General features: G+C 38.1%; 50 protein-coding genes and 1 riboswitch. Of the genes, 19 read left to right on the forward strand and 31 right to left on the reverse strand.

Annotated elements, in window-relative coordinates; all coding sequences use genetic code 11:
- Positions 1-64 precede the first annotated feature (64 nt).
- From B494_RS20790 to B494_RS0104835, 15 genes are all read right to left on the reverse strand, one after another.
- Positions 65-271, reverse strand: coding sequence for a hypothetical protein (locus B494_RS20790; RefSeq protein WP_144032158.1), 207 nt, complete (start codon positions 269-271; stop codon positions 65-67).
- A 140-nt stretch (positions 272-411) separates the two neighbouring features.
- On the reverse strand, positions 412-1,056 hold the full coding sequence (locus B494_RS0104770; protein WP_017471231.1) for a DUF4352 domain-containing protein: 645 nt from the start codon (positions 1,054-1,056) through the stop codon (positions 412-414).
- The gene (locus tag B494_RS21135) at positions 1,053-1,220 is read right to left on the reverse strand and encodes a hypothetical protein (RefSeq protein ID WP_017471232.1); all 168 of its coding nucleotides are present in this window, start codon (positions 1,218-1,220) and stop codon (positions 1,053-1,055) included. Before B494_RS21135 ends, B494_RS0104770 begins: the two co-directional genes overlap by 4 nt.
- 321 nt (positions 1,221-1,541) lie before the next feature.
- Positions 1,542-2,156, reverse strand: a complete 615-nt coding sequence (locus tag B494_RS0104780) for an LptM family lipoprotein (RefSeq protein WP_017471233.1) — start codon at positions 2,154-2,156, stop codon at positions 1,542-1,544.
- Between the two features lie 21 nt (positions 2,157-2,177).
- Complete coding sequence (locus B494_RS0104785) at positions 2,178-4,547, reverse strand: DUF5702 domain-containing protein (RefSeq protein ID WP_017471234.1); 2,370 nt, start codon at positions 4,545-4,547, stop codon at positions 2,178-2,180.
- A gap of 34 nt (positions 4,548-4,581) precedes the next feature.
- Positions 4,582-5,142: a hypothetical protein gene (locus B494_RS20115; RefSeq protein ID WP_144032159.1), complete on the reverse strand. Its 561-nt coding sequence runs from the start codon at positions 5,140-5,142 to the stop codon at positions 4,582-4,584.
- A gap of 81 nt (positions 5,143-5,223) precedes the next feature.
- Positions 5,224-5,406: a Flp1 family type IVb pilin gene (locus tag B494_RS0104795; RefSeq protein WP_017471236.1), complete on the reverse strand. Its 183-nt coding sequence runs from the start codon at positions 5,404-5,406 to the stop codon at positions 5,224-5,226.
- A 69-nt stretch (positions 5,407-5,475) separates the two neighbouring features.
- Positions 5,476-6,342 carry a type II secretion system F family protein gene (locus B494_RS0104800; RefSeq protein ID WP_017471237.1) on the reverse strand — a complete coding sequence of 289 codons (867 nt, stop codon included), beginning with the start codon at positions 6,340-6,342 and terminating at the stop codon, positions 5,476-5,478.
- 5 nt (positions 6,343-6,347) lie between these two features.
- On the reverse strand, positions 6,348-7,241 hold the full coding sequence (locus B494_RS0104805; RefSeq protein WP_017471238.1) for a type II secretion system F family protein: 894 nt from the start codon (positions 7,239-7,241) through the stop codon (positions 6,348-6,350).
- 20 nt (positions 7,242-7,261) lie between these two features.
- Positions 7,262-8,479 carry a TadA family conjugal transfer-associated ATPase gene (locus B494_RS0104810; protein ID WP_017471239.1) on the reverse strand — a complete coding sequence of 406 codons (1,218 nt, stop codon included), beginning with the start codon at positions 8,477-8,479 and terminating at the stop codon, positions 7,262-7,264.
- Complete coding sequence (locus B494_RS0104815; protein WP_017471240.1) at positions 8,469-9,563, reverse strand: AAA family ATPase; 1,095 nt, start codon at positions 9,561-9,563, stop codon at positions 8,469-8,471. The genes B494_RS0104810 and B494_RS0104815 overlap by 11 nt, the downstream gene beginning before the upstream one ends.
- 590 nt (positions 9,564-10,153) lie before the next feature.
- Positions 10,154-10,591: an OsmC family protein gene (locus tag B494_RS0104820; RefSeq protein WP_017471241.1), complete on the reverse strand. Its 438-nt coding sequence runs from the start codon at positions 10,589-10,591 to the stop codon at positions 10,154-10,156.
- A 28-nt stretch (positions 10,592-10,619) separates the two neighbouring features.
- Positions 10,620-11,612 carry an arsenic resistance protein gene (locus tag B494_RS0104825; RefSeq protein ID WP_017471242.1) on the reverse strand — a complete coding sequence of 331 codons (993 nt, stop codon included), beginning with the start codon at positions 11,610-11,612 and terminating at the stop codon, positions 10,620-10,622.
- Between the two features lie 213 nt (positions 11,613-11,825).
- Entirely contained in the window at positions 11,826-12,998 is a 1,173-nt protein-coding gene (locus B494_RS0104830; protein ID WP_017471243.1) for a TraB/GumN family protein, read from the reverse strand.
- A 205-nt stretch (positions 12,999-13,203) separates the two neighbouring features.
- The gene (locus B494_RS0104835; protein ID WP_017471244.1) at positions 13,204-15,867 is read right to left on the reverse strand and encodes a cation-transporting P-type ATPase; all 2,664 of its coding nucleotides are present in this window, start codon (positions 15,865-15,867) and stop codon (positions 13,204-13,206) included.
- Between the two features lie 458 nt (positions 15,868-16,325).
- Between B494_RS0104835 and gdhA the strand changes: the two genes are divergently transcribed.
- A complete protein-coding gene (gene gdhA / locus B494_RS0104840) occupies positions 16,326-17,681 on the forward strand; it encodes an NADP-specific glutamate dehydrogenase (RefSeq protein ID WP_017471245.1) in 1,356 nt (451 codons plus the stop codon).
- Between the two features lie 116 nt (positions 17,682-17,797).
- Here gdhA and B494_RS0104845 read toward each other — a convergent pair whose 3' ends face one another.
- Positions 17,798-18,355, reverse strand: coding sequence for an NAD(P)H-dependent oxidoreductase (locus B494_RS0104845; protein ID WP_017471246.1), 558 nt, complete (start codon positions 18,353-18,355; stop codon positions 17,798-17,800).
- A 504-nt stretch (positions 18,356-18,859) separates the two neighbouring features.
- Here B494_RS0104845 and B494_RS0104855 point away from each other — a divergent pair.
- Positions 18,860-19,882, forward strand: coding sequence for a LacI family DNA-binding transcriptional regulator (locus B494_RS0104855; protein WP_017471247.1), 1,023 nt, complete (start codon positions 18,860-18,862; stop codon positions 19,880-19,882).
- Between the two features lie 735 nt (positions 19,883-20,617).
- Here B494_RS0104855 and B494_RS0104860 read toward each other — a convergent pair.
- From B494_RS0104860 to B494_RS0104880, 5 genes are all read right to left on the reverse strand, one after another.
- Positions 20,618-21,118: a hypothetical protein gene (locus B494_RS0104860; RefSeq protein WP_017471248.1), complete on the reverse strand. Its 501-nt coding sequence runs from the start codon at positions 21,116-21,118 to the stop codon at positions 20,618-20,620.
- Positions 21,119-21,634: 516 nt separating this feature from the next.
- A complete protein-coding gene (gene serC, locus B494_RS0104865) occupies positions 21,635-22,714 on the reverse strand; it encodes a 3-phosphoserine/phosphohydroxythreonine transaminase (RefSeq protein WP_017471249.1) in 1,080 nt (359 codons plus the stop codon).
- A gap of 348 nt (positions 22,715-23,062) precedes the next feature.
- Complete coding sequence (locus B494_RS19855) at positions 23,063-23,578, reverse strand: sodium/glutamate symporter family protein (protein WP_026065151.1); 516 nt, start codon at positions 23,576-23,578, stop codon at positions 23,063-23,065.
- A 343-nt stretch (positions 23,579-23,921) separates the two neighbouring features.
- Positions 23,922-24,854 carry an alpha/beta hydrolase gene (locus B494_RS0104875; protein ID WP_017471250.1) on the reverse strand — a complete coding sequence of 311 codons (933 nt, stop codon included), beginning with the start codon at positions 24,852-24,854 and terminating at the stop codon, positions 23,922-23,924.
- On the reverse strand, positions 24,851-25,408 hold the full coding sequence (locus B494_RS0104880) for a GNAT family N-acetyltransferase (RefSeq protein ID WP_017471251.1): 558 nt from the start codon (positions 25,406-25,408) through the stop codon (positions 24,851-24,853). The genes B494_RS0104875 and B494_RS0104880 overlap by 4 nt, the downstream gene beginning before the upstream one ends.
- 124 nt (positions 25,409-25,532) lie before the next feature.
- Here B494_RS0104880 and B494_RS0104885 point away from each other — a divergent pair, with 124 nt between their 5' ends.
- The 15 genes from B494_RS0104885 to B494_RS18985 all read left to right on the forward strand — a co-directional run bounded on the left by B494_RS0104885 (position 25,533) and on the right by B494_RS18985 (position 43,182).
- A complete protein-coding gene (locus B494_RS0104885) occupies positions 25,533-26,753 on the forward strand; it encodes an NAD(P)/FAD-dependent oxidoreductase (RefSeq protein WP_017471252.1) in 1,221 nt (406 codons plus the stop codon).
- A gap of 399 nt (positions 26,754-27,152) precedes the next feature.
- Positions 27,153-27,461 (forward strand): PTS sugar transporter subunit IIB, encoded by a 309-nt coding sequence (locus B494_RS0104890; protein ID WP_017471253.1) that lies wholly within the window; start codon positions 27,153-27,155, stop codon positions 27,459-27,461.
- A gap of 51 nt (positions 27,462-27,512) precedes the next feature.
- Entirely contained in the window at positions 27,513-28,790 is a 1,278-nt protein-coding gene (gene celB / locus B494_RS0104895) for a PTS cellobiose transporter subunit IIC (protein ID WP_017471254.1), read from the forward strand.
- A 177-nt stretch (positions 28,791-28,967) separates the two neighbouring features.
- Positions 28,968-29,276, forward strand: coding sequence for a PTS sugar transporter subunit IIA (locus B494_RS0104900; RefSeq protein WP_017471255.1), 309 nt, complete (start codon positions 28,968-28,970; stop codon positions 29,274-29,276).
- Between the two features lie 13 nt (positions 29,277-29,289).
- On the forward strand, positions 29,290-30,675 hold the full coding sequence (locus B494_RS0104905) for a glycoside hydrolase family 1 protein (protein WP_017471256.1): 1,386 nt from the start codon (positions 29,290-29,292) through the stop codon (positions 30,673-30,675).
- Between the two features lie 141 nt (positions 30,676-30,816).
- Entirely contained in the window at positions 30,817-32,760 is a 1,944-nt protein-coding gene (locus tag B494_RS0104910; RefSeq protein WP_017471257.1) for a BglG family transcription antiterminator, read from the forward strand.
- A gap of 244 nt (positions 32,761-33,004) precedes the next feature.
- On the forward strand, positions 33,005-33,454 hold the full coding sequence (locus tag B494_RS0104915; RefSeq protein ID WP_017471258.1) for a PTS sugar transporter subunit IIA: 450 nt from the start codon (positions 33,005-33,007) through the stop codon (positions 33,452-33,454).
- Between the two features lie 3 nt (positions 33,455-33,457).
- Positions 33,458-33,787 (forward strand): PTS fructose transporter subunit IIB, encoded by a 330-nt coding sequence (locus tag B494_RS0104920; RefSeq protein ID WP_017471259.1) that lies wholly within the window; start codon positions 33,458-33,460, stop codon positions 33,785-33,787.
- A 30-nt stretch (positions 33,788-33,817) separates the two neighbouring features.
- Positions 33,818-34,933: a PTS fructose transporter subunit IIC gene (locus B494_RS0104925; protein WP_017471260.1), complete on the forward strand. Its 1,116-nt coding sequence runs from the start codon at positions 33,818-33,820 to the stop codon at positions 34,931-34,933.
- A 13-nt stretch (positions 34,934-34,946) separates the two neighbouring features.
- Entirely contained in the window at positions 34,947-37,577 is a 2,631-nt protein-coding gene (gene mngB / locus B494_RS0104930) for a mannosylglycerate hydrolase (RefSeq protein ID WP_017471261.1), read from the forward strand.
- A 66-nt stretch (positions 37,578-37,643) separates the two neighbouring features.
- Positions 37,644-39,557 (forward strand): BglG family transcription antiterminator, encoded by a 1,914-nt coding sequence (locus B494_RS18980; protein ID WP_017471262.1) that lies wholly within the window; start codon positions 37,644-37,646, stop codon positions 39,555-39,557.
- A gap of 36 nt (positions 39,558-39,593) precedes the next feature.
- Complete coding sequence (locus tag B494_RS0104940; RefSeq protein ID WP_017471263.1) at positions 39,594-40,523, forward strand: ROK family protein; 930 nt, start codon at positions 39,594-39,596, stop codon at positions 40,521-40,523.
- 3 nt (positions 40,524-40,526) lie between these two features.
- Positions 40,527-41,486 (forward strand): mannose-6-phosphate isomerase, class I, encoded by a 960-nt coding sequence (manA, locus tag B494_RS0104945; protein WP_017471264.1) that lies wholly within the window; start codon positions 40,527-40,529, stop codon positions 41,484-41,486.
- Between the two features lie 382 nt (positions 41,487-41,868).
- Positions 41,869-42,768, forward strand: coding sequence for a M23 family metallopeptidase (locus B494_RS0104950; RefSeq protein WP_017471265.1), 900 nt, complete (start codon positions 41,869-41,871; stop codon positions 42,766-42,768).
- 15 nt (positions 42,769-42,783) lie between these two features.
- Positions 42,784-43,182, forward strand: coding sequence for a bactofilin family protein (locus tag B494_RS18985; protein WP_017471266.1), 399 nt, complete (start codon positions 42,784-42,786; stop codon positions 43,180-43,182).
- 84 nt (positions 43,183-43,266) lie between these two features.
- Here B494_RS18985 and B494_RS21575 read toward each other — a convergent pair whose 3' ends face one another.
- The 9 genes from B494_RS21575 to B494_RS0105000 form a co-directional block, all read right to left on the reverse strand.
- Positions 43,267-44,172, reverse strand: a complete 906-nt coding sequence (locus B494_RS21575; protein ID WP_017471267.1) for a methyl-accepting chemotaxis protein — start codon at positions 44,170-44,172, stop codon at positions 43,267-43,269.
- Between the two features lie 96 nt (positions 44,173-44,268).
- Entirely contained in the window at positions 44,269-45,291 is a 1,023-nt protein-coding gene (locus B494_RS0104965) for an NAD(P)/FAD-dependent oxidoreductase (protein WP_017471268.1), read from the reverse strand.
- 463 nt (positions 45,292-45,754) lie between these two features.
- Positions 45,755-47,440, reverse strand: coding sequence for a methyl-accepting chemotaxis protein (locus B494_RS0104970; RefSeq protein WP_017471269.1), 1,686 nt, complete (start codon positions 47,438-47,440; stop codon positions 45,755-45,757).
- Between the two features lie 349 nt (positions 47,441-47,789).
- The gene (locus tag B494_RS0104975) at positions 47,790-48,920 is read right to left on the reverse strand and encodes an alpha-hydroxy-acid oxidizing protein (RefSeq protein ID WP_017471270.1); all 1,131 of its coding nucleotides are present in this window, start codon (positions 48,918-48,920) and stop codon (positions 47,790-47,792) included.
- A gap of 12 nt (positions 48,921-48,932) precedes the next feature.
- On the reverse strand, positions 48,933-49,532 hold the full coding sequence (locus B494_RS0104980; RefSeq protein ID WP_083855747.1) for a methionine ABC transporter permease: 600 nt from the start codon (positions 49,530-49,532) through the stop codon (positions 48,933-48,935).
- Between the two features lie 64 nt (positions 49,533-49,596).
- Positions 49,597-50,622, reverse strand: a complete 1,026-nt coding sequence (locus tag B494_RS0104985; protein ID WP_017471272.1) for a methionine ABC transporter ATP-binding protein — start codon at positions 50,620-50,622, stop codon at positions 49,597-49,599.
- Positions 50,623-50,657: 35 nt separating this feature from the next.
- Entirely contained in the window at positions 50,658-51,470 is an 813-nt protein-coding gene (locus B494_RS0104990) for a MetQ/NlpA family ABC transporter substrate-binding protein (protein ID WP_017471273.1), read from the reverse strand.
- Positions 51,471-51,723: 253 nt separating this feature from the next.
- Positions 51,724-51,826: riboswitch (SAM riboswitch) on the reverse strand.
- Between the two features lie 79 nt (positions 51,827-51,905).
- On the reverse strand, positions 51,906-52,712 hold the full coding sequence (locus B494_RS0104995; protein ID WP_017471274.1) for a carbon-nitrogen family hydrolase: 807 nt from the start codon (positions 52,710-52,712) through the stop codon (positions 51,906-51,908).
- Positions 52,709-53,815, reverse strand: coding sequence for an iron-containing alcohol dehydrogenase family protein (locus B494_RS0105000; protein ID WP_017471275.1), 1,107 nt, complete (start codon positions 53,813-53,815; stop codon positions 52,709-52,711). The genes B494_RS0104995 and B494_RS0105000 overlap by 4 nt, the downstream gene beginning before the upstream one ends.
- 171 nt (positions 53,816-53,986) lie before the next feature.
- Here B494_RS0105000 and B494_RS0105005 point away from each other — a divergent pair, with 171 nt between their 5' ends.
- Positions 53,987-55,165, forward strand: a complete 1,179-nt coding sequence (locus B494_RS0105005) for a pyridoxal phosphate-dependent aminotransferase (protein WP_017471276.1) — start codon at positions 53,987-53,989, stop codon at positions 55,163-55,165.
- Between the two features lie 102 nt (positions 55,166-55,267).
- Here B494_RS0105005 and B494_RS0105010 read toward each other — a convergent pair whose 3' ends face one another.
- The gene (locus tag B494_RS0105010; protein WP_017471277.1) at positions 55,268-57,049 is read right to left on the reverse strand and encodes a DUF4153 domain-containing protein; all 1,782 of its coding nucleotides are present in this window, start codon (positions 57,047-57,049) and stop codon (positions 55,268-55,270) included.
- Between the two features lie 320 nt (positions 57,050-57,369).
- Between B494_RS0105010 and B494_RS0105015 the strand changes: the two genes are divergently transcribed.
- Positions 57,370-57,552, forward strand: coding sequence for an H-type small acid-soluble spore protein (locus B494_RS0105015; RefSeq protein WP_017471278.1), 183 nt, complete (start codon positions 57,370-57,372; stop codon positions 57,550-57,552).
- Positions 57,553-57,671: the final 119 nt, after the last annotated feature.

The following is a 57,671-nucleotide window of genomic DNA, read 5'->3' on the forward strand; positions in this document are numbered from 1 at the left end:
TTGCCACACGCCACAACAAATACCATTACGATTAAACTTAAAAATGTAACTGTTAATTTTTTCTTCAATTTACCTCCACTCCTTTATATGAAAAATGGGCGTTCCTTTCAAACGAAAACGTATTGCCTTCAATGTCCCCTTCTAATACACCACTATGATTTAACATTTGAGCAATTTGAGGGACGAACAGTAATTGCTTTGAACTGGTTGCTTCACCAGATACATACGTCATTTGTTCAGTCATTTTAATTCCCTTTTTTTGCTCTATCATCGCACCTATTCTTCTGAAACCCGCATCACTACATGAATTCAAACGTAAGTCAGCTAGCCAGGATCTTCGATCCCTTTCCGATACACCCCAACACCTCCAGATGCATCGGAAAAGGATTGACATCCTTTTCCACCACTAAATTACTCACTGTCTATTTCATCTTCATAGATTTTCCACTCTTGTACATTACTTGCTGATTCTAGCGCAGTAGAACCAAACGACAATTCGTATTCTTCGTCGAAAATCAAGTCAAACAATATTTCGCCTTCCATCGATTCACCAGGGGCTAACTCTCCTTCGATATTATCAATTGAAACATTACCCCTATGTGAACCTGTTCCACCTCCATCCATATCGCGTAGCCTTGCTTGAGAAACCGCATCGTCAGCATTCATCGGTTCATCACCAATATTGGTGATTTTTGCATCAATGATAATAAACGTATCACCCCCTGGGGTTATATAAGGATCATCTTCCGTCATCTCCGCTACGAACCTTACCGAGGTCGGCGTGACTTCATAATCACCAATAATCGTTTCCATTACACCCGTTTCACCTAGGCGTAAATACTCGCCATCTGATCCCGTTTCAGTTGAATCTAAATCATCTTCTTCCTCAACATCATTTTCTGTATCATCACTTAGACCTTGTTCGTCATTGTCTTCTTGTTGCCCTGTTGGTTCATTAGCCGTTGTTTCATCTTGTTCATCCGACTGGTTGCCACATGCCACAACAAATACCATTACGATTAAACTTAAAAATGTAACTGTTAATTTTTTCTTCAATTTACTTCCACTCCTTTATATGAAAAATGGGCGTTCCTTTCAAACGAAAACGTATTGCCTTCAATGTCCCCTTCTAATACACCACTATGATTTAACATTTGAGCAATTTGAGGGACGAACAGTAATTGCTTTGAACTGGTTGCTTCACCAGATACATACGTCATTTGCTCTGTTAACTTAACACCTTTATCACAGATAACCGTCCGTAAAACACCACACTCTTAGTAAAGCGCATATTTTAAGCGATTGAGGTGGGGTAACGGACGCTAATGCCCTGATTCATTCAACTAACCATATAAAGCAGGCATCAATGTTTGGGTTCAGAAATAAAAACAATCTTTAGTGATGATAATTTATTTCAACTTCAAAACCTAACATAATTCTTATTAGTGTCATAGACTATTAATCCAACCCTTCCGTATACATCTAATAACTTTAGATGTATACGGAAAGGAAGGTAGAAGTTTAACTTCCCTTCCTGATTATCACTCTATTTCTTCAGCCTCAAAGCGCCAACGCACCGCATTACTCATAGAACTAAGAGCCGTTTCACCAATCGATAATTCATAAGTATCTTCTACTGAATAATTAAACAAAAATTGACCAGACACTTCTTCTCCTGGATGAATATCATCTTCAAAGTTTTCAATTGAATCAAATGTAACAGATGGTGCGATTCCCCCCCCTCTAACATTATGGAGCCTAGGATGTAAAAGATCTTCACTAGGAATTGTCTCATCACCAATGTTCGAAATAGTCATATCTACAATCACAAAAATATCATTACTTGGCTTTCTCTCATCCACCTCTTCTACAAATCGAACAGCTGTAGGTGTTGCTTCAAAATCACCTACTATAGTCTGTAACACGCCAGTCTCCCCTAGACTTAGTAACTCATCACTTGTAGAAGGGTCTGATGAGCTAGTATCTTCATCAGAAGTGGAAGCATTATCATCTCCATCAGTATCGATTTCATCAGATGAAGATTCTCCCTGGTTAATCTCATTTTGATCAACCTCTTCTTCAGGTGAATTATTACCACATGCCGTGACCAATAAAGTCACCATCATTAATATTAGTAAATACAACATTTTTTTCATTTTTTTAACACTCCTCATTATTTAATAAGAAAAATGGGCATTCCTTTCAAACGAAAACGTATTGCCATCTATATTGCAATCTAATACACCACTATGATTTAACATTTGGGCAATTTGAGGGACAAACAGCAATTGCTTTGAACTGGTTACTTCACCAGATACATAGGTCATTTGTTCTGTTAACTTAACACCTTTATCTTGTTCTATTACTGCACCTATTCTCCTGAAACGCGCATCACTGCTTGGATTCATAAATAAAAATACTCGCAGATAATCATGATAATTAAATTCTATAATGTCTTTTAAAATGTTTGGCATTATAGGTATGGTTAAGCCTTCACCAATATCAGATACATCTTGTATTGAAGTAACTAAAGAGTACTTTAAAGCCGCTAAAAACACAGCAAGCGGATGTGTTGCGCCTCGGACGATTGGATGTTTAAATGCATCAATAAAGTTAAGCGCAAAGCGAATGGCGAATAGTTGCGCTAAGGCTGCTGAGTAATTTGCAGCTGGTTCGTGAATCCCGTAAATAATATATTCAACTTGGCGGTTTTCGTATTTAAAGTCTTCAGCGTTTCCTAACGGCCCTATTGGTTCTGCACTTTCAAAGTACATTAAAATATATTCGTTAACATAAAGCTTATCTCGTCCGGCTAGTAAGGCATCGCCTAAGTCACTAAACAAGGTGTCGAGGAGTCCCATCGCATCTTTCGCGCTGTTACTTGAGTCGCCACTAAAATCAATGTTGGCTCCTGCTGCTCCTTCGGCATAAGCTTCGTAGCTTTCGAGAATAACAGCAAGTTCATCGTATACCGACTCAGACAAAAGGTCATCGAAATCGTTTAACATCTCAAATATTTTATTATTATCTTTTTCAGCCCCTTGACGGTTCTCCTCTTCTTCATCTGTCTTTTGTTCAAAGTCTTTTCTTTCGTCTGTTAGATGATCACTGCCCTCAGCTGTTGATGTGCTGGCAGCTTCGGCTGCGTCTTTTAGCTGGCTATGACGCTCCTCCAACGATGATTTGCTGACATTATCAATATTTCTTTTAATGGGTCTAAGTTGACCTTTAACACCGTCAAATGCGTCTAAAGCTTGATCAAGCGGTTCTTTAATTTGATCGAAGTAGTCTGGTTCATAAGGGTAATCCTTTATCTTTTCCATTTCTTCTCGCATATCTTTGACTGCTTGATCTAAATCACCAGTGTCTGTTGGTGATTCGCCTTCGATCTGCATGGCATCACCATAGTTTTCATTGCTTTGTTTTTCTGCTTTTTCGATGGCGTCAATAATCTTTTGATTTTCTTCTTTAGCGATTTTGATCGAATTGCTGATTTCTTCAAGATCAGCGATGATGCCGTCTGCTAGCTTGTGCATTTGATCGGCCTTGTCTTCAGCATTTTTTTTAAATGCTTTTTGATCTTTTTTTTCTTGCTCGATTTCAGCATCGTTATCATCAATTGATGCTTGATTGCTGTCCAAATCAGCTTCAACTTCTTCCAATTCTTCTTCTAAAGATTCAAGCTCATCTTCTAACGCTTCCTTGTCATCATCGTCTTCTTCCTTATCGATATCATCTTCAATGTCTTCTATTAGCTGTTCTAGTCGATCTTTTCTTTGCTCTAGACGGTCATTTTCATCTTCAAGTGAGTCATTTTCATCTTCTAGGCGTTCGATCCGATCAGGCGCATCTAAGTATGTTTCGAAGTGATAAACGATATCCGAGAAGTTGTTGACTTCTGGATATTGACTATAATCAGTTGCATGCATACTGTTTTTAAATGTTTCCAAACGTTCGTTAATCCCTTGTTCACGTTTGTCACCGCCATTAAGGAAGTCCTCACTTTTATCAAGGAGTTCCTCACGATCCTCAAATGGTTGTTGCACCTTTTCAGCGATGTCAATAAATTCTGAGGCACTTTGCATCGCTTCAGCAAGGAAACTAAAGTTATCAATAAGGTGTGTTGAAATCTCGACAGGTGCTTTGTATTTCATTTCCTCAAGGATTTGATGCTCAAGAACATTGACATCTGCGAGCGGACGACTTGCGCTTAAGCTGAAGTCGTCTAGGCTGGGTTGGATGTAATTAAAATATTGATCATCCGCCTCGACTTCAAGGTTAGCTTGAAGCACTTCATTAAAAATAGCTTGTGCGTCACTTTCTTCAATGCCGAACAGGCCATATTCTCTTAGTTCACTACTATGGCCAGCTAATGCTGAGCGAACAGCGCTTTGCAGGGCGTATTCGGTCTGTTGTTCAACGGCTAGGATTCTAGCATAATCAATTAAAATCGCATTAAAAGCAAATACGATCGCTGTAATTAAAATAAAAAATAGTGAAACAGACCCTTTAGGATCTTGTTTAAATTTGGTCAACCACCTCTTCACATTCTATCCCCCTCCTAGCAGTCACAAGTCTATATTACTTCTTCTTTGCGTTAAATATTTTCTCTCCATAGTGAATAATAAAATCTGTCATGCGAATGACTTCAACAGGGTCTTTCACAGCAGCATAGGCGGTGACCTCAAAACTACCATTCATAATTAAGTCAGCAACAAGATCAGGTACTTTAAGGTCACCGGTGACAGTCACTTCAACTTGGGGATTGATTGAAGCAAGGTTAGGTGGTTCTATGGTCACATTTGCGCTTGGCAACATACCAGGTGCTTCCTCGTTTGCCCGCTCAACTTTACGACCTGAGGTACCCCCAATTGTTTCATTTTGAAATACTTTTTTAATCAGGTCTTGTCCAATCGCATTGGTTCGCCAATAGAGACCATCGCTTGTCATTGACGTATATTGTTCAATGTCAAATTCCCCTGTGTAGAAATCCTTGTAACTATTATCCCAACTAAAAGCAACGCGTTCTGCGATTAAGTGAGCCCGTTGATAAATGACGACTTGTTCATAAATAACTAGACTAAATAAGATCAGGGCAATCGTCATCACAAAAATACCAGGAAAAATCAGTGTTGTTTCCAACGTGAACATTCCTCGTTCTTCTCGTTTCAGTTTTTCCAAGAAAACTCGCATACGTTCGTTCCTTTCTAGACATATATCTACCTAATCACCACCAGGTAACTGATTACCGATATTATCAAGCAATCCATCAACCCAAGATGTCAACTGTTCTCTGAATGTCAGTGCTACAGCAACCAATACAACAATAATTAGCAGGATTTCTAATGTACCTAACCCTTCCTCATCCTTGATAAAGCTTAGAAATTTAACATATAAGTTATTCATATTTGTTTCTCCTCTCGATTGTGATTAATTATATTTATTAGTTAAAGCAACTGTGTTGCTGAACTAAACTTAAAAAATACTTATTGCCGGAAAAGCAATGACTAGAAGAATCGCGGCAAAGATAAGTATCATAGGAAACACTAGTTTTGATGAAGCTTGTTCACCACGTGTTTTTGAAATGACTTTTCTTTTTTCCCAAAGTGTATGAGCCAGTTCTCGTAATGACAAGGAAAGCTGGTCACCACCGCGACGGTAGTTTAATAGAATTGTTGTGGTAAAGGCTGACACCTCTTGAACGCCACAACGTTTACTGAACGCTTCCATCGCTTGATTAAATGATTCACCATTTTGAATTTTTGTAACACTTTCTTTCAGTTCCTGATAAAGCGGATTACTGTCATGTTGTTTCATCATCGTACAGCGAATCAAGGCTTTTTGGCACGTTTCTCCAGCATTGACTAGCAAGGCAATTTTACTGGCGAATTCAGGTAATTCAAAAATAATTGCTTGTTTACGTAAAGTAACTTTTTCGTCAAGCCTTTTTATCGAAATGGCCGGTAATAAGAGTGCCATCACACCGCCTAACGTCAACATCAGCTCGTCACCGCCATTGACAAGAGCAAGGAAAGAGCCCCCTAATAAGCAAATTAACATGCTTGAGATCAATTCAGCGAGATACATTTTTGTATAAGCTTGCACTTCTCGACCAGCCTGATACAGTGTGGCGACTTTTTGTTGAATCGCAACTAAACGCCCTGACAGCCTATACATGAGTCGTGTCTTATCAATGATGGACAATCCTACAGGTGCTAAAAAGACAAATTGAAATGATTCTTTATAAGGTTCAATAAAGCCCTGGTATGATTTGCCCACCAGTAATAGAGGCAATAGGGCAAGTACCAAAATGACTGCACTAATTATTTGCACCGTATTCATTACTATCACACCTTAATATTCATAATTCGTTGACATAGCCAGAAAGAGCCTAAAATGATCGCTAGGCTAATCGTCATTACGACTGGCCCAAAATTAGCCCATGAGTATAATGGCTTCATGTATTCGGGTGAAGAGTAGCTGAGCATACCAACCATAAGGACAGGGGCTAAAGTAATCGCATTGGATTCGAATTTCTTCTGGGCTACCATGACAGAGATTTCTTGTTGAATTTCAAACTTTTCACTAATCATGGTTGACGTCCGGCGAATCACTTCTATGAGATCTCCACCAGTTCGCTTACAGGTCATAAAGACATCAGTGAAATTCGTAATATCTTCGACACCTGCACGCTTACTGAAATCCTCGATCGCGATTTCTATCGGCTCTCGGTTAGCCACCCGTTTGTTTATGATTTCAAGTTCCTTAATGATCATTGTGTTCGGATCAGGATAAATGAGCGATAAATCCTTGACCACTTCTACAAAAGCATTTTCAATTGAGCGACCAGCAACGAGGGACGTTGATAGTGAAAAAAGTGCCTGTTGAAATTGGCGACTTAATGCATCCTGGCGCTTTTGAATCCGCTGCTTTCGGTAAACTTTTGGAAAGAAAAAGCCAACCGCTGCAAATAACAACGCCATGATAATACTTTGATAAAAGACATAGCCAATAATAAATAGCAATCCACCCGCCATCGTTGCGATAAATCCGTATTCTGCTACCGTATAGCTGTAGGTTCGATAATCGGTCGGACCATTGCCTTTGCCTTTGCTTTTTTCAGGTGATGACAGCGCCTCTGATCGCTTTGTTTTCGCTGGCTTTTCTCCCTTTTTCCGACTTAGTCCGATCAACACGACCGTTAACCCAACAGCCAAACCAATCACAAGGATTAATCCCATCGGTTCACCTCCTTTAAGCGTTATTTAAAGCCCGCAAGTTCTAACTTTGTGGTATTTTTAAGTGAGTGTTCAGTTGGCTCAAGAGATCCAATAATCTTCCCTTGCTCGTCTTCACCCTTTTCAACAAACTGATACAGGGGCTTGATGACAATCTCTCCCGCTTCGACTCCAATTACCTCACTTATCGCGACGACTTTTCTGGAATGGTCACGTAAGCGGGACAGGTGAATCATAATATCAATGGCTGAACTAATTTGTTTGCGAATCACTGGGATCGGGAGGTCAGCACCACTAAGCACCATTGTCTCTAGTCGACTAATCATATCAATGGTTGAGTTAGCATGTCCGGTCGATAATGACCCATCATGCCCTGTGTTCATGGCTTGCAGCATATCTAGCGCCTCCATCCCACGCACCTCACCAACGACCACCCGATCGGGTCGCATCCGTAACGATGACTTGATTAAATCACGGATTGAAATTTCCCCTTTACCTTCTGTATTGGCATTTCTTGTTTCTAGACTAACCAAGTTGGGGATCTTGTTGATTTGTAACTCTGCTGAATCCTCGATCGTAATGATTCGCTCGTCTTCCGGAATAAAGTTGGAAAGCACATTGAGAAACGTGGTTTTACCAGAACCCGTTCCACCGCTAATAAAGATGTTATAACGTGCTTCAATTAGCCGTTTTAAAAAATCCGCCACCTGCTCAGTGATCGACCCTTTGGCTATCAAATCCTCAATCGTTAATGGCTTTTCTGGAAACTTTCGAATCGTCAGCGTCGGGCCTTTTAAAGCAATCGGTGGTAAGACAATATTGACACGCGATCCGTCTTCAAGCCGGGCATCAACAATCGGACTTGATGCATTGACGGTCCGATTGACTTTACCAACAATCATCTGAATAATGTCTTCTAAACGCTCACTGCTTTCAAATTTCATGTCAGAACGACTAATTTCGCCATTTTTCTCCAAGAAAATATCTTGGTGTGAATTAATCATAATCTCAGTCACAGCTTTGTCGTCAATTAAGGGTTGGAGGACATCCAAGCCCCTAAAGGCATTGTAGACCCGCTCAATTAACATCTTCATTTTATTAGCAGTCAGACCTTGTTTACTCGCTTGTTGAAACACTAGCGATTCAATGTAGCGTTTCAACTCATGATCCGACATTTCACTACTTGTATTTAACATCTCTCGCACCTGATCGATTAAATCTTTCGTCAACTCATGATTCATTTAACACCACACCTTGCTTATTTAGCTGAGCAACAAGCTGCTGAATATGTTGATTAAATGCCGGTGCCGACGTCAATTGCTCTCGTTTAACGAGCATCTTCCACTCTGGGACATAAGGAAGAAACGCGGTCACGTTTATGTGATAAGCTTCTAGCCTTGGATCTAGCTGTCCGGTATAGCGGTTAAGCACAAAAGTGACACGATCCTTTAAGCTCGCATCATTGAGTAACGCATGCCATTCTTCAAACAAGTAACTCGTTTTATGGAAGCTATAAAGGTCATAATTGAGTAACCAGTATATCTGATCAGTCAAGCTTAATGCCGCTAATGTACGTTCATTAACGGTGCTATCTAAGTCGATCACAATGTAGCTATATTTATTTAACGCTATTAAAGCTTGGACAAGCACTTTAATATCATTGGCTGATAATTCGTTAACTTCCTCAGCACTCGGTATTAAATTCAAAAAATCAATGGCTGTCGTCTGATCGGTGACCGTATAAGCTTCAATTTGTTCAGGTAACTGTTCTGGATCAGCTTTTATGTAGTAAAGCAGTGGTGATGAAGAGGGCTGATCATCAACATTGAACAAAATTGGAATCGAATTAATCAATTCAAAGTTTAAATAAATAACCTGATGGTTTTGACTAGCAAGCTCTCGAGCTAGACCAAATGCCGTTGTTGTCTTTCCTGTTCCACCTGTCGCTCCGTAAGTTGCGAGCACTTGTGTTGCCGTAGCGGGCTTTTTTTGCTTAGGTTGTGCGCCATTTTTTTCATAATACTGTTTTAATAATTTAGCTAATAGTTGGCCTAATGGCTGATACTTTTTAAATTGGACTTGATCTTCACCTTGCTCTTCTTCAACGAGAAAAAGCACGAGATCAATTGACGCTTGTTGATCTTCTCCCGGTAAAAAATCGTCCGCTGTCAACAAAATGTTAACCGTTTCGTCTAACTGCAAATAGTGGTTAAGAGCTGTTTGTTTTGAGAATAACTTGACATCAAATCGTGATGCATAGTCTGAATTTCTAATATAACGTGCGAATGATTCAATATAAGTGCGATCTTGATCAGCTATGATCAACGAAATTTTTTTAATCGTAATCCCTCCTCCTTCTACAGTTTTCTAACTAAATTACAAATTAAACATCTTGAATTCAAAAAAAAGGCAAGTTTCTAAACCTTTCCTTACTTTACAAACTAAACAGAAAAACCGAAATAGGTTAAAAGTATGTTTTTTTAATAACAAATTTACCATTTGATTCGTTAGTCTCATGGAAAAAGTTTGTTAAATAGACGTTTAGTCGTATGGATTTCCTTATTTATAAGTGATTTTCTTTTAAATGGTATTTTTCTGTTTACTATTGTGGTGGTGATGATAGCGATTTTATATTAGCAGCATCAAGGTGAACTAGGACGTTTGAATGATTACTAGAAAAAAATTAATATAAAAAAGAAAAATTTTTACGTGTTTATTAAAAAATCTTACCCCATGTTTAATTTTAGTATGATTATATGGATTAAGATAACTTCTTACTATTATAATTAGTGCTTGCTCAACCGTTGCTGCTGTCTGGAAATACTTAATTAAGATTTCCCTAAAAAATTTTTATGCTTTCCTAACAAAAAAAAGAAGCTGACTTAGATTACGTCAACTTCTTGATGAAAAGCAGATTAGGCACTTTCCCATTTATCTATTAACTTCACATCTGCTGCTTTTAGCAAGGTGTATACTGGGCAGCGTGACTCTACTTCTGCTTGTAATGTAGCAATCCGCGCTTGCGATTCCGTTGTTGTTACTTTCACTTCAACCGCTATCTCTTCAAAATACGGGCGCACACTGCGATCACCCATAAAACCACGGGGATCGAATACACCTGTTATGTTAAAGCTTAATGCTTGTAAATCAAAGCCAATTTCTTTTGCAACAACATGTGCCGTTACATTTTCACATGAAGCAAGTGAAGCAAGGACATTTTGCATCGGGTTTGGTCCTGTATCTTTACCGCCCATTTGCGCTCCCTCATCTAAAACAACCTGATGTTTACCTGCTTTTGCAGTGATAGCTAACCCTTGATTCTCTGCTTTTACGTTAAATTTCATTTTTTGCATAATTAATGACCTCTTTCTTATTTTAATATTAAGCCTTCATAGCTTTTGTTTGTTGAACATGATCACCTTTGTCTTGAAACCATTGATTTAATGCCACTTTCCCATAAAGGGCTATCCCTTGTTGTTGAACGACAAAGGCTATCGTTACAATGAGCGCTGCTTCTGCACCAAATGAGGTAACAGCTAGGCCTATAGCAATCGATAAATTTCTAAGCACCGTACCGTTTACTAAAGCAATCCCATCACCACGGTTTAAAAATTTCACAGCAAATAATGTACTGACTATAAAATTCATCAGATAAAAAATAATCAGCACAATCGTGGCAATTAATATTAACTCCAAGTTATTAACAATCATGTCTGCACGCGCACTCACACTTACAAAAACGATGTAAAGCATTGCCCAAATACTTAAAGGCGCCAGCATTGGCTTTACACGTGCTTTAAAAGTTTCTGGCGTGTGGTGCTTCATCAATTGCTTAAACGTGATATGGCCAAGGATCATCGGTATAAAAACGACCAACAAGATGGTTTGAAATGTAGCAATAATATCAACCTCAACTAATTGACCAACCATCACCAGTAAATACCATGGTGTTAAAACCGAACCTAGTATTAAACCGAAAACGGTCAGCTTTACAGAAGCCGGAACGTTCCCTTTATGAAGCGCTGTCCAAGAGATAGTCATCCCACTTGTCGGTAATAATGCTGATAAAGCTAATCCGGCAAACATCATCGGATAACTGCTTAATAGCGTTGCGCCTAAGAGATAAGCAATTACCGGTACAATTAAAAAATTGATTAGCATTGAATAAAGCAGGACACGAACATCCTTGATAGTGGTTAACTGTTTGTAATTGAAGCCGATCATCGTTGCATAAATCATAATAATCGTGGCATAAAGAATAGTAGGCTGCAGCACACTTGTGTCGATCATCGTTCCTAGAACAAAGGCAATGACTAATGTTAATGGCACACTAATCATCAAATATTTTTGTGGAAACCGATATATCTGTTTCATTTCACACCTCCTAATTACCCCTCGGGGTATATGAATACTATATGGGGTATTCATAAAAATGTCAAGGGGTTTAATCATTTCACTGCCTTCGCCGAATATATTAGCGGGCTGTCTTGTAAGTAAATAAGGCGATTGCACCCTTTCTCAACAACAAAAAAACAATGTAGCCATTATTGACTACATTGAAAGAAAAATTTTTTAATATGTTCACCATTAAAAATTACTTATAAATAACCTGACAATATCCGTACCTGCGATGACCGTACCTAACAAGCTACCTAAACTCGCAAATAAGACAATTAATAAAACGCGTGTCACTTTATTACGCCAAAAGCCCTTCACTGTGTATACATCTTCATTTAATTGTTCAAAATCTGCCACTTGTGGTTTATGGAAATAGGCTTGAACCAAACCCGCTAAAATCCCCACACCTATCAAAGGGCTTAATGATGTAATAGGGGCGGTGATAAAAGCGATCAAAATAGCTAAAGGATGACCAAAGCCAATAGCTACACCAATCGCAGAGAACGTCCCATTCCATAATAACCAACTTTGCATTTGTTGGATACCTACATCTGTATTCATCATAAACGTTGCGACCATCATAGCGATAATGGCTAATGGAATCAACCAACCGACATACTTTGGCCAATTTGATTTTTTAGGAACTTGGGTCAATTGTTTTAAATCTTGCGTCTTTCCAAGTTCTCTTCTTATCCCTGGGACATGGGCTGCTCCTAGTACAGCAACAACCTTCTCACCAGGTGCTGTTTTTATTTTTTCAGCTAAATATTGATCGCGCTCATCAATTAATGGTTTCTTTAAACGGGGAAAATATGTCGTAAACTCACTTAGAATACTATCAATCGAATCTTGGCTTTTCATCTTTTCTAATTCTTCTTCTGTGATCGTTTCATTAGAAAATATCCCCGCTAACACTTGTGAAAGCAATAGCATTTTCCCCTTAAACCCAACACTTCCCCAAACTCTTGCAAACGTCACTTGAATATGACGATCTGCCAAAACAAGTTTGGCACCATGTTCGTCTGCTGATTCAATTGCTTGAATCATTTCTTGCCCAGCCTCAATATTAAATTGTTTTGCAATTCTTTTTTGAAAAGAAGAAATCGCTAAGTTCATTAATAATAACGTTGTTTTTTTCTCTTTAATCACTTTAAATATATCCATATCTCTCCATCTATTACCATCCATGATCGATCGATATCTCTGTTCATCTAACTCTACACAAACAGCATCAGGTTTTTCTGCTTCAATCACTGCTTTTACTTGTTCAGCGCTATGCTTGGAAACATGTGCTGTACCAATTAATATCAACATTTTCCCATCTTGTTCAACACGAATAATATGGTTTTGCTGTTCATCCATTTTAGTACCTTCCTTCAAAAATTCTCTAACCAACAGTATAACGTAATTTTATCAGAAAGGATATCAATAATATAGTAGGCTACATAGTTAAGTGAATCAAGAAATAGTGCCCGTTAGCTCCCACCTAAACAAATAAGCGCTCTTCACTTTTTTAAGACGGGCGTTTTACGGACACTTTTTTATGATAAGTATCGGTACAGCTTTGTTACGCTCTCTTGAACCATTTATGAGTAATGAATTTCTCAAGTTCAACCACTACAAAGACAAATAGTCCAATCAGAATCGGGAAAAGCCAATATTGAGCTGAAATCGGGTGTAAACCAAGTGCCGTACTTAGAAACGGTAGATAAGTTACAGCTAATTGAATGACAATCAGTATAGCCGAAACAAGAAATGCTGCTTTGTTGGAAAAGAAATCACGATTTAAAGCAAAACGACGTTCATTTCTAACATTAAACAGGTGAAAAAGCTGAGCAAAAACAAGCGCGTGTAAGGTTACCGTATTGACTTCTTCCATGGTATAAGTTGTCGCATTTCTCAGCATATCAGCATTCATTATCATAATAGACATCCCAATCAATAACGAAACAAAGATTATTCTAAATATATAGTAGTTACTTAAAAGCCGAGCATCTGCATCTCTAGGTGGCCGTTCCATCGTTCCTTCTTCGAGCTTTTCAAAAGCTAATGCTAATGCGACAGTCACAGCGGTTACCATATTAACATAGAGGATTTGAACAGGTGTTAAAGGCATTTCCATCCCAATGATAAGCGCAGCTAATACTAAAAAAGCCTCCGCTCCATTTGTTGGTAAAATGAAGAGTATAGTCTTTTTCAAATTATCGTATACTCTTCTTCCCTCTCTTACCGCATTAACAATCGTTCGAAAATTGTCATCCACTAGCACCATCTCAGAAGCCTCTTTAGCCACTTCCGTTCCTTTTATACCCATGGCAACGCCAATATCAGCCCGCTTTAATGCAGGTGCATCATTAACACCGTCCCCAGTCATTGCACTGATATGGTGATTTTCTTGCAACGCCTTTACAAGTTGAAGTTTATTCTCAGGACTTGTACGCGCGAATACGTCTGACGTGCCAACAGCTTGTTGTAGAGCTTGATCATTCATTTGATCCAGTTCACGGCCTTCAATAACATGGTCATTATCGGTAATACCCATTTGCTTTGCAATCGAAATTGCTGTCTCCTTATGGTCACCTGTTATCATTTTCACCTGGATACCCGCTCGCTTACATTCCCTAACCGCTTCAATTGCTTCTTCCCTTGGAGGATCCATTATCCCAGCTAACCCTAACATGTCCAACCCTTCACGCAGATCATCATGATCAATCTGCTCTTTGGCAAAGTCAACATGTTTAACAGCTGCGCCAATAACCCGCTCCCCTTTCCTTGACCGTTTAAGCATCTTATCTTCCCAAAGTTGACGTTCCTTTGATCCTTCTTGAAGTCCAGCCATATCAAATAAACGATCAGGGGCTCCTTTGACATAGATCTTCTTTTGCCCATTTTCTTCTACTAAACCCGCCATATACTTATATGAAGAATCAAAAGGAATTTTAGATAGGATGTCTAGCCGATCAATTTTATCATCCGCTTTTCTAGCTAATGTAACGAGACAACCTTCAGTCGGCTCACCACTAATCACCCATTCGCCTTCTTCATTTTCACGCAATTCTGTGTCATTAATGGTTAGCACACTTGTAAGGAATTGGCGGAGCGCTTGATCTTCTTTTACGGATACTTCCTCACCCATTTCTGTGATCTCCCCTTCAGGCTTATAACCTGTTCCCGTTACCGTTAAATCTCGTTCTTGCAAAGCTATGGCTTGTACCGTCATTTCATTTTTGGTAAGTGTCCCTGTTTTATCTGAACAAATAACCGTAACAGCTCCTAAAGTCTCTACAGATGGAAGGGTACGCATAATCGCATGGTTTTGGGCCATTGATTGAACACCTAAAGCTAAAATGATCGATAGAATTGCCGGTAATCCTTCGGGGATGGCTGCCACTGTTAAACCAATCACAGACAACAGCAACTCCCCCCACTGATAATCATGAAACAGCATGCCAAAAGCAAATAAGACGATTGCCAGTATTAAGATGACAACTGAGATCATTTTTCCAAATTGCGCCGTTTGTTTAAGTAATGGGGTTTGAATCTCTTCAACCTCTGCAATGGAGGTGTTTATTTTTCCTATCTCAGTGTGGACACCCGTTTCAACCACAATACCGCGTCCAGAGCCTGAGGCGACTGATGTACCGGAAAATGCCATGTTCAATCGATCACCGAGCACCGTATCTTCCGGTAACGGCTCTATGTTTTTTTCGACTGATGTTGATTCTCCTGTCAATGGAGACTCTTCAATATTTAAATTATCTGCGGAGCTAAGACGGATATCAGCAGGAATCTTATCACCAGCCTTGAGGATGACGAGATCTCCAGGTACTAATTGATTTGAAGGTAGATCAATACGTTCTCCGCCTCTGATTACTGTTGCTTGTAAAGACAACATCTTTTTTATACCTTCTAACGCTTTTTCTGCTTTATTTTCTTGAATATAGCCAATCATGGCATTAATAATCGCTACTAAAAGAATAACAACGGTATCGATGTAATGTCCTAAAATTAGCGTAATCACTGCAGCGACTAACAAAATATAAATAAGTACATCATGAAAATGGCGAATAAACTTTAACCATTCCGCATCCTTCTTGGCTTCTGGCAATTCATTCGGCCCCCATTTTTCATGTAACGATGATATAGCACGGGGTTGCAAACCGTTTTTGACATCTGTATCTAGTTGTTTTTCTATATCAGTAATTGTTAAGCTAAACCACTTCGTATCCATTAAATTAACAACTCCTTTCATACTAATATGGGCTTATTTGAACATTATAATTATTCCACCTTTATCCACAACGAAAACCCACTTATATGCTTGTGATTCGAAATGTCAGATCACATAACAATGACCAGAAATTCACCCTCACTATCGATAATTATAAAATCGCATAATTTTATAATTACAATCACATTTTTGCATAAAAACAGATCAGATAGGATATCTCTATTATTTAAGTAGATAACATATTATTGAAAAACCTCGTTTACTACATTTCGTTTACAACTTTTTTAAATTTTCAAATCCAAATTTTGTTTAGTAAACCTTGAATCATCTCTATATAAGAATGCTTTAATACTTGTTTTATATTGTTAATTAACCTGACATTCGTTACACTTGTCTATAATAATGATGTTCAAAATTATTTGATAATTTAGATACATAAACTCGAAAGGAGCTTGACCATGTCCAGCAATGTTGCATTAAATTATGTTAACGATGTTTATCATACTGTGAAGAAGAGAAATCCAAATGAAAAAGAGTTTCAACAAGCAGTTAAAGAAATTCTTGATTCATTAGTACCCGTGTTTGAAAAAAATCCATCCTATATTGATCACGCCATCCTAGAGCGCATGGTGGAACCTGAACGTATTATTTCATTTCGCATTCCATGGGTCGATGACGAAGGTGATGTTCATGTGAATAGAGGCTTTCGTGTGCAATTTAATAGTGCAATCGGACCTTATAAGGGAGGCTTACGCTTCCACCCGTCTGTTAATGCGAGTATTATTAAGTTTTTAGGATTTGAACAAATCTTTAAAAACTCGCTTACCGGTCAACCAATTGGTGCAGGTAAAGGGGGCGCTGATTTTGATCCAAAAGGAAAGTCTGATAATGAAATTATGCGCTTTTGCCAAAGCTTTATGAGTGAGTTAGCTAAACATATCGGACCAGACACCGATGTACCTGCTGGTGATATCGGTGTTGGCGCTAGAGAAATCGGCTATTTATTCGGTCAATACAAGAAGATGCAAGGAAGCTTTCAAGCGGGTGTTCTAACAGGAAAATCTTTTGAATTTGGAGGCAGCTTAGCTAGAAAGGAAGCAACTGGCTACGGAACCGTTTACTTCGTTCAAGAAATGTTAAAAGGAAAGAATGACGATTTTAATGGTAAAACAGTTGTCGTTTCTGGATCAGGAAATGTTGCCATCTATGCTATTGAAAAAGCAACAGAACTTGGTGCAAAGGTCGTTGCCTGCAGTGATTACAATGGCTATATATATGATAAAGATGGCATTAACCTTGATACCGTTAAGCGATTAAAAGAAGTAGAACGCAAAAGAATTAAAGAATATCTTTCAGAACACCCAAATGCCCAATACAGTGAAAAATCCGAGGAAATCTGGACGATTCCTTGTGATATCGCCTTACCATGTGCCACTCAAAATGAATTAGATAAAGATGCGGCCAACACCTTAATTGAAAATGGCGTAATCGCCATCGGTGAAGGTGCAAATATGCCTTGTACGACAGAAGCAGTTGATTTGTTTATTGAAAAATCAATTTTGTTTGGTCCTGGAAAAGCAGCAAATGCGGGTGGTGTTGCTGTCTCAGCACTAGAAATGGCACAAAATAGTGCTCATCTTTCTTGGAAGTTTGAAGAGGTTGATGAAAAGCTTCAGGATATTATGAAAGATATTTACCGAAATAGCGTTAAAGCGGCCGAAGAACATGGCAAGTCTGGCAACCTTGTTGTAGGTGCTAATATTGCTGGCTTCTTGAAAGTCGCAGATGCTATGATTGCTCAAGGGGTTATTTAATGAAAAGAGGTTGCTTAAACGCAACCTCTTTTACTATATCATGTCTCTTTACGATTTCTTTCTATAGGCTATCAATTTAAACCTCTGTTGCTTGATGGTAACGTTCTCGCTAAAACTTATTCAGTAAACACTTCATCCAAATGCAACGTTAATAAATTTAACGATTGATCAACATTAGGTTGCTTAATCACATTAAATAAGGCGAACGATTTTAACGACTTCATGCCAATAAAAGCATGTAAACGATGCAGGTGAAATAAAGCTTCATCAACAGACTTCCCCTCAAAGAAACCACCGTGCGTTAAGAATTGATCTGCTGGTGCATTCCACGTTGTAGATAACATATAATGTTTATTTACCATCAAACCGCCTTGACCATAGTGTTGGTGACTCTCAAAAAACACCCCCGATTTTAAAACTTGATCAAAATACGTTTTTAATTTTCCCGGAATACTAAACCAATAAATAGGTGTTTGATAAATAACACAGTCTGCCCATTTGAATTTTTCTTGTTCTTCTTCAATTAAGTAACCGTCGTCTATAATTGTGAGCTTAACCTCATGTGACAATGTAGATTCCAAAAAAGATTTCATATGTTCTGTTAACGTTCGATTTAACCTTCCTTTACTGTTCGGATAAAATTGGTGCCCATTAATAATTAAAATGCGTTTCATGTTGATTTTCACTCCAGTCCGTTATGCTATATTAAGATTATGCAGTAGCCGGTAAAAATATGATTCCTATAATACTTATTATATAGATCGGAATTATGTGTTATAATAACCGTATGGACAACTTATTTTCTCTAGTAGCTATTGTTTGTACATATATAATTCATAATTGGAGTGATTAATATGAAAGGTACGCCTATTATTGATTTTAGAAGTTTAATGCTTATTATTTTTATTATTATTTTCATTATCATTATTTTATAATGATATATTTCTTCCCCATGCTTTAAAACCTCACTTCTCTCTTTCTCTCTTATCCTGCAAAGAAATATAGCTAATGCTATTTTAAATTAATTCGACATCATATATAATATGGTTAATCTATTTAATCAAAAATATCAAGCGGTTGCACAAAAAAGTTAAACGCTATCATTTTATTTGTTTAACTTAGCAACTTAAACGACTATTTTCGACCTGACTCATTTTCTAGAAAAAGGATGAAGAATGATGGCCATAACAATAAAAGACGTTGCAAAGAAAGCAAATGTTGCTCCTTCCACTGTATCAAGAGTGATTGCAGATAATCCACGCATTAGTGTCAATACAAAAAAGCGCGTTCGAAAAGCAATGAAAGAGCTTGGCTATCACCCAAATGTAAATGCGAGAAATTTAGCGGTACGTTCTTCGCAATCCATTGGTGTCATTATGCCTTCCTCAGCTGAAACAGCTTTGCAAAACCCTTTTTTTCCTGAAGTATTACGGGGCATTGGAAGTATAGCTCATGACACTGAATACTCTCTATATGTTTCAACTGGCGGTGATGACAGCCAAGTCTTCGAAGAAGTAAAACGCATGGTTTTTGGCAATCGCGTTGATGGTATTATCCTGCTTTACTCTCGCGCTAATGATCCAATAATTGATTTCTTAGTTGAAGAAAAGTTTCCATTTGTCGTTGTTGGTAAACCCTATAATAACGAAAGTAGTATTACTTATGTGGACAATGATAATGTTCATGCTAGTATGGAGCTAACTAATCATTTAATTGAATTTGGACATCAGCAAATTGCCTTTATCGGGGGAACGACAGACTTAATGGTGACGAGAGAAAGATTACTTGGCTATAAGCAAGCACTAGCTACCGCAAATATTCCCTTTAAGGAAGAATATATCATTCATGACGAATTTTTACGCTCAAGTGGACATAAAGCAGTTGAACAATTATTTGCTTTAAGCACGCCGCCTAGTGCCATTGTCATTGCTGATGATATGATGAGCCTAGGTGTAATCAATATGCTAGAAGCATTTGGACTCGATTGTCCAGAAGATGTATCAATTACAAGCTTCAATAATTTATATTTATCTGAGTTAACAAGACCACCATTAACAACCGTAGATATTCAAATTTACAAATTAGGTATTCAAAGTGCTAAATGTTTAATCGAACAATTAAAGTCAAAAGATGAACCTGCAAAACGGGTGATTGTACCTTATGCCATTAAATATCGGAGCTCAACAAAAAAAATCAATTAATCATCTAACCTTTTTCTTTTATAGCTAATGATCTGTTAGCAAGCAAAGAGACTCGCTTATAAGTCAATCTCTTTGCTTACTTATTGCTGATAGGCCTATTATTTCCTCCTTTGACATCACATCGTGATAGAAGGATCATTCATCAATTAGTCCTTGAAAAGGAGGGTGCAGTATACGTTTGAGTTCCCGTCGTTAATACATTCGACATATCAGCTCCTTGAAATGGATTTGGTCGTTAATGTATTATGTGATCTCATTTCGTGATACCGTTACAACAAGTGACCATTTGCTCCCACAATAACAAGGTATGTGCAACATTATCTACGGTCTTCTTTAGCGGAAAGGTCTTGATCGAGCGTCTGAACCCTTGCTGAAACACAAGTGATGACTAACTTTTTGTTTAGACATTTAACTACCCTATTTTGTAAGCGTATTCAAATTATGGTTACATTTTATAGAGTGAAAGTTAACTTGTTAATAACTTATTGTTTATCTTAAATGTATACACGAGTGTGATAAAGTGATTGACTCTTTTGCTGGAGAGCAATACGTGGGCGTCATCATAAACTTAAAATAACTGCTAAATGATTCTTACAGATATGCCATACTTTACTTTCAATAAATATAATTCAGAAACAAATCATGTCTACCAATTGGACAAATATGATTTTATAGCTTGAATAAATCCATTAATATAACAACACATAATTTCTTTAAGCACCGCTTAAAATGAATCTAATCTTCAAACTTTTGTTTCAATAAAAACAATTCCTTTTCGAGTTTATTTACTTTTTCCATGACAAAACCAAACTCTGAAAGACTCGACTCGTTGACTAATTCAAACTGGTTGCCTATACCATCTAATTTCATATCAACAACTTCTAGTTTTGTATTAATCCTATCTAGACGCTGATCTATTACATTTAAACGTTTATCTACTTTATTAATGTTACCGTCTAACATATTGAAATGACTATCCATTTCACTAAAGCGTTCATCTACCTCATTAAAACGATTATCCATTTCACTAAAGCGTTCATCTACCTCATTAAAACGATTATCCATTTCACTAAAGCGGACATCTACCTCATTAAAACGATTATCCACCTCGCTTAGACAATCATCTATTTTATTAAATCTTAAATGTATATCTTTTTTTAAAACGTTTATTGTTCCTTTATATTCTTCCATTCCATGATTAATCTTATCAAGCAAGTTAAGCACTTGTTCTTCCATTATATCCTCCCTCCTTGTCGATTGATTTTTCTAAAAAGCTAATCTATCTTCCCCAGATGGATTGCTTCTATTATAACCTAAACAGCTTACCGTTTAGTATCAAATCTCGACTTTCTTCATTCGATTAGTAGATTTAAACAGCGTACAACTAAAGCTTTTATTAAAGATACAACCATTACTATTAAGACTAAAATAGAGCTTTGTCATTTTAAAGTCAAGAGGCTATCGATCTCGAATAAATGAAAAATACAGATGATTTATTTTACAAAACCTAAATATATAATCGAAAAAGAAAAGTATGCTGATCATCTGACAACGATTATCTTTTGTGAAGGAAGGACAGCCTATAGCGAAATCTCAGTTGAATATTTTAAGTATTAAGCACGTTTTTTATTCCATTTAGGCAATATGACTTTCGTTTCAGCTGTCTTTTATTTAGACGAACACTAATAGCAAAAAGAGGGGCATTCACAAGTTCTGCACTTGGAACACCCCCATTCTGCAAATATATAACTGTTATTTATTTGCACGCTCAAATGATTTAATAAATTCAACTAATGCTTCTACACCTTCATAAGGCATTGCATTATAAATACTTGCTCTCATACCACCTACAGATCGGTGACCTTTTAATGTTTCTAATCCATAGGCCTGAGCTTCCTTAATAAACGTTGCTTCAAGTTCTTTATCACCATCAACAGATACAAAGGGCACATTCATTAGCGATCGATCCTCTTTGTTGATTGGGGCATAAAAAAGTTCAGACTGATCAAGGGCCTGGTATAACAATGCTGCTTTATCACGATTTTGCTTCTCCATCTCTGTTAATCCACCTCGCGCTTTGAGCCACTCAAACACTAGTTTTGCTACATATATCGCGAAAGTTGGCGGGGTATTGTAAAGAGAACTCGAATCTGTTTGCGTTTTATAATCAAGCATCGTTGGTACCGCATCTGATGCATGGCCAATCAAATCCTCTCTAATGATAACAAGGGTCATTCCCGCAGGACCAATATTTTTTTGAGCGCCTGCATAGATTAAGCCAAATTTCGACACATCAATTGGCGTTGATAAAATATTTGAAGACATATCAGCAACTAATGGAATATCTCCTGTATCGGGAATTTCATGAAAAGCTGTTCCTTCAATCGTATTATTCGTTGTGATATGAACATAGTCTGCTTCTGGATCAAACATATCAGAAGAAAGCTTAGGAATATGATTAATTGTATCTTCTCCAACGACACGTACATTGCCATATTTCTGAGCTTCTTTATAAGCTTTTTTAGACCAAGAGCCTGTCAAAACATAATCTGCTTTCTTATTTTTCACCATAAGGTTTAGCGGGACCATCGCGAACTGTTGAGAAGCTCCACCTTGAAGAAAAAGAACTTTATAGTTCTTAGGTATAACTAAAAGATCTCTTATCAACCTCTCAGCACCTTCTATAATATTTGAAAACAAGTTTGAACGATGACTCAACTCCATCACTGACATTCCAGATTGGTCATAACTTAATAATTCATCCTGAGCTTTTTTTAACACACTTTTAGGTAATACTGACGGTCCTGCTGAGAAGTTATACACTGGGTTCATTTCGCCACACCTGCCCTGTTAGATTTCTTTACAAACAAATACTTTAGAAAGGCTTGGCCCCAAGCCAAGCCTTTCTTATTCTATACCACTCATTTACTTCCTACTCAATTGTGAATAGTTTATCAATATTCGTACTACTTTTCAATACTAATTTTCTTAAAATTTGTATAATTCCCACGATTGAAACGAATAGCGACAGATGCACGATCATCACTTGCTATTGACGTCGAAAATACCAAAGACCAAATAAGAGAAAGAAGCTAGTAATTATAACAGCCAAAATAAGAATCGTTACTGGACCAAACTGGTAGATTAGCGGTAACGAAGCCGCTGTAAAAAGTCCTCCCCCTACCAACGGTTCAAACAATAATTGCTATAACCAAAGTCCTCTAAGGCAGGCGATTGATTTTCCGGATCAGCAATCTTCATCAATAATAGTCCTGTAGCTGTCATCCCCATCGCTTGGCCCAAATCTCCAATTCCACGTTCAAACCAAAGCTGTGGAATCATTTTTGGTGCAATTACTAAGAATGCAAAAACATTCCAACTAATGGCTACAAGCGCTAGTATTAAATTTGAATCAACATACCGCCGATCATAGCGAGCGGAAAAAGCGGTACATATGGAAATAAATGCGTCCCTGTCCACGCCCCCCCATGTAACTGATTCGAATAAAATAAGCAGTTGGCTAAGGACGTAACCAATCATAATCGACGCCCCAACAATCGCTAAATGAAAGGCTAGTGGTTCCATTGATGAAGTATGCTTTGCCTTCTTAGGTTGTTCACGATCATCAAACTCCCTCAATACCGCCTTTTCCTCTTTACTTAATTGGTTTTTTTGACCAACAAATTTAGCGCGCACGCAAGATCTTGCCTATAATTAAAAACATACCTAACATAATAAAACTAAAACCTATTGTGTTTGCTGGCAAAGCAATTGCCTCCCTTACTGTCTTACTATATATCTCATACCAAGGATTTCATCGATTAAACATTAGAAAAGCTATCCCACTCGCTCTTTAGCATACGGGATAGCTTGTCTTAGACTTGATTCTTTTAATTTTTCGCCTCAACACTTTGCTGATGAACAGCTATCTTTCGGTAAGAATGAAGCAGTGCTAGGATGATCGCCCATGACAAAGCCATATGACTAGTTTTCGATCCCCTACTATCATTAAATAGTAGTGATAACAACAACGTGAAAGTTAGTTAAGGTAAGTATCTAGAAAATGACGAACTTTATTTTGATACAACTTTGGATCGGTCCGGTTAGCTAAGCCATGTGCGGCACCTTCTATAATCAGCAACTGTTTCTCACTTGTACAAGCTCGATAGAGTCGATTAACCATTTCTGTAGGTACGAAAGCATCATCTGATCCATGAATAAATAATATAGGTACTGATGCTTTAGCTACTTGATTAAGAGCAGATGCCTCAGAAAAACTGTACCCTACACGAATTTTAGTTAACCAACTTGTCGCATTTAAAATTGGGAAAGCAGGCAATCGGTACATCCGCTTCATTTGATACGTCAACTCATCTTTGACCGACGTGTAACCACAATCAGCAATGCTTGCTTTCACTTGTTCTGGTAATGGTTCACCACTTGTCATCATCACTGTTGCCGCCCCCATTGAAACACCATGTAAAATAATTTCAACATCATCACCGATTGTTTTTATGATTTGATTAATCCAATCTAAGTAATCCAAGCGCTCATGCCAACCAAAGCCGATATATTTCCCTTCACTTTTCCCGTGTCCTCTAGCATCGGGTAATAAAATATTCATATTATACTGTTCATGATAAATTCGGGCAAACTCCTTCATGATCGACGCTTCACCAGCGTATCCGTGCGCTAACAAAACGGTTTGTCGCGTCGCTACTTTTGCAGGTAAATAGTAACCGTGCAAATCGAGGTTGTCCCTACTTGTTAATGACCAGTTTTCAAATATCTGATCATCCCACCACTTTTGATCGGATTTTACACGCTGATTTAATTCAGGGGTCATTTGTAAATCAGGGTCTTCTTGGATAAAGACTTTCTCCGCTCGTGCAATAGCAACATTGTAAAAATAAAAACTTGCTCCAAAAATGAATAACGGCACAACAATTAGCGCAATCACTAAATAGATCATGATTGATTCCCTTCCAGTACTTTCACCACTTGCCACTCCTCTTCCAACATACTCATTTCATAAAGATTCCAATACGCGTCACCCACTTTACGTGCATGACGAAGTAATCCATCAATTTGAAAACCTGCTTTTTGATAGCAACTTAATGCAGATTGATTAAAGTCAAATACACCTAGTGTTGCTCTATGTAATTGCCATTGATCAAAAATAATTTCACAAGCAGCTCTTATCATTTGTTGTCCATAACCTTGTCCTCTAACTCTAGAATTACCAATTAACACACGTGAAATGCGAGCACTTCTTTGTTTTAAGTCAACAGCAGCAATCTGCAGATGACCAACAACTTGCCCAGTTTGCTGCTCAACCACTCGATAGATATAGCGCGTTGCTCCATCTTCGTTAGCACCTTTTAAGTAAGCTTCTAATTGGTCATGTGTCAACGGATAGGTAAATTCGGATCCCGCCCATTGATATAAAAAGAATTTAGACGTATTTACATTCCAATCAATTAAGGCTTGAAAGTCATCTTTTGTAAAGTATTCTAATCTAATCATTGAAGCATCTCCCTATTATAAATTCCTTTCTTAATTTTAGCAGAATATTAGTCAATTAAGACACTTTTTTACTTGTGAATAACTATGTGGACAAATTCTCATAATAATAACAGAGGTGAAAACGATGAATATACAAACGGGCGATTTTTTTTGGCCAACCACATTAACAGACCCACCTATTTATCCTATTTTACAAGATCATTTATCTTGTGATGTGTTAATTATTGGAGGTGGAAGCAGTGGTGCTCAAATGGCTTATCAATTAGCCGAATCTCAATTAACTGTTGCGTTAATCGAAAAAAATAAAATAGCATCAGGGAGCACAAGCGCAAATACAGCACTCATTCAATATGCCGGTGAGCGTTCTTTTACAACACTATCTCATACTTTTGGTCGCGAAATAATGAAACGACATTTATTTTTATGTCGAAGTGCAATTAATGAAATTGAACAAACCTGTAGCAAACTTTCAATCAAACCAGATTTTGAGCGTAAAGATTCATTGTATTTCACAACTAAACCTGAGGACTTACAAGATATTGAACAAGAATATCAGTTGCTTCGTGAGGAAAATTGTCCTATAGATTTATTAACGGAATCAGATATTAGAGCGCGATACCCCTTTAAAAAAGCTGGCGCACTTTATTACAAAAATGACGCTCAACTTAACCCTTACCTTTACACCCATGGTTTAATCCAATCCGCTTCACAAAAAGGGGTGCGAATTTTTGAGCAAACAGAAATGAACGGTCACAAACATCACGATAACGGCGTTACGATTACGACTAAAAATGGTTTTAATATTGAAGCCAAAAAAGTTGTTTACTGCTGTGGCTATGAAGGGGTCGAATTAAAAAACGATAAAAACATTTCATTTGTAAGCACTTATACAGTTACAACAAAACCGGTTGATCCAAATCTGTTCTGGTATAATCGCACATTGATTTGGGAAACCGCACGTCCCTATACTTATATACGGACCACGCCAGATCATCGAATTATTATTGGTGGCCTCGATGAAACGACGACCTATCCTGAACAAAGAGATGCCAAACTTATTCATAAACGTGATCAGCTGATAGATAAGTTTAATTTTTTATTTCCTGACATCTCCATTGAACCTGATTCATATTTAACCGCACATTATGGCGGGACAATGGACGGATTACCGATTATTGGCGACTACTTATCGTTTCCAAATAGCTACTTTGTTTTTGCTTTTGGTGATAATGGATTGGTTTATAGTCAAGCCTTAACAAAAATAATAGCTGATGAATTGCTAAATGGCGTCAGTGAAGACTTGTTTATCTATCGTCAAGACCGACCACTACTTATTAAGCACTAAAGACTAGCCTTTTCCTCATTTTTTATTTTCGTGCGAACGCTCCATACTTTCTTGCGAATTCCTCGCTTTTCGTGCGTTCGCTCCATGCTTTCATGCGAATTCCTCACTTTTCATGCGAACGCTCCATACTTTCTTGCGAATTTCTCGCTTTCCGTGCGAACGCTCCATACTTTCTTGCGAATTTCTCGCTTTCCGTGCGTTCGCTCTATGCTTTCATGCGAATTTACCACTTTTCGTGCGAACGCATGATACTTCTTTTCGAAAGGCTATAGATTGATAACCTTTAATAAATTGCATATTTCCGTTTTGATACGGAAAAACTACACGTGGTAATGGAAGCGCTTCTAAAATACAATGCAATTGTAAGAGGCACATACCAATCTAAAAGGAGGAATTAAAATGAAAAGAATTTTATTAGCTTGTTCAGCTGGGATGTCAACGAGCTTGCTCGTCTCCAAAATGGAGGAAGAAGCGAGAGAACGTGGTATTGAAACAAAAATTTGGGCTGTCGCTCAAGACAAAGCAACAGAAGAAATGAAAGAAGCTGACGTACTTTTACTCGGTCCACAAATGCGCTTTATGAAAAAGAAATTAGATGGGCCAGCTCAAGAACAAGGGATCCCTCTAGACGTTATTGATCCTGTGTCTTATGGTCGGATTAATGGTAAAGCCGTCTTGGACAAAGCTCTTGAACTGATTGGTGATTAAAGCTGACTAAGTCATATTTTAGTCAGCTAACAAAATAAAGGAGGAAACATTATGAACACTTTTATGGATAAATTAGAAAACGTGTTGATGCCTGTTGCAGACAAGTTGAATAATAATCGTTATTTAACAGCGTTACGCAACGGATTTATGGTGGCGCTACCACTAATTATTTTTGGGTCTATCTTTGTGGTTATTGCCAACTTACCTATAGAAGATTTCATTGGAGAGGAAGCGTACAGCACCTTACAAGATACGTTAGGACCAGCATCTGCAGCAACATTAAGTATTATGGGCCTATTTGTTATTTTAGGTATTGGGTATAAAATGGTCGAGCAAAGAGAGGGCGAGTCTATCTATGGCGCCGCTGTTGCATTGGGTGCTTTTTTGATTTTAACACCTCAGGTTGTAGATGAAGTAAGCGGCGTAATTCCGACATCAGCGTTAAGTGCTCAAGGTATGTTTTTAGGTATATTTACTGCATTTATTGCAGCTGAGTTGTATCAATATTTTGTGAGCAAAAACTTTACCATAAAAATGCCTGCTGGTGTGCCCAGTGCTGTTTCTCGTTCTTTTAGTGCACTTATTCCAATCACTTTTACGTTAACCATCTTCTTAGCTATTCGAATAATTTTTGACTATACACCGTTTGAGACCGTACAAAATTTTATATATACAGTTATTCAAGAACCTTTAACTGCTCTTGGCAGCGGCCTTCCTGCTACCTTAATTGCTGTTCTTTTAATTCAGGTCTTCTGGTTTTTTGGTTTACATGGACAAATCATTATTAACTCTGTCCTTGATCCAATATGGTATACGCTAAATGATCAAAACTATCAAGCTTTCCAAGCCGGAGAAGAATTACCGAATATTGTTACTAAGCAATTTATTGATACCTTTATTGTCGGTATTGGTGGCTCAGGGATGACATTAGCTGTTCTTATTGCTATATTTGTTGTTGCAAAAAGTAGACAAATGCGTGAATTAGGTAAACTCGGTATTGGCTCAGGTGTATTTAATGTTAATGAACCTGTTATCTTTGGTTTACCAATTATTATGAATCCACTTGTTATTATACCATGGTTACTTGCACCTGTTATTGTAGCCGCTGTCACTTATTTCTCAATGTCAATTGGTTTTGTTCCCAAACCATCCGGAGTTATTGTCTACTGGACTACTCCTCCTGTGTTAAGCGGATATCTTGCTACCGGTAATCATATTATGGGTGGCGTGATGCAACTAATTAATATGGGTATTGTCTTTATGATTTGGCTACCATTCTTAAAAGTTATGGATAAACAATATTATGAAAAAGAAAAAAACGCTGCTTAATAATAGCTTAGAAAACTTGCATCTACTCGTTTTTTTGTTAATTTGCTAGTTTTTCTTGGGCTTAGTATTTTGCGAAATTTTATGCTTTCCTAAGGTATAAAAGAAAATACGGGTTTCTAAGACTATGAAACCCGTATTGTATCTTGATCAGATTCTAGAAATTAGGGGGACAATACAATGGAACAAACAATCACTGAAATTGCATTCCAAATTATTTTATATGCCGGGAATGGTAAATCAAGCGCAATGGAAGCCATTCAAGAAGCTAAAGAAGGCAATTTTGATGCCGCAGATGAGAAAATCAAAGAGGCAAATGAAGAGCTCGGTAAAGCACATAAATTTCAAACCACCCTATTACAAGAAGAAGCACGAGGCGATGGTCAAACCGTCAATATTATCTTGATTCATTCACAAGATCACTTAATGACCTCAATGACAGTAAGAGATCTAGCTATTGAAATTATTGAAATTTACCGTAATAAATAAGGAGGATGCATGTATGACAGTAACATATCAATTTCCAGAAAACTTTTGGTGGGGCAGTGCGGCATCAGCAGCACAGACAGAGGGCTCTAATAATGGTGTCAGAGGCAAGGATATCTGGGATCAATGGTTTGCAACAGAGCCCAACCGCTTCTTCGAAGGTGTTGGGCCAGAGGTCACTTCAGATTTTTACAATCGTTATAAAGAAGATATTAAAAACATGAAAGCAATTGGGCACAATACTTTTCGAATGTCTATCTCTTGGGCCCGTCTCATTCCAGGTGGTCGAGGTGACGTCAATCAAGAAGCCGTTACCTTTTACAATCAAGTCATTGACGAATTGCTTGCCAATGATATTGAACCCTTTGTTAACTTGTTTCACTTCGATATGCCTTTTGAACTTCAAGAATTAGGGGGTTGGGAAAATAGAGAAGTGATTAGTGATTACGTTAATTACGCTAAAATAGCTTTTGACTTATTTGGTGATCGAGTAAAAACATGGTTTACCTTTAATGAACCCATCGTTCCCGTTGAAGGTGGCTACTTATATGATTTTCATTACCCTAATATCGTTGACGCTAAGCGGGCGATTCAAGTGGCTTATCACACCATGATTGCACACGCTAAAGTTGTCGACGTTTATCACAAAACCTATGACGGAAAGATCGGAATTGTTTTAAACCTAACACCTTCTTATCCACGAAGTCAAAACCCTGCTGACCTTAAAGCTTCTCATATTTGCGACTTGTTTTTTAACCGGAGCTTTCTTGATCCAGCTGTGAAAGGTGAATATCCAGAGGATCTTATTAAGCTTTTAGAAGAACACGGACACCTTCCTGTAACCGAACCGGGTGATCGACACTTATTAAAAGCAAACACTGTTGATATACTCGGTGTGAATTATTATCAACCAAGACGAGTAAAAGCTAAATCTGGTTTACCTAATCCGTATAGTCCATTTATGCCTGACTGGTTCTTTGACAATTACGAAATGCCTGGACGCAAAATGAACCCTTATCGCGGATGGGAAATTTATGAAAAAGGCATCTTTGATATTATGATAAATTTGAAAGAGAATTATGGTAATATTGAATCCTTTATTTCTGAGAACGGGATGGGTGTACAAAACGAAGAAAGATTCCTTAAGAATGGGCGAATTGAAGATGACTATCGGATTGACTTTATTAAAGAGCACTTAAAATGGCTACACAAAGCTATTGAAGAAGGTTGTAATGTGAAGGGTTACCATCTGTGGACGTTTATGGATAACTGGTCATGGATGAACGCTTATAAAAATCGGTACGGCTTTTTCTCTGTTGACCTAAAAACGCAAAAGCGAACAGCTAAGAAAAGTGCTTCTTGGTTCGCAGAAGTTTCGCAACAAAACGGCTTTAATGATTAGCAGTGAATGCATATAGCGTAGCAATTTTTATTGCTACGCTTTTGCACTTCATATAATAACGTTGCTATTTAGTTGATTTAGATTCAAATCTCGCTATGATAAAGGTAGGTCTTTCATCCAAACAAAAAGGAGGGGTGACAAGTGAACAGTCGAGCGATTAAAATATTACGCGAATTATTGGCATCTGACCAACCGATTACCAGTGACTATTTAGCCCATATCCTTGATGTTACTTCAAGAACCGTTCGTGATGACATAAAAGCACTTAATCATTCACTACACATGCACGGTGCAAAGATAAAGTCAACGCGTGGGACAGGTTACGAGTTACTCATTAATGACGACCAAAATTTTAGGCACTATTTAAATCAGTCTTTAAATCATGTTTCACAAGAGCAAGCACTATTAGATTCACCTGATGCACGGATTAGATACTTAGTTAAACGCTTTTTACTCGCAGAACGTTATTTAAAGCTTGATGACTTGTGCGATGAAATGCATATTAGCAAATCAACGATCCAGAGTGATCTCAGAAGTGTTAAAAAAATGTTAGAAAAACATGATATCTATCTCGATAAAAAACCGAATTATGGACTGAAAGCAATCGGGAATGAAGTTAAACTTAGGTTTGCCATGTCTGAATACATTTTTGATCGAAGTGAGACGGGTTCCAAAACGATTTGGCGAGACCAATTATCAACAATAGCAGATGCCGATAAAGAACAGTTAGATAAAGTATGGTCCGTCATTATTAATCAAATAAAAGAAAATCATATCTCATTAGCTGACATCGCGATAAACAATCTTTATATCCATATTGCGATTGCCTACAAACGTATAAAGAGCGGACACCAGGTTTCTTTAATCAATCAAGAGTTTGATGAAATCACGAAGCAGAAGGAATACCGTGTGGCTCATCATATCGTTCGTGCTGCTGAAGAGATATTCATGGTCAAATTCCCTCCGGAGGAAATTGCCTATATTGCTATTCACTTACTTGGAACAAAGATGGTCAGTCAAACCAATATGAGTGAGGCAGAGCTTGAGAATATTATGGAAAAACAAATTCAAATCATGACCACGAAAATATTAGATGCATTAGAAGCAAAAATGCATCTTGGTATACGTCATGATAAAGAATTACTAATTGGTTTAGGACTTCATCTAAAACCAGCTATTAATCGTTACAAATACGGGATGAATGTAAGGAACCCCATGCTACAAGATATAAAGTTGAATTACCCTCTCGCTTTTGAAGCTGGCATTATCGCAGGTATCGTTTTAGAACAAGAAATGGATGTTTCCATCGATGAGAATGAAATTGGTTATATTGCATTGCATATTGGTGCAGCCATTGAACGAAAAAAGATGCAGTCCAGCCCCATGTGCTGTTACATTGTTTGTGCTTCTGGACTAGGCAGTGCCCACCTCATTAAGTATAAATTAAAAGCCGTATTTGGCTCTCGAATTGAAGTAATGGGCACAACAGAATACTATAAGCTAAAACAGATTCCTTTTGACAAAACCGATTTCATTGTTAGCTCTGTACCGATTAATGAAGATCTACCGGTACCTGTTATTGATGTTAATGCGATTTTATCTGATAAAGACATCGCTAAAATTGAAGCATTTGTCGAGGAAGATATCGATCATGTTTTTGAATATATTCAAGAGGATCTCTTGTTCTTAAATAAAGATCTACAAACACAAGATGAAGTTCTTGCTTTCTTAGTTGATCAAATCAGTAAGACAACCAAGTTACCAGATGACTATTTAAAACGCATTTATGAACGTGAAGAAATTGCACCGACAGCATATGGTAATCTTATCGCTATTCCCCACCCAATCACAGCACAAACAAACGACACGTTCTTAACGATCTGCACACTTAAAAAACCCATTGACTGGGCAGATAAGCGTGTGCAATTTGTTTGTTTATTAAATGTTGAAAAAGATAGCAAGGAAGACTTACAACATATGTATGAAATGCTCGGTAAGATGGTGGATAACCCTAGTTTAATCCAGCAATTGGTGCAGTGCAAAAATTATCGAGATTTCATTAATACATTGCTAGCACAAAATTAATAAGAGGCCCCTCCCTCCTTTTAAATTTAAGTTCATCGCATTTCTCAAGATGACCTCTTTATTTTTCATTCTTAACAACTACTACACCTGCCCCGTAGTAGTTGTTTATTTTTCATCATTTAAACAACCATTTTAAACTAATCTAATTTGTTCCACTCGTTTTGGAAGAATATTAAATTAAAGATTAATCAATCCTAAGCTATAGTATACATATAGAAAGCGTTATCAAAAGGAGGGTGACAGATTGCTTATTACAGAGAAACAGATTTATTTAAAGCAAACATTCAAAGATAGAAATGAGGTACTCGCGTTTATAGCTGAACAGGCGATGAATCAAGATGTCATCAACAATAAATCACTGCTTTTTGATGACTTCATAGCTAGAGAAGGTGAATATTCAACTGCTGTTCAAGAAGGCATTGCCATTCCACACGCAAAAAGTGCAGCGGTTAAGAAACCACAACTTTATTTTGTCAGTTTAGAAGAGCCTATCAGTTGGGCATCACCTGATCAATATCAGGTAAAGGTTATCTTTGCCATCCTTGTTCCAAAAGAAGAAGCGGGAACAAAACACATTGCTATTCTATCAGCATTAGCATCTCGACTCATGGATGACGACTTCCAAGAGGCAGTCTTTGAGATTGATCAAGAAACACAGCTATTAAACTTACTTAAGAAAATTGAGGAGGTGTAAAAAATGAAATTTGTTGGTATCACATCATGTATTGCCGGACTTGCACACACACCAATGGCGGCTAAAGCACTAGAAAAAGCAGGCGACAAACTTGGGCATGAAGTAAAGATTGAACAGCAAGGTGCTATGGGGATTGTTAATCAATTGAAAGCTTCTGACATAAGCGCAGCAGATGCTGTGATTATTGCGGCTGACCAATCGATTGAAGGAGAAGATCGCTTTAAAGGCAAACCCATTATTCGAGTGAAACTAGGACAAGTCGTTTCAAACGGTGAAACCGTGTTAACTAAAATCGTAAAAGTAATCACCGAAAAAACGCAATCAAGTAAATAACTAACAAAAAATAGTTAAGGAGGGTTTTACATGAAAAACAAGGTTCATGAATTTAAAAACCATTTGATGTCTGGTATTTCCTATGTATTACCTGTTATTATTTCAGGTTCTTTGGTTGTCGCAGTTGCAAAAATTGTCGGATTTTTGTTTGGCGAAACCGATTTAAACGCATTTGCTGATTCTAGCGGTATTCTCTACTATGCTTATCTATTTGAACAAGTCGGATGGACGGCTATCGGTTTACTTAATATCGTTTTAGGTGCTTATATCGCTCATTCCATCTCTGGAAAGCCAGGGCTTGCAGCCGGTTTAGTAGGTGGTGCACTAGCAAGTAGTACAAATGCCGGCTTTTTAGGCGCTGTACTTGCCGGTTTCTTTGCTGGCTGGTTGACTAATTGGGTTAAAAACAATATTAAATTAGAAGGTTCCTTTGCCAGTGCTGTCCCTCTTATTATCTTACCTTTAATTACGGTAGGTGCAACAGGCATTTTAATGGCTCTTATACTTGGACAGCCACTCGGATGGTTAAACACCTCGCTGCTTGAGTGGATTACAGATATGACACAAGGCAGTACAAACAATGTCGTTCTAGCAGCAATACTAGGTGGCATGATTGCATTTGACATGGGAGGTCCTGTCAACAAAGCTGCTTGGATGGCCGGAAACGCGTTATTAATCAGCGGTGTATACTTACCAGCTATTATGGTAAATGCAGCTATATGCGTACCGCCATTAGGCTATGGATTAGCCACATTAATTAAAAAGAACAATTTTTCTAATGAGTTAAAAGAGTCAGGAAAAGGATCTCTAATTATGGGCATTATCGGCATTACTGAAGGTGCTATTCCTTTTACATTAAAAAGTCCATTAAAATTAATTCCATTAAACGTTGTTGCCGGAGCCGCAGGTTCTGCTACTGCGATTTTACTTGGTGCACATGATGTTATGCCTCCAGTAGGTGGTGTCTACGGGTTTTTCTCAGTGGGTAGTGGTTGGGCTTATGTGATAGGGATTTTAGTTGGTGCTTTCATCATTGCATTTGGGGCTAATACATTAGTGAATTTTAACGATGAAAAACAAACAGCAAGTCAAGCAGAGACAGTAGCAACAGAAGATGATATCGAATTAGATTTTGACACATTGTAGGAAGGAGATAGCTATGACGAAAACAAAGGTTCATGTGATACCACATTCACACTGGGATCGAGAGTGGTATTTTACCTCATCACGTTCAACAGTATATTTAATTAAGCATATGAAAGAGGTACTTTCAACATTAGAGGAAAAGGCGGGTTTCCATTTTTACTTAATGGATGCCCAAACTTCCTTAATTGAAGATTATTTAAACTATTGTCCTGAAGATGAAGCACGCATTAAGAAATTAGTATCAGAAAAGCGATTATTGACTGGACCTTGGTACACACAAACCGATCAATTAGTCATTTCGCAAGAATCCGTTGTTAGAAATTTATTATATGGCACACGCTTCTCAGACCAGTTGGGTCACACATTTAAAATGGGCTATGTACCAGATGCTTTTGGCCAAGGGGCAAATATGCCTCAAATATACAAAAGTTTTGGGATTGAGCGCTTCCTCTTTTGGCGAGGTGTGGCAGATAATCGTTTAAAACAAACAGAATTTGTTTGGGAAGGAAGTGACGGCACTCAAGTAATGGCTGTTCAAATGCCTTTCGGTTATTACTATGGTGGAAATATTCCTGAAGCTATTGAAGACACAAAAACTTATCTAACTGACATGATTGGCGCGCTAGAAGATAAAGCATCAACTAAACACGTCTATTTCCCAAATGGTTTTGATCAAGCACCCGTAAGAAAAAACCTTCCTGAACTAGTAGAAATGTTTAATCAAATTGATAAAGAACGTTCATATGTGATTAATTCACCTGAAATATTCTTTGACGAAGTAGAAAGCGACGCAAGTCAATTACCGATCATTACTGGCGAGCTAACAGAAGGCAAACATAGTCGGATTCACAAATCGATCTTTTCTACTCGTGCTGACTTAAAACAAAAAAACAATCAACTTGAAAACTATCTAACCAACTGTGTAGAGCCAATTCTTACAATCAGTCATTCACTTGGCAACGTATATCCACATAAGCAGCTTGAGGAAATATGGAAATTAATGTTTGAAAATGCAGCGCATGATAGTATTGGTGGTTGTAATAGTGACGAAACAAACCAAGATGTGATGTTCAGATATAAAGTTGCACATGATAAGGCAAAAAACTTGCTCGATTTGCATATGCGCCTGGTTAGTGAACGGATCCCTTACCAACAGGACTTGAATTTTACCCTTTTCAATCCCTTACCTTATCAACGATCAGGAACGTTTAAAGTTACATTATATATCCCGGAAGAATCCTTTACCATTAAAGACATGAACGGACAGGATATTCCGTATACCATTCTAGATAAAGCGGATGTGACAGAGTATGTGTTGAATCAAACCATTCAATTAGATCCTAGTAAGGACATTTACTTACCTAAGAAAATATATTTAGCTAATCTTTTAATCTCTGTACAAAATACAACGGGCTTAGGCTATACTAGTTATTACTTAGATCTAGACAAAGAAGCACCAAAACAAGAATTACTCACTTCATTTAAACGCTCAATCGAGAATGACTTTTATAAAGTGAGCTTAGCAGACAATAATACGTTAACGATTACCGATAAACAAAGCGGACGCACATTTGTTGATCAAATGTTATTTGTAGAAAATGGAGATGATGGCGATTCATATAATTACTCTCCTCCCCGTAATGACTTGTTCATTACGTCTAAAGAAAGCGAGTGTTTAAGTGTAAAGCACGAAGTAGGAAAACTTGAAGAAAGACTAACCATTAAATTAAAAATGCTCGTACCTTATAACCTTAAAGATCGAGCGGCCGGCATTAATGATCACCCTTTTATTATTGACGTACACGTCTCTCTTCGCAAAGATGAAGCATGGTTGCGTTTTGATGCAAAGGTAGATAATCACGTGCTAAGCCATCGACTAACCGTTCAATTTGATACCAAATTGGCACATCAGTTTTCAACAGCTGATCAATTATTTGGGGTAATTAATCGTCCAGTAAGGTTACCAGAAATGGATGTTTGGGAGAAGGAAAAATGGCATGAAACACCGATCTCAATTGAACCTATGCAAAGCTTTGTTGCGCTTCATCAAGAAGAACAAACCGTCGCCGTCTTAACAGAGGGCGTTCGGGAATATGAAATTGTTGGCGAAAACTATGACACGATTCAGTTAACCCTATTTAGAACATTTAGTCATATGGGGAAAACAGATCTCTTGTATCGACCTGGACGGGCATCTGGTGAAACCATTGTAGAAACTCCGGACGCCCAACTGCTAGGTGAAGTCTCCTCATCATTTGCACTTGTTTACAAGGGGTGCTCATTTGATGAAGCAGAAATAGCTAAACTGGCCAAAGCGTATCTTTCACCTATGCAAGCTTATCAGTTCTCTGATTTTCTAAATGGAAGATTGATTTATGCTTTTCGTGATGAAGAAAAAACGAACCCTTTAACTTATCAGTTAGCAAACTTCGATGAGATGACAGCTGGTGTTAGCGCAATCAAGAAAACAGAAGATTCAGATCATTATCTTATACGGGTGTTCAATCCCTATTTAAATCAGTTAGCAACGATAGCTCAACAACTCGTTGATTATGGTCAATTTGTCCAGTTAGATGAACAAACACCGGACCAGTTAGTCTCTCAATTAACAGCAAATCAATTTAAATCGATTATCTTATCATAATACAATGATCGAGGACTAAGATACTTAGTCCTCTCATTGTCATCACTGAAATAAGGAGAGGACGCTATGTTTAATGAACGCAGAAAAAATAAATTAGTTTACTTAATTGAAGAATCTCCTTATCAGCTTAATAGCGAAAAAATCGGACAGATAATGAAGCTATCTGCTCGAACGATTCGGAAAGATATTAAAGAAATTAATGACACTAATCATACCGGATTTTCAATTGCTAACAAAGTAGGCAAAGGTTATTATTTGAATATATATGATCAATACACCTTTGATCAGTTCAGAGACAACAATAATGAAAGTCATTATTTTGATGTAAATATTAAAGAAGAACGTGTCAAATATGTCGTGTATTTACTATTAAATGAAGCGACAAATGGAACAATCGAGGAATTAGCTGAGAAAATGTTTATCAGTCGATCGACATTGACAAATGATTTGGATCACGTTCGTCAGCTATTGGAAAACTATAACCTTTTGCTTTACTCCAAAGTGGGCAAAGGCATTTGGATAGAAGGTAATGAAAACCATAAACGTTTTCTTCTATTATCTTTAATTGATGAGAAACTAGCTGAAGAAAATATGCTGTCCTATTTCAAATGGAAAGGTCAAGATCAAGCATTTATGCTGTTAAAGGATATGGTCCCTCATTTATTTAAAGACTTCCACCTTTATATGACTGACGATAATGTAAATAATTTAATCTATCATATCCTCATTATGAAAGAACGCATCGAAATGGGGTTTACGATTGAGGATAGCATCCCCTTTGAGCGAACAGAACAAGAACAAATTTTATTCGACGAATTAGTAACTTGGCTAGAGAACTATTTTCAATTGTCCATTCCTGAACAAGAACGAGCTTACCTATTCTTACAAATTAAAAGCAAGATTATTGTTGATAAACATAAAAATCTAGAAAAGATGACGGTTGTTAAACAATATATTCATTTATTAATAGAAGAAATTAATAGAAGTTATTACTACGATCTAGCAAACGATGAGCAATTAAAGTTGGATTTGCAAAGTCACATTTATTCCATGATTTATCGGGTTGAACATGATATTCGTATCCGTAATCCAATGGAACAACATATTAAGCGTTATTACCCATTAGCCTTCGAAGTCACGATGTATGCGGTTGAAGCGATTAAAGATACCTTTAATTATGTGATTAATCAAGGTGAAGTCGCTTATCTAGCACTACACATCGGAGCGTCACTTGAGCGCAATTACCAAATTGAATATGCTAGACATAATTCATGCTTGATCGTATGTGGTTCAGGAGCTGGAACAGCACGAATGATTGAAACAACAATTAAAAAAACAATGCCTGATTTGTTTGTGACGAAAACGGTTAGTGCTCAATCCTATAATGAGATGGAATATATCGAGGAAGATGTTGTTATTACGACAATAGATGTGAAACAAAAAAACAAACCTGTCTATAAAGTCGATAAGTTACCGACCAAATCGCAATTAATTGATTTAGATCAGCGTATCACTGACGAATTAGCTCATCATACAGACCTTTTTGATCGGTTTTTCTCACCCGCCTTTTTTTTCAAAGGGGATTATTCCGGTAAAGATCATTTAATTGAATCTGTATGCAAAAAGTTAAAGCTGTATGGAGCTATTGAGCATGAAGCAGTATTTATTGAATCGATTCAGGAAAGAGAAAGGTTAGGGTCTACGGTTTTAGGGGAAGGAATAGCGATTCCCCATCCTATGCTAATGCTAGCAAAACAAACAAAGGTTGCAGTCGTGATTCTAGATAAACCGCTCTATTGGGCAGATGACCAAGAGGTTGAGCTCGTCTTCTTGTTGGCTATTAGTAAGGAAGATTACGAGCAAACCTTGAATATTTATGACTTTTTAGTCGAAGTTATTCGGAGAAATTACGCCGAAAAATTAGCAGGCTCTATTCATTTCAAACACTTTACCGAAATTTCCAAACAGTTATATTTATGACTATTTATTACAAAACTTAACAAGGAGGTTTATGCCATGCATGCAGTAGGCATTGACATAGGGGGCACAAAGATAGCCATTGCGCTTGTTAATCAAGCAGGTCAAATCATTAACCAAGATAAACTTAACACCGACTTAACAATTACACCTCGTCTTATGATTGAACGGGTTAACCAATCCGTAGAAACATTAATCAATGAAGCTAATCTTGACCTTGAACAGATAGGCGGGATTGGTGTTGGCGCACCCGGCCCACTCAACAGCCAAAAAGGATTGATCACCAGACCACCGAATCTAAAACACTGGGTTAACGTCCCCGTTGTCGAACAGATTCAACGTTTCTTTAACTTACCTGTTCGCTTAGAGAATGATGCGAACGCAGCTGCTCTTGCAGAAAAATGGATCGGAGCAGCTCAACCTAATGACGATTTTGTTTATCTGACAATTAGTACAGGTATCGGTACTGGCATTTATGCCAACGGTCAATTAATGACAGGTTCGCGTGGTAACGCTGGTGATTTTGGCCATACCGTTATTGATCCTAGCTTTGGTCAATGTCAATGCGGACAATACGGCTGTCTTGAGCACATCGCCTCAGGTACAGCGATTGCTAGAAAAGGATCTGAGCTTGTTGGAGAATCACTATCGACTGCAGACGTTTTTTCCCGCTATCAGCTCAAAGATCCCATTCTACAACCATTTATTAACGATATATTTCGTGTGCTTGGCGCGGCTTGTGTCTCTCTTATCAATACATTTGATCCTGAAAAAATTGTTATAGGTGGTGGTGTATCTAGAGTTGGTGATGTATTATTTAAAGAGATAAGGAATTACATCAAAAGATATGCACTAAATCCTGATAGCAGGGAGACAGCCGTTGTTCCAGCAAAACTTGATCAGGATGCTGGCGTGCTCGGTGCAGCTGCACTGATTTTAAATAATACAGCTAATATACAAGGGGGCTAACACATGTATAATCAACCTATTTTTCTTGCACCCATTTTTCAAGAAAGAATTTGGGGGGGAACTAAATTAAAGACACTCTTTCAATATGACATACCTAACACCCATACTGGTGAAGCATGGGTGATCTCTGCCCATGAGAATGGACCAAGTCACATTATCAATGGCGATTTAGCGGGAAAGACGCTGACTGAAGCTTGGGAGAACTATCCCGAACTTTTTAATAAGCCAAGTAACAGTAATACCGCTTATCCATTGCTAGTTAAAATCTTAGACGCAGCTGATGATTTATCTGTACAAGTCCACCCTAACGATCGTTACGCTCAAGACATCGAAGGACAGCCTTATGGAAAAACAGAATGTTGGTATGTCCTTCAAGCAGAAGAAGGGGCAGAAATCGTTTTTGGACATCATGCGCAGTCTTCAGAAGAATTTTCCAAGTTGGCCAAAAACGGTGATTGGGATAGCTTGCTTCGTTACGTTCCTGTTCGCGCTGGAGACTTTATCTATGTGCCAAGCGGATCGATTCACGCTATCGGTAAGGGCATTGTTATTTTGGAAACACAGCAAAGCTCAGATATTACATATCGTGTTTATGATTATGATCGTACCGATAATCAAGGAAAGAGACGCGAGTTACATTTAGATGCATCAATTGAAGTAACAACAGCACCACACCAAGATCCAGCTATTAGACAAACTGAAATCACTCGCCAAGGATTAACGATAAAGAAACTCGTAGAAGAGCAATATTTCACTGTCTATCACTGGGACTTGTCTGGAGAAGTTAAACAAGAACGCAATGCCGATTTTATTCAAGTCAGTGTTATTGATGGAAAAGCAGTACTGACCATTAATCAACAGCATTACACAATAAAGAAAGGCGACCACTTCATCATACCGGCTACAGTTAACCATTATAGCTTATCTGGAGAAGCTGAGATGATTATTTCACACCCTAGTTAATCAACGAACCTTCAATCGGTAGGCGTTTTACGGACGATTATCTGTGATGCAGAGATTAAGCAACGTGTATCCCTTTGCTTAATCTCTTTTTATACTTCCTCAGCACCACGCATACTCCCCGTTATTAAACACTATTATTTGCCTAGATCGACATGCTCTTTGATCACAGGTACGCTTTATAGTACGAATCACTCTATAACACGAATCGACCTTAGTCAATTTGTCACTTTTTTTATTTCAAATTGATTACAAAACCTCATAATCTCTTGATAAAAATTAGGTAATTCAGTATGGTATTAGTGGACTAAGTATAATATTGGGTGTTTTCAGCTAAATTTAGCGTATTTTCTGCGAAAGGAGTGTAGACACACTGAAACGGAAAATGTTTAAATCGAAAAAATTAACTTTTACACTTATATCAAATCAGGCAAACAAGCCTGTTAAGCGGATCGCACTGCCTTATTTTGTTGTTTTGTTTCTTGCCATTTTATTTCTTTTACCTATTACACTACTCATCTACCATGGTACTTTAAACAAACAATTATTAACAACAAACGCCTCTTTGAGCGATCAGGTTGAACACTTAGAAGAACGTAAAGAAGTATTGTCTATGTCATTAGACGAACTAAAAAGTGAACGCGACACCGTGATCGAACGTTTTGAAGCATTAGACGAAATTGAAGAACAAATTCATGAATACATAACGACATTACCCGATGAAGCATTAGGTGGCATCGAGATCCCGCTAAGCACGGAGGAATTATCCTCGATAGATTCTGATGATACTAACGCTATTTTAGAAAGTTCAGCTTGGCTAGAGCGTTACCAAGAAACATTAACTAACATTGAACAGCTCGAAGAAAACTTACAATATATACCGACGGCCTGGCCAACCGAACCGAATACGATTACGTCCTCATTCGGTCCAAGAAACGATCCTTTTAATAGCACGCAAGCGATGCACTCCGGAATGGATGTCCGCGGAGCTATAGGGACTCCTATTTATGCAGGTGCAGATGGTGTTGTTACCCTTGCTCAAAACCACGGTGGTTATGGGAAAACGATTATCATTGATCATGGCGGTCAATATGAAACATTATATGCACACTTAAATGCAATCGATGTTAATCGCGGTGATCAAGTGACAAAAGGGGAACAGATTGGAGAATTAGGCAATACAGGAAGAAGTACTGGCCCCCACCTCCATTATGAAGTCATCAAAGATGGCGTACCTGTCGATCCTGAAGATTACATTAATTTTTTTGATAATGAAGACGAATAAGAGAGGATTTTTAACTTGCTAAAAGGAAAGAAACAAGAAGACATCATTGACACGGTTATCGGTAAAGATACAACGATTGAAGGGAAAATTTCATTATCAACAAGCCTTCGAATCGATGGTAAGGTTCATGGAGAAATTGAATGCAATGGCGATGTCTTTATCGGAAAAGATGGCTTTGCTGAACCTTCTATTAAAGCTAAAAATGTCGTTATTGCCGGCGAAGCCAAAGGTGATATTGAAACAAGCGCAAAAGTACATGTGCAGTCAAGTGGTAACTTAACAGGTAATGTTACGTCAACAGGAATTATTATTGATGAAGGTGGTATCTTTAACGGATCAAGTACTGTTACAGCAAAAGAACGGAAAAGCTCAAAGCGAAAACCAGAACTCACAAGCAACGATGAAAATAAATAACTTGAAAAAAGCTATCAACTTCACTCGGTCTTATTAGCGAAGTTGATAGCTTTGATATATTAATAGCGTCGAACTCTTATTTTATTAGATAATCTCCATCACTTCTCGTGCTTGTTGGGCCAAATCTTCAGCAGCACTCAATACGTTCTTAAAGTCAGAACTTGCTGTCTTAATATCTTCTTGAGTTACAGTCACGTTATCTTGAACAGCCACTGTGCTTTCAACCATTCGATTAATTTCTTCTGTAATCCCTTCAATTTTTTGTCTTATCTCTACAATTGAACCTTCCACACCAGATGCAAGTTTCCTGACCTCACCGGCGACCACATTAAAACCTAGCCCGTGTTCTCCCGCCCGTGCGGCTTCAATTGCTGCGTTTAAAGCAAGTAAATTTGTCTGCGAAGCAATCCCACGTATCGTCTTAACTATATCTTGAATTGAGTCCGTTTGCTTTTGTAAAGCGATCAGTGTTTGATGACTATTTTGATAAACCTTTGCCATCTGATCAATTTTACTTGATATAGCTTCACTCCGAATGATGCCTGTTTCAGCTCGTTGATTTAAGGTATTAGACATTGCTTGCAATTCTTCTACTACTGTTTCGGCTGCATTTTGTCGCTTCGTAATATCGGTGGCTACTTTCACGACACCGATGACCTGGCTATTCGCATCAATTAACGGCATATATGTCGCCTCTAGCCAAATACGCGCTCCATTTTTCGCTTTACGATCAATCTTATCTTGAAAAGTTTGGCCAGATAATAAGTTTTGCCATAATTGACGATACGCCGAGCTATTAGCAAAATCATTAAAACAAAATTGTTTATGATCCATACCAATCATTTCCTGCTCTTGATAACCCATTGTTTGAGCGAACGGCTTATTAACATAGGATACTTTACGCTCCAAATCAAAACGTATAATAGCTAAATTTTGATCTAGTGCTTGCATAACGACATTGGTTACATCTCGTGATTCGGTCTGATTCATGATTGACTTCCCCCAAAAAATTGATGTTATCTCGAAGCGAAGATAACTATTACTTACATACCCCTTAGTGTATAGGAAGAAACCTGTTTCGTCAAACTACTTCAGCTTTTTAAACACTTCATTAGCTGATGAAACCATTGCTACTTTATCAGCTTGAGGTTGAATAAAACGTTTTGCTTGATTCACTGCATGTGCTGCATCCTGAAAAGCCCCAGCAATTAAATTTAATTTGCCATCATAGTTCATAATATCACCGGCCCCAAACACACCTGCAACTGAAGTGTTACCATAAGCTGTTCCTTTAATATAGAAATTATCTTTCCGTTCAATAGGCAAATCGCTATTGTCTAATAACGAAGCGATTTGTTCATAGCCATGATTGACCAACACATCATCGACGTCAATAACTTGTGTGCGGCTTGTTATTTGCTCCTTCACAACAACTTGACTTATTCTGCGCTGACAATCAGAAGCAATTAATTCAACCATTTCAGTGTTTAATAAGCATGTCGCCTTACCATTTAACAATGTAGAAACACTGGCTTCATGTCCTTTTAGTAAATCTTTTCGATAGACAAGGTACACTTTTTTTGCAATTGCTGATAATTCGTTAGCCCAATCAATGGCAGAATTACCACCGCCTGAAATAAGTACGGTTCGATTACGGTAATGTTCTAATGGCTTTACTTGGTAATGAAGGTTCGTTTGTTCAAAGCGTTCTGCTCCATCAAGCGTTAACTTATTCGGGTTGATCACACCACTTCCAACAGCAACAATCACGGTTTTTGATAAATGTTCACTTCCATCTCGTGTTTCCAATAAGAAAGTGCCTGATTCCATTTGACGAATAGATGTAACGGTTTGATTGAAAACAATGGTCGGTGAAAAGGTTCTGGCTTGCTCAGTCATCTGTTCAATCAATTGATAACCTGTAATAACTGGAATAGCCCCCACATCCCAAATTTTCTTTTCTTGATAAAAGCGAACTTTACCACCTAATTCACTTTGACTTTCAATGATCTTTGTTTTCATCTCACGTAATCCACTATAAAATGCCGCATACAGCCCTGCTGGTCCTCCTCCAATTATCGTCGTATCATATAATTCTATTCCACTCATTTAACCACCCTCTAAATTAAAAGATATATATAATTGCCTTTATCGTTACACGTTAAAGTATAACATATAAATTGCGACTGATAATCATTGTCATTTGTTTTTTTTATGATGTTACTGTTTTGAAGTGGACCGATAGGTAACCCCTGGAGATATTTTGAATTTAAAGGATTTTGTACTCACTCCAGTTACAGACGATCGCTTTCCGCGGGCACGGCCTCGGGCCTACAGGATGTAGGTCAGTTAGACGTTGTCCCAGGACGGGACGGGGTTAGTCTAACATTCCTCCACTGTGTGAAGAAGTACACTTCACTTAGTGGATCTTCGGACGCGTGCTGATCCCGCAGGAGTCGTCGTCTTTCACTTCCGTTTTAGCCTGAACTTGAAAATTCAGATAAGAAAGTGGAGTAATTAAAAAGGAGCCGATACCAAATCAGCTCCCTTTCTTATATTTAGATAGTTTTCACTAAGTTGTTTTAAAATGGCTAACTTCTTTAGAAAGCCCCTCAGCTAATTCTGCTAATGTTGTTGCACTATTTGAAATTTCCTCCATTGAACTCAATGATTGTTCAGATGAAGCGGCTGTCTCTTCAATTCCCGCCGCTGATTGTTCAGAAATAGAGGCGATCTCCTCAATCGATTCATTGATTTGTGCACTTTCTTGCGTAATCTCAGATAAGTTGGTGGCTACTTTCTTCACAACTTTATCCATTAAGCTAATTGAATCATTAATAGATGTAAAGTTCTCGCCTGTTTTAGCCATTTGTGTCGTTCCTTGATTAACTTCCTTATAACCTGTTTCTAATGCCTTAACCACGTCAGTTGTTTCCGTTTGAATACCATCGATAATCGTTGTAATTTCCCGAACAGAACTCGAGACATCCTCTGCTAACTTACGCACCTCATCGGCAACAACTGCAAATCCTTTACCATGCTCACCGGCTCTTGCAGCCTCAATTGCAGCATTAAGTGCTAGCAAATTCGTTTGTTCTGCAATATCATGAATCACATCAACAAGCCTAGAAATGTCTTGTGAACGTTTATCTAAACCTTCCACTTTTTGCACCGCATCCTGGACAATCTGATCAATGGTCATCATTTGTTGTATAGATTGCTCCATCATTTGAAAACCTTCATCTGTTTTTTCTAATACCATTTGTGATTCATTAGACACTTTGTTTGTATTACTGTTAGCATCGGTAATCATTTTTACAAATTGCTCCATTTTTTCTGACAGAAGCGTAACGGTGCTTGCTTGAGTCTCCCCACCAGTAGAAAGTTCTTGCATGGTTGAAGCAATCTGTTCACTTCCCTCACGCACTTCACCAGCTGATTGTGTTAACTCTTCACTTGCACTAGATACTTGATCCGTGGCACTTGCCACACTATGAATAACTTTTTGTAAATCTGACTGCATTTGATTTGCTGAACCGACAAGCTCCCCAATCTCATCTTTACGTTTGGTTAACAATGGATCAGTTCTTAAATCACCACGCGCTATTCCTTTCATTTTAATCGATAACTGACCTAGTGGGCCACCAATTGCTTGCCCCATGTAAATACCTAACCCAATCGCGACGACTACAGCTGCTACGGAAATTGCAAGAATAACCAAGCGAATGATTTCGTATGTGCTGGCGCTATTATTATAATCTTCACCGGCTATCTCTAAGTTGATATCTCTTAGTTGTTGTAAATCAGCGCTAAATGTATTAAAAAACTCACCACCTACCACAATACGCAATGAGGCTTCCTCAAAATCACCTGCCATAATTAAAGAGGCATTCTCTTCTACGGACTGGCTGTAAGCGTTCCAATCATCCAACATGCTTTCAAAAACATCTACTTCATCTGCTTGCATAGTATTTGTATCAAATTGATCAAGCAATCCGTTGATTTGTTCAATATTCTCCAACGCATTAGACGCTCTTGTCTGATCCTCTTCTACCACACCCGAAAGCATTTGAACCCGTACGTTCTCACCTAACTGAATCACTTCTGTTAATCTCCCTAAAGGATGAACACGATCTTGGTACATAGTCTGAGTGTATCGATAGACATTTTGCAAACTAAAATAAGCCGTTACTGCAATTACTAGGAGTAATCCAGCAATTGACAGATATGATACAATTAATTTCCCCTTTATTTTCATTTCTACCTTCCCCCTCTTGAAGTAAATGCCTATCACTTTATCAACTTATCAACTTATCTTTAAATTTCTAGGCATATTTAATCTTGTTGTCATACATTATTAATATCGACCTAAAGGCCTGAAACTTAATGATTATACTAAATATATTTTTATATCCGTAAAGTATACAAACAAAAATGTTTGGAATTGAATAAGCTTTTAGTTCCTCTTCACCTCTTTTATTGATACTTTCTAATTAACCGACATAGATAAGATTTAATACAAAAAAGCTCCCCCAGCAGGAGAGCAAATTTTTCAAAATCTGTACATTACTAAGAAAAACATATTAACATTGCAAGCATTGGCTACACTAGTTATATCCAAGCCATTTTATATAATCTCGATTTAATTGCGCTAGCGAATTAACACCAACAATGGCAAGACTGGTATCCAAGTCTTTAATAAGGTTGTTCAAAACTGCTGTCACACCACCTTGACCATCAACAAGTCCGTAAACATATGGTCGACCAAGCAATACCGCATGTGCTCCTAAAGCAAAAGCTTTCAAAATATCTGCCCCTCGTCTTATGCCACCATCGACAAGCACAGCGACTTTATCATCAACCGCCTCTACAATGGCAGGTAATGCTTCTAGTCCACTAATTACCCCGTCAAGTTGGCGACCACCATGGTTAGAAACAATAATACCATCGACACCTAATTCAGCAGCTTTCTTGGCATCATCCACATGTAAAATACCTTTTAAAATAATTGGTAAATCAGTGATCTCTTGTAACCATTTAATATTTTCCCAAGTTAAGTTCTGCTTAAATAAGATCGATCGAATAGATTGAATGATTTCTGTTTGGGATAATGAAAAATCGGGATTGTAACGTTGATTAAATACCGGATCCGTTACAAAATTAGCTATTCCTGCTCCTGTTTGCATAGGGAAATACTGATTCGTCATATCGACTTCGCGCCATCCTAAAAAAGGGGTGTCAACTGTAACCACTATACCATGGTAACCCGCCGCTTCCGCTCGCTTTATAAAACTTTCTGCAACAGCTTGATCATTGGGCCAGTATAATTGGAAATAATGCGGGCAATCACTCATAATATCAGAAATCTCTTCAATTGAAGCCGATGATACCGTACTGGCGATATAAGGAACACCTTGCTTTCGAGCAGCACGGGCCGACGCTTTCTCACCATCTGGGTGGACAATGGCTTGAAAGCCGACTGGTGCCATTAAAAAAGGGAATTGATGATGACGATCAAACAGGGAAACCGATAAGTCACGCTTTGACACATCTTTAAGTACTTTCGGTATCAGTGCCAAGCGTTCAAAAGCAAGATCATTTTGATCCAATGTTGTTTCAGCACCAGATCCGCTTTGAATATAGCCAAACGCACCCTGATCTAGCTGTTTTTGACATCGTAATTCCCAATCTTGATATGAAAATGGATAGTCTGTTGACAAACGATCAATACTCGTCACAATGCTCACCTTCTAATCTTTTTTCGCTCGAGCAGCTATTTGGTTGCCAAGTGTTTGAATCACTTGAATAATAATGATTAATATTACAATAGTTGCATACATAACAACAGGTTCATAGCGGAGATGACCAAAGCGATAAGCAACATCTCCTAAACCACCAGCACCCACAAGACCCGCCATTGCAGTAGCACCAATTAAACCAATGACAGCGATCGTAATCCCTAAAATAATTGATGGTTTAGCTTCACGTACCATTACATGCCAAATAATATCTCGCGTTCGAATGCCCATCGCTTCATAAGCCTCAATCACACCTTTATCCACTTCTAGCAAGGCAGACTCCATTAACCGCGCAATATATGGGGCAGTGAACACAACCAGTGGTACAATAACACCGCGCACGCCCATTGATGTCCCAACAATAAAACGTGTAAAAGGAAGCAATGTGAATAATAAAATAATGAAAGGTACAGATCGAATAATATTAATGATCACGTTTAAAAAACCAGAAAGATATTTATTATCTAAGCTTTTACCTGGACGCGTTAATACTAGTAAAATACCTAACGGTAAGCCAATTATGATTGATATAACCAAAGAAATGCTGACCATTTGAAAGGTTTCAATCGTTGATTCCCAGATCAAACCACCCCAACGATCGATAAACTCTAAAATTTCAATCACGTTTCTTCACCTCACTTACCTTAACGCCTTGTTCCTGCAGATAAGCTAAAGCCTTATCTGTCTCGCTTTTATCACCTTGGATATGTGCAGTTAATTTACCAAACGGTTGATTCTTTAGTTGAACAATGTTCCCTGATAAGATGTTTGATTGGATATCGAATTGTTTAGACACCATCGATAATGCCGGTTGATCAGCAGAGTGCCCGACAAACGTTAAATGGATAATAGGCCCTTGTTTTTCAAGGTCATCAATAATCGTTTCAGGAATATCACTAGGAAAAATGCTACTGACAAATTTCTCTGTCGTCTTATTTTTTGGTTGCGTATAAATATCGATAACTTTCCCCTGTTCAATCACTTGACCATTTTCCATAACAGCAACTTGATCACAAATCTTCTGAATCACATGCATTTCGTGAGTGATTAACAAGATCGTTATCCCAAATTCGCGGTTAATTTTAAGTAGTAAATCAAGAATGGCATCCGTTGTTTCAGGATCAAGTGCGCTTGTTGCCTCGTCACTTAATAGCACCTCAGGTTCATGAGATAACGCCCTTGCAATAGCCACACGCTGCTTCTGACCACCAGAAAGCTGATTAGGAAAAACATTTTTTTTATCAGCTAAACCAACAATATCCAAATATTTATCGACACGCGCCTTGATTTCACTTGACGATACCCCTGTCAATTTTAATGGAATCGCTATGTTGTCATAAACATTCGCTGTTTTCAAAAGGTTAAAGCCTTGAAAAATCATCCCAATATTTTGACGTGCTTGACGAAGCTGTTCTGTTGACATCGCCCCTAATTCGGCACCATTTATAATGACTTCGCCTGAGGTAGGACGCTCTAGATAATTGACACAGCGAACCAAGGTACTCTTCCCTGCCCCACTGTAGCCAATAACGCCATAGATCTCGCCTTTTTTAACATGAAGACTGACATCATCAAGTGCAAGCACATCTTCACTTTTCTTTTTTGATTTGAATGTCTTTGATAAATGTCTTAATTCAATCATCTCTATCTACCCCTTCGCCTCAAACATATCACTACTTACCAAGAAGTGACTACTGAACCCTCGAATGTTTCATCTACAAACTGCTTGATCTCCTCTGACTGATAAAGATCAATTAATTGCTGTACAACAGGATCATCTTGATTTTCTTCGCGAACCACAAGTAAGTTTACCCATGGTGAATCACTCGCTTCGATAAAGATAGAATCTTGAGTCGGTACATAGCCATGCTCAATTGCAAAATTTGTATTAATCGTCGCAGCAGCCAACTCTTCCAGCTGGCGAGGAATTTGTGATGCTTCTAGCTCTACAAAATTTAGATCTAATGGGTTCTCTATAATGTCTAATACCGTCGCTGAATTTCCAGCATCCTCATCTAAAGTAATAAGGCCCGCATCTTCGAATAACATTAAAGCACGTGCACCATTCGTTGGATCGTTTGGCAACCCTACGGAATCGCCTTCTTCTAATTCTGAAACATCAGAAATTGCTGTAGAGTAAATCCCCATTGGGAAATTTACCGTTGTTGCAACATCAACAAGATTATAACCACGATCTTCAATAAAATCATCTAAAAATGGCTGGTGTTGATAGCTATTTGCATCTAGCTCTCCTTCTTCCAGTGCTGTATTTGGCATAACATACTCTTGGAAAACTTCAACGTTAATCGTCAAACCTTCTTCTTCAGCTAATTCAGCTACTTTTTCCATAATTTGTTCATGCGGTCCTGCTGTAACCCCGACTGTTAACTCTTCCTCGGAAAGTGCTTCTCCCTCATCACTTCCCCCTCCACACGCTGCCAAAATAGTTAAAATAGTGATCAATCCTAACAAACTAAGAAACTTTTTCATATTAATTCCCCCTTGTTTTAATATAACGAATAGCTAAACATATTATTTCTCTTAACCCTTTTTGATATTCACTTACCACTAAAGTCCAAAATTTAAATACACAATAATTCGAAAATTTAGACTTTTGAAAAAAGAGCTACTTATCCTTTAGCGACTGTGCTGTCCCATTATGCATATTAAACGTTTCCCAACGTATAATAAAACCCCCTTCTTATCGACTTAAGAAGAGGGTTTAACTAGACAAAGTTAACTCTTCTTATCTTTCAAGCGATCGCTTGCTGGATTTGGCACAGTGACGATTAACGTCTGTTGCCGAGGCTTCAAAGGGCCAGTCCCTCCACCTCTCTGGATAAGAAAATGCTATTCGTTATTTATATTGTGTTTCTTACTTTACAATGGCTACGCACAGAAGTCAAACCTTTTTTTCAGATTCATCTATTTTTTTTCGTAACCAGCCAAATGTTGGTATAATTCAGTGCGACGATCTTGATAAACTGGAATTTCCTGACGAACACGATCAACTTCTTCCCATATGATGTTGGCGGTTAACGTCATCGCTTGATCACCTGCTTCTGCAATGATTTCTCCCCACGGGCCGATAAACATTGAATGACCACCAAACACATTTTTAGGATCAGCACCAACCCTGTTACAAGCGACAACATAACACTGATTTTCAATGGCTCGACTAACCAATAAAGTGCGCCAATGGTCAATCCTTGACGCCGGCCATTCAGCCACAACAAAGAGCACTTTCGCGCCATTTAACATATGGGCTCTGATCCATTCAGGAAAGCGGATATCATAACAAATGACAGCTGCTGCCTTTTGTTCATCAATCATAAACAGCCCATCTTGATCACCTTGTTGTAAAAATTTCTCCTCTTCCATTAATCGAAACAAATGGGCTTTATCATATTGCTTCACCCATTCACCTTGGCGATTAATGACAATCAAGGTATTATAGTAACCTGACTTTTTGGCATTTGCAATTGAGCCAGCAACAAAATACACCTGATATTGTTTTGCCAAATTAGCAAGAAACGCGATCGTTATTTCACCACCTGGTTCAGCAAGCTGATCAAAACGAGCTAAATCATAGCCCGTTGTCCACAGCTCAGGTAATACAAATAAATCAACCGCCGTTTCGGCTAAGGTCTGCTCGATTTGCTGCTTAACATATCGACGATTTGCCTCTGGGTCACCAAAAGCAATGTCCATTTGAATAATCGCTATTTTCACTCGATCACATCCTGTATTTGTTTACTCATTATCCATGTGTCTAGCTGTTTCATAGCATGAGCTACGGCTTCTTCTGTCGATCTTTCCATAAAATGAATCGATTCAGTCACTTTGGTTGCTGCTTTTGCTACTTGTTCAAAAACCAAATTTTGCTGATCAACAACCACCCCTAAATCTTTAAGACAAGTCGGAAGAGCTAACTGATGGTAATAAGGTAATAGTTTTTCAATTTCATCAAATCGGTTTTCCAAAGCTAATTGAACAAGAATCCCATAGGCCACCTTATCACCGTGCAACTTATCATGCGTTTCAGGTAATACGGTCAAACCATTATGAATTGAATGCGCACCAGCAATCCGTCCATATCGTTCACCAAATCCACCAACCATGCCACCAACCATTATAATCGTTTCTACCGTTTGAATAAATGATCGTGTGATTTTTTGTTCAGCATGGTCTTGTATTGCCTGCGCACCATGCTCAAGCAAAACATCATGGCAAAGCCGTGCAGCATGAGCAGCTACATTGACCGGAATCGGTTTATGCTCAAGTTGCTTGACGAGCACATCAGCCTCATACCATTTTGCTAGTGTATCACCAATGCCTGCTCGTAAAAATGGAGCCGGTGAATTCATAATCAATTCGGGTTCAATAGCAACCATAAATGCATTGCGCGAGAAAACTTCATAATCTGTAAATCTACCTTCTTGGTCATAAAATACACTCAATGGTGTCCATGGGGCACAATTTGATGCTAAAGTCGGTACAAGTAGGAAAGGCTGCTGTAAACAGTCAGCCGTTGCTTTAACCAAATCAATAATTTTCCCTCCACCGACACCAAGAATATAATCAACACCTGCTTCTAACGCCAAAGCAACGATTCGAGCGACCTCTTCCCTCGTGCATTCACCATGATATTGTGTAGCCACTAGCGGTAGATTTAACGATTGAATAAATGGAGCAGAAACTGTCCAAGACGCATTCCCATGAACAAGTAACCCTTTCTTCCAACCTTCGTTTATGACCAGCTGTTTCAACTCATTCAACGCACCTTTATGGCATCGATATAAATTAGGGGCACCTTGTACTTGAATCGCCTCCATCCCTTTCCCTCCTCACCAAATCAACTTCACTTCTTTTATTGGTGCAAATTATCCCACTCCACACCTATTGTGTCAAGATTCAAAATTATCTTAATTCGATCTTTACAAATTGATAGACATTGACTATGATTGTTTTTACAACTTTCAAGAAAGCAATGAGGTGTCTGATCAATGATTGAATTTCAACCTTCAACTGCATTACAACGATTACCAGAACAATTTTTCGCACAATTAGTACAGCGTGCACAAACGATGATCGATGCTGGACATGACGTTATTAATCTCGGCCAAGGAAATCCCGATTTACCCAGCCCACAGCGGATCGTCAATGCCTTACAAGCTGCTGCACCTAATCCGCTTTATCATAAATATTCACCGTTTCGCGGCCATACATTTTTAAAAGAGGCTGTCGCTCATTTTTATCTGCGTGAATACGGTGTTGAGCTTAATCCAGAAACAGAAGTGGCGGTTTTACCAGGATCAAAAACAGGCTTAGTAGAACTGAGTCAATGCTTACTCAATCCAGGTGATCTCGCACTTTTACCCGACCCAGGCTATCCTGATTATTTATCTGGTATTGCACTAGCACATGCTCATGCAGCAGCCATGCCATTATTAGCAGAAAATCAATTTTTACCGGATTTTACAGCAATAGCTAATGAGAAGCTCAACAAAGCAAAACTGATGTTCTTAAATTACCCAAACAATCCAACCGCAGCGGTCGCTACAGCCGAATTCTTCGCTGATACCGTCGCAGTAGCCAAAAAACATCAGATTTGTGTTTGTCATGACTTTGCCTATGCTTCGATTGGGTTCGACGGCGAAAAAGCTCGAAGTTTCTTACAAACTAAAGGGGCTAAAGATGTGGGCATTGAAATGTTCACCTTATCAAAAGCTTACAATATGGCAGGCTGGCGAGTTGGGTTTGCTGTAGGGAATGCCTCTGTTATTGAACAGCTTAATTTAATTCAAGACCACATGTATGTAAGTCTTTTTGGCGCTATTCAAGAAACAGCTGCGGAGGCTCTACTCGGTCCACAAGATGAAACACACGCATTAACAGCGATTTATCAAGAGCGACGTGATCGGTTTATCTCACTTTTAAACAAAGCCGGTTGGGACGTGACCGCACCTAAGGGCACATTCTTCTGCTGGTTAAAAGTACCTAGAGGTTTTAGTTCACAAGCATTCGCTGATTATTTATTAGAACACGCTCATGTAGTTGTTGCCCCAGGGAATGGCTTTGGAGCATATGGTGAAGGCTATGTTCGTGCAGGACTTGTTACACCCACTGAACGTTTAGTTGAAGCAGCTAGCCGCATTAACCAACTTCATTTGTTTGCTAAATAATTGACAGACAAAAAACAAGCGTACAAAAAGGTTAATTTACTAAAAAACGTAAATTAACCTTTTTATTCATTTAAGCTCGTTTTACCCTGTTTTCATTTTTGGTTATTTCAGATCTATAAGCAAAAAGAAATCAATTGTATAATTCGTTTGGTATAAATTTATCTCTTCTACAATCACACTTAATTCAGCTTGATCGTTCTCAATGGTGTAAACAGCCTCATCGATCGTTAATTGACGATTGCTCTGACCACCTGTTAAGAAATAATCTAACAATTCTTCTCCATCTAACGTAATTAGCTCTTGATTCTCGTTAAATAGTTTTATATCAAATGCATCACGATCACTATTGATCTCAAGTTGATAAGACGACAATGCTTGACCTGTTAGTGTGAATCGATCATTGTTGCTTGATTGCCCGTCAATGGATTGCTTTATTAGCCAATCACTCGCACTGACATCTATCATCTCACCCTCCCAATTCCGCAGATTAACTGATCGCGTCGAACGAAAGGGATTAAGATCCGTTTGGTAAGTGGGTTCAAATCCGAAAATATCTTCAAAACGATTAGCGACAAAAATATTACTCGGCAACCACTCTACCTCATCTAAATCATCCATCTCATCTAAATATTCGATCACTTCCGTTAGTTTAATCTGATCAGCTTCACTCACTTCGGCATTTGGCTCAACCTGACCATCATTCAACATATTATAAGACTCCAAAATACCTTTTACCAAGTTGATTTGGCTATATCTACTCACCGTAAAGGCATCAACAGGTGGTGTTACCGAAATAATTGAAATAACGATTAAGATAGGCGCTAACCAATTGGTTTTTTTGGAGGATAAAAAGGCATAGATGAAACCGGTGATTGTACCAAAGACACCAAATACAATGACATAATAACGACCATAAGTCATACCTGTTTCATTTATTTTCACAATTGATGCTACCGTTTGAAATAAGACAATAGGCAACAAGACTTTAGGGATAACAAGCCTGAAAAAATGACTCACATGATGGTCAACTTCACTCGCCAAAAGATAGATGACCAACACTGTTATCGTATACGAGATAAGCAATGGTTCCAATACATTTTCTGTAAACAGGGCAGATGTTAAATTGGATAGAATATAGATTAACAAAACAATAGTATAGACGACAACTAAAGGGATGAATACAAATAAGATCAACAGATCAAACTGCTTAGATTTGGCTGTCGCTCGACTTATCTCCTCATATCGTTTTTGCCGATCCGCCTCAGACATATCAGCGTCTTTATTTCCAATGTACAGCGGGATGAAGGTAAGGAAAAATACCGGACCAAATAACGTACCGACAACATTTAAGAGCTGAAACCATATCGTGAAAGACGTGTCAAACAACAATGCGTCAATAGCTAATAAAATGGTACTAATACCAATACTGATAATCAAGCAAAACAAAACGGTTGTAAAGAAAGCTTTAAAGACGACAAGAAAACTTTGACTAAACCTTAATTGACATTTAATTGAAGGTATCCAAATAAATGCTGTTATCAGGATAAGAATAAAGACATCGGTTTTCACCGAAAACGCAATTGCGTGGTCAACTTGACCACCTATCATTAGATGATAGACAAACATAACAACAAGTGCACTTCCCATTAAGAGCAAGCGCATTTTTAATGGTTTGAAAAAACGCTGATACAATTGCTCGGCTACTAAACTTAATAAAATACCAATCATTAATGTCGACTCATAATAAGACACATTATAATCTTGGTTAATCGTAAACATATTATTTATCGTTAAGGCCACAATCAGCAAAACCGTTAATGGGTAGCGTTCAATGGTTCCCACCATCCCCGCTAATTTCCCTTTTAAAAAAGATAGTAAACGCAAGATTAAACACCACTTTCTTAATATATTATTCTTAATAAAACGAACCTTCAATCAGTGGGTAGAGGCTACAGGATGTAGGCCATGCAGATGTTGCCACAGGCCGTGACGGTTTTAGCCTAAGAGCTTACCCGCCCATTGATTGTCAGCTGATTGAATCAAGACATTCCCGTCCGTTAACGCCCGCCTAAATAAGCTGCTCTACTCGCTATTTTGTCGGAGACGTTTTACAGACGGTTATCTGTGATAAACAGATAACGTTTAAAGACAAGATGTTTCGGTTAATAGTCTAATATACTACGCTAATCAAAGGAGGTACAAAATTGAATGTCATTCGAGCTAAAGAAATCAAAGATGATCCCGTTATGCAAGATGTTTACTATAACGGTAAGCCCATCTTCATTAATGATGTTAACGATGATACACAACAAGCAACGGTTCGTTATACGAAAGAAGCCGAAGATTTCTTTGTTGTCGATGTAACAAAATTAACTGAACAAAGATAAATCGATCTTCAATCGGTTGGGGCGTCCTTCTCCGACTACTTGGTCGTTGAGTGAATCAGGAGAACGTCCATTAGCTCCTGCCTAAATAGATGTGTTCTACACTCTATTTTGTGGCGGGC

Source organism: Amphibacillus jilinensis Y1 (genome assembly GCF_000306965.1).
Lineage (GTDB): Bacteria > Bacillota > Bacilli > Bacillales > Amphibacillaceae > Amphibacillus_C > Amphibacillus_C jilinensis.

Excerpts from the sequence above, each read along its gene's own strand:
- B494_RS20790 (WP_144032158.1), bottom strand. The coding sequence starts at position 271 with ATGATAGAGCAAAAAAAGGGAATTAAAATGACTGAACAAATGACGTAT.
- B494_RS21135 (WP_017471232.1), bottom strand. The coding sequence starts at position 1,220 with ATGACGTATGTATCTGGTGAAGCAACCAGTTCAAAGCAATTACTGTTC.
- B494_RS0104780 (WP_017471233.1), bottom strand. The coding sequence starts at position 2,156 with ATGAAAAAAATGTTGTATTTACTAATATTAATGATGGTGACTTTATTG.
- B494_RS0104795 (WP_017471236.1), bottom strand. The coding sequence starts at position 5,406 with ATGAATAACTTATATGTTAAATTTCTAAGCTTTATCAAGGATGAGGAA.
- B494_RS0104800 (WP_017471237.1), bottom strand. The coding sequence starts at position 6,342 with ATGAATACGGTGCAAATAATTAGTGCAGTCATTTTGGTACTTGCCCTA.
- B494_RS0104805 (WP_017471238.1), bottom strand. The coding sequence starts at position 7,241 with ATGGGATTAATCCTTGTGATTGGTTTGGCTGTTGGGTTAACGGTCGTG.
- B494_RS0104810 (WP_017471239.1), bottom strand. The coding sequence starts at position 8,479 with ATGAATCATGAGTTGACGAAAGATTTAATCGATCAGGTGCGAGAGATG.
- B494_RS0104820 (WP_017471241.1), bottom strand. The coding sequence starts at position 10,591 with ATGCAAAAAATGAAATTTAACGTAAAAGCAGAGAATCAAGGGTTAGCT.
- B494_RS0104825 (WP_017471242.1), bottom strand. The coding sequence starts at position 11,612 with ATGAAACAGATATATCGGTTTCCACAAAAATATTTGATGATTAGTGTG.
- B494_RS0104830 (WP_017471243.1), bottom strand. The coding sequence starts at position 12,998 with ATGGATGAACAGCAAAACCATATTATTCGTGTTGAACAAGATGGGAAA.
- B494_RS0104835 (WP_017471244.1), bottom strand. The coding sequence starts at position 15,867 with ATGGATACGAAGTGGTTTAGCTTAACAATTACTGATATAGAAAAACAA.
- gdhA (WP_017471245.1), top strand. The coding sequence starts at position 16,326 with ATGTCCAGCAATGTTGCATTAAATTATGTTAACGATGTTTATCATACT.
- B494_RS0104845 (WP_017471246.1), bottom strand. The coding sequence starts at position 18,355 with ATGAAACGCATTTTAATTATTAATGGGCACCAATTTTATCCGAACAGT.
- B494_RS0104855 (WP_017471247.1), top strand. The coding sequence starts at position 18,860 with ATGGCCATAACAATAAAAGACGTTGCAAAGAAAGCAAATGTTGCTCCT.
- B494_RS0104860 (WP_017471248.1), bottom strand. The coding sequence starts at position 21,118 with ATGGAAGAACAAGTGCTTAACTTGCTTGATAAGATTAATCATGGAATG.
- serC (WP_017471249.1), bottom strand. The coding sequence starts at position 22,714 with ATGAACCCAGTGTATAACTTCTCAGCAGGACCGTCAGTATTACCTAAA.
- B494_RS0104875 (WP_017471250.1), bottom strand. The coding sequence starts at position 24,854 with ATGATCTATTTAGTGATTGCGCTAATTGTTGTGCCGTTATTCATTTTT.
- B494_RS0104880 (WP_017471251.1), bottom strand. The coding sequence starts at position 25,408 with ATGATTAGATTAGAATACTTTACAAAAGATGACTTTCAAGCCTTAATT.
- B494_RS0104885 (WP_017471252.1), top strand. The coding sequence starts at position 25,533 with ATGAATATACAAACGGGCGATTTTTTTTGGCCAACCACATTAACAGAC.
- B494_RS0104890 (WP_017471253.1), top strand. The coding sequence starts at position 27,153 with ATGAAAAGAATTTTATTAGCTTGTTCAGCTGGGATGTCAACGAGCTTG.
- celB (WP_017471254.1), top strand. The coding sequence starts at position 27,513 with ATGAACACTTTTATGGATAAATTAGAAAACGTGTTGATGCCTGTTGCA.
- B494_RS0104900 (WP_017471255.1), top strand. The coding sequence starts at position 28,968 with ATGGAACAAACAATCACTGAAATTGCATTCCAAATTATTTTATATGCC.
- B494_RS0104905 (WP_017471256.1), top strand. The coding sequence starts at position 29,290 with ATGACAGTAACATATCAATTTCCAGAAAACTTTTGGTGGGGCAGTGCG.
- B494_RS0104920 (WP_017471259.1), top strand. The coding sequence starts at position 33,458 with ATGAAATTTGTTGGTATCACATCATGTATTGCCGGACTTGCACACACA.
- B494_RS0104925 (WP_017471260.1), top strand. The coding sequence starts at position 33,818 with ATGAAAAACAAGGTTCATGAATTTAAAAACCATTTGATGTCTGGTATT.
- mngB (WP_017471261.1), top strand. The coding sequence starts at position 34,947 with ATGACGAAAACAAAGGTTCATGTGATACCACATTCACACTGGGATCGA.
- B494_RS18980 (WP_017471262.1), top strand. The coding sequence starts at position 37,644 with ATGTTTAATGAACGCAGAAAAAATAAATTAGTTTACTTAATTGAAGAA.
- B494_RS0104940 (WP_017471263.1), top strand. The coding sequence starts at position 39,594 with ATGCATGCAGTAGGCATTGACATAGGGGGCACAAAGATAGCCATTGCG.
- manA (WP_017471264.1), top strand. The coding sequence starts at position 40,527 with ATGTATAATCAACCTATTTTTCTTGCACCCATTTTTCAAGAAAGAATT.
- B494_RS0104950 (WP_017471265.1), top strand. The coding sequence starts at position 41,869 with ATGTTTAAATCGAAAAAATTAACTTTTACACTTATATCAAATCAGGCA.
- B494_RS21575 (WP_017471267.1), bottom strand. The coding sequence starts at position 44,172 with ATGAATCAGACCGAATCACGAGATGTAACCAATGTCGTTATGCAAGCA.
- B494_RS0104965 (WP_017471268.1), bottom strand. The coding sequence starts at position 45,291 with ATGAGTGGAATAGAATTATATGATACGACGATAATTGGAGGAGGACCA.
- B494_RS0104970 (WP_017471269.1), bottom strand. The coding sequence starts at position 47,440 with ATGAAAATAAAGGGGAAATTAATTGTATCATATCTGTCAATTGCTGGA.
- B494_RS0104980 (WP_083855747.1), bottom strand. The coding sequence starts at position 49,532 with ATGGTCAGCATTTCTTTGGTTATATCAATCATAATTGGCTTACCGTTA.
- B494_RS0104985 (WP_017471272.1), bottom strand. The coding sequence starts at position 50,622 with ATGATTGAATTAAGACATTTATCAAAGACATTCAAATCAAAAAAGAAA.
- B494_RS0104990 (WP_017471273.1), bottom strand. The coding sequence starts at position 51,470 with ATGAAAAAGTTTCTTAGTTTGTTAGGATTGATCACTATTTTAACTATT.
- B494_RS0105000 (WP_017471275.1), bottom strand. The coding sequence starts at position 53,815 with ATGGAGGCGATTCAAGTACAAGGTGCCCCTAATTTATATCGATGCCAT.
- B494_RS0105005 (WP_017471276.1), top strand. The coding sequence starts at position 53,987 with ATGATTGAATTTCAACCTTCAACTGCATTACAACGATTACCAGAACAA.